This window comes from Streptomyces sp. NBC_01431 (assembly GCF_036231355.1).
GTDB lineage: Bacteria > Actinomycetota > Actinomycetes > Streptomycetales > Streptomycetaceae > Streptomyces.
Genome location: NZ_CP109496.1, coordinates 4,460,581 through 4,516,365 on the forward strand (window position 1 = coordinate 4,460,581; position 55,785 = coordinate 4,516,365).

At 70.2% G+C, this 55,785-nt stretch carries 55 protein-coding genes, 1 tRNA gene and 1 pseudogene (1 of these 57 only partly in view); 37 read left to right on the forward strand and 20 right to left on the reverse strand.

What is annotated here, in order from left to right:
• Positions 1 to 104, forward strand: partial view of a winged helix-turn-helix transcriptional regulator gene (locus OG522_RS20575; RefSeq protein WP_329464455.1) — the end only. It extends 268 nt beyond the left edge of the window; 104 of the gene's 372 nt are visible here — the last part of the coding sequence; its start codon lies beyond the left edge, outside the window; the stop codon is at positions 102 to 104.
• Between the two features lie 542 nt (positions 105 to 646).
• Complete coding sequence (locus OG522_RS20580) at positions 647 to 1,309, forward strand: DUF4232 domain-containing protein (protein ID WP_329464456.1); 663 nt, start codon at positions 647 to 649, stop codon at positions 1,307 to 1,309.
• 162 nt (positions 1,310 to 1,471) lie between these two features.
• Here the strand turns inward: OG522_RS20580 and OG522_RS20585 are convergent, their stop codons facing one another.
• The 4 genes from OG522_RS20585 to OG522_RS20600 form a co-directional block, all read right to left on the reverse strand.
• Positions 1,472 to 1,684 (reverse strand): hypothetical protein, encoded by a 213-nt coding sequence (locus tag OG522_RS20585; RefSeq protein ID WP_329464457.1) that lies wholly within the window; start codon positions 1,682 to 1,684, stop codon positions 1,472 to 1,474.
• The gene (locus OG522_RS20590) at positions 1,681 to 2,076 is read right to left on the reverse strand and encodes a carboxymuconolactone decarboxylase family protein (RefSeq protein ID WP_329464458.1); all 396 of its coding nucleotides are present in this window, start codon (positions 2,074 to 2,076) and stop codon (positions 1,681 to 1,683) included. Before OG522_RS20590 ends, OG522_RS20585 begins: the two co-directional genes overlap by 4 nt.
• Positions 2,077 to 2,585: 509 nt before the next feature.
• On the reverse strand, positions 2,586 to 3,275 hold the full coding sequence (locus OG522_RS20595) for an HAD family hydrolase (protein WP_329464459.1): 690 nt from the start codon (positions 3,273 to 3,275) through the stop codon (positions 2,586 to 2,588).
• Entirely contained in the window at positions 3,265 to 4,131 is an 867-nt protein-coding gene (locus tag OG522_RS20600) for a winged helix-turn-helix domain-containing protein (protein WP_329464460.1), read from the reverse strand. Before OG522_RS20600 ends, OG522_RS20595 begins: the two co-directional genes overlap by 11 nt.
• Before the next feature lie 411 nt (positions 4,132 to 4,542).
• Between OG522_RS20600 and OG522_RS20605 the strand changes: the two genes are divergently transcribed.
• The 13 genes and pseudogenes from OG522_RS20605 to OG522_RS20660 all read left to right on the forward strand — a co-directional run bounded on the left by OG522_RS20605 (position 4,543) and on the right by OG522_RS20660 (position 14,474).
• Complete coding sequence (locus OG522_RS20605; RefSeq protein ID WP_329464461.1) at positions 4,543 to 4,923, forward strand: RapZ C-terminal domain-containing protein; 381 nt, start codon at positions 4,543 to 4,545, stop codon at positions 4,921 to 4,923.
• A 205-nt stretch (positions 4,924 to 5,128) separates the two neighbouring features.
• Positions 5,129 to 5,398, forward strand: coding sequence for a DUF6284 family protein (locus OG522_RS20610; protein WP_329464462.1), 270 nt, complete (start codon positions 5,129 to 5,131; stop codon positions 5,396 to 5,398).
• A complete protein-coding gene (locus tag OG522_RS20615; protein WP_329464463.1) occupies positions 5,395 to 6,252 on the forward strand; it encodes a DUF2637 domain-containing protein in 858 nt (285 codons plus the stop codon). Before OG522_RS20610 ends, OG522_RS20615 begins: the two co-directional genes overlap by 4 nt.
• Positions 6,252 to 6,338, forward strand: a pseudogene (locus OG522_RS41260) (RRQRL motif-containing zinc-binding protein); the annotation flags it as partial. The gene OG522_RS20615 and the pseudogene OG522_RS41260, both read left to right, overlap by 1 nt.
• Positions 6,339 to 6,403: 65 nt before the next feature.
• The gene (locus OG522_RS20620; protein ID WP_329464464.1) at positions 6,404 to 6,721 is read left to right on the forward strand and encodes a hypothetical protein; all 318 of its coding nucleotides are present in this window, start codon (positions 6,404 to 6,406) and stop codon (positions 6,719 to 6,721) included.
• Positions 6,718 to 6,894, forward strand: coding sequence for a pRL2-8 (locus OG522_RS20625; RefSeq protein WP_329467659.1), 177 nt, complete (start codon positions 6,718 to 6,720; stop codon positions 6,892 to 6,894). The genes OG522_RS20620 and OG522_RS20625 overlap by 4 nt, the downstream gene beginning before the upstream one ends.
• A gap of 77 nt (positions 6,895 to 6,971) precedes the next feature.
• Entirely contained in the window at positions 6,972 to 9,089 is a 2,118-nt protein-coding gene (locus OG522_RS20630; protein ID WP_329464465.1) for an FtsK/SpoIIIE domain-containing protein, read from the forward strand.
• 205 nt (positions 9,090 to 9,294) lie between these two features.
• Entirely contained in the window at positions 9,295 to 9,768 is a 474-nt protein-coding gene (locus OG522_RS20635; protein WP_329464466.1) for a hypothetical protein, read from the forward strand.
• 21 nt (positions 9,769 to 9,789) lie between these two features.
• The gene (locus tag OG522_RS20640) at positions 9,790 to 10,059 is read left to right on the forward strand and encodes a hypothetical protein (RefSeq protein WP_329464467.1); all 270 of its coding nucleotides are present in this window, start codon (positions 9,790 to 9,792) and stop codon (positions 10,057 to 10,059) included.
• A gap of 85 nt (positions 10,060 to 10,144) precedes the next feature.
• The gene (locus OG522_RS20645) at positions 10,145 to 11,035 is read left to right on the forward strand and encodes a bifunctional DNA primase/polymerase (protein ID WP_329464468.1); all 891 of its coding nucleotides are present in this window, start codon (positions 10,145 to 10,147) and stop codon (positions 11,033 to 11,035) included.
• 5 nt (positions 11,036 to 11,040) lie between these two features.
• Positions 11,041 to 12,516: an ATP-binding protein gene (locus tag OG522_RS20650; protein ID WP_329467660.1), complete on the forward strand. Its 1,476-nt coding sequence runs from the start codon at positions 11,041 to 11,043 to the stop codon at positions 12,514 to 12,516.
• 448 nt (positions 12,517 to 12,964) lie between these two features.
• Positions 12,965 to 13,174, forward strand: coding sequence for a helix-turn-helix domain-containing protein (locus OG522_RS20655; RefSeq protein ID WP_329464469.1), 210 nt, complete (start codon positions 12,965 to 12,967; stop codon positions 13,172 to 13,174).
• A 73-nt stretch (positions 13,175 to 13,247) separates the two neighbouring features.
• Positions 13,248 to 14,474, forward strand: coding sequence for a site-specific integrase (locus OG522_RS20660; protein ID WP_329464470.1), 1,227 nt, complete (start codon positions 13,248 to 13,250; stop codon positions 14,472 to 14,474).
• Between the two features lie 83 nt (positions 14,475 to 14,557).
• Here OG522_RS20660 and OG522_RS20665 read toward each other — a convergent pair.
• Positions 14,558 to 14,631 (reverse strand) — tRNA-Pro (locus OG522_RS20665).
• 370 nt (positions 14,632 to 15,001) lie between these two features.
• Positions 15,002 to 15,931 (reverse strand): metallophosphoesterase, encoded by a 930-nt coding sequence (locus tag OG522_RS20670; RefSeq protein WP_329464471.1) that lies wholly within the window; start codon positions 15,929 to 15,931, stop codon positions 15,002 to 15,004.
• A 76-nt stretch (positions 15,932 to 16,007) separates the two neighbouring features.
• Between OG522_RS20670 and OG522_RS20675 the strand changes: the two genes are divergently transcribed.
• Positions 16,008 to 16,472, forward strand: coding sequence for a GatB/YqeY domain-containing protein (locus OG522_RS20675; RefSeq protein WP_329464472.1), 465 nt, complete (start codon positions 16,008 to 16,010; stop codon positions 16,470 to 16,472).
• Between the two features lie 158 nt (positions 16,473 to 16,630).
• On the opposite strand, the gene OG522_RS20680 is transcribed toward OG522_RS20675, so the two are convergent.
• Positions 16,631 to 18,880 (reverse strand): transglycosylase domain-containing protein, encoded by a 2,250-nt coding sequence (locus OG522_RS20680; RefSeq protein WP_329464473.1) that lies wholly within the window; start codon positions 18,878 to 18,880, stop codon positions 16,631 to 16,633.
• 416 nt (positions 18,881 to 19,296) lie between these two features.
• On the opposite strand from OG522_RS20680, the gene OG522_RS20685 reads away from it, so the two are divergent.
• Complete coding sequence (locus OG522_RS20685) at positions 19,297 to 19,665, forward strand: WhiB family transcriptional regulator (RefSeq protein WP_329464474.1); 369 nt, start codon at positions 19,297 to 19,299, stop codon at positions 19,663 to 19,665.
• A 13-nt stretch (positions 19,666 to 19,678) separates the two neighbouring features.
• On the opposite strand, the gene OG522_RS20690 is transcribed toward OG522_RS20685, so the two are convergent.
• Together OG522_RS20690 and OG522_RS20695 are read right to left on the reverse strand one after the other, a co-directional pair.
• Entirely contained in the window at positions 19,679 to 20,995 is a 1,317-nt protein-coding gene (locus OG522_RS20690; RefSeq protein ID WP_329467661.1) for an ArsA family ATPase, read from the reverse strand.
• A gap of 23 nt (positions 20,996 to 21,018) precedes the next feature.
• Positions 21,019 to 21,981: an ArsA-related P-loop ATPase gene (locus OG522_RS20695; RefSeq protein WP_329464475.1), complete on the reverse strand. Its 963-nt coding sequence runs from the start codon at positions 21,979 to 21,981 to the stop codon at positions 21,019 to 21,021.
• A gap of 96 nt (positions 21,982 to 22,077) precedes the next feature.
• Here OG522_RS20695 and OG522_RS20700 point away from each other — a divergent pair, with 96 nt between their 5' ends.
• The 4 genes from OG522_RS20700 to OG522_RS20715 all read left to right on the forward strand — a co-directional run bounded on the left by OG522_RS20700 (position 22,078) and on the right by OG522_RS20715 (position 24,659).
• Complete coding sequence (locus OG522_RS20700) at positions 22,078 to 22,239, forward strand: DUF4177 domain-containing protein (protein ID WP_003975360.1); 162 nt, start codon at positions 22,078 to 22,080, stop codon at positions 22,237 to 22,239.
• The gene (locus tag OG522_RS20705; protein ID WP_329464476.1) at positions 22,236 to 22,703 is read left to right on the forward strand and encodes a RidA family protein; all 468 of its coding nucleotides are present in this window, start codon (positions 22,236 to 22,238) and stop codon (positions 22,701 to 22,703) included. Before OG522_RS20700 ends, OG522_RS20705 begins: the two co-directional genes overlap by 4 nt.
• 203 nt (positions 22,704 to 22,906) lie before the next feature.
• Entirely contained in the window at positions 22,907 to 23,785 is an 879-nt protein-coding gene (locus OG522_RS20710) for an NUDIX hydrolase (protein WP_329464477.1), read from the forward strand.
• A 43-nt stretch (positions 23,786 to 23,828) separates the two neighbouring features.
• Positions 23,829 to 24,659, forward strand: a complete 831-nt coding sequence (locus OG522_RS20715; RefSeq protein WP_329464478.1) for an MBL fold metallo-hydrolase — start codon at positions 23,829 to 23,831, stop codon at positions 24,657 to 24,659.
• A gap of 27 nt (positions 24,660 to 24,686) precedes the next feature.
• Here the strand turns inward: OG522_RS20715 and OG522_RS20720 are convergent, their stop codons facing one another.
• Positions 24,687 to 25,232 (reverse strand): Uma2 family endonuclease, encoded by a 546-nt coding sequence (locus OG522_RS20720; protein WP_329464479.1) that lies wholly within the window; start codon positions 25,230 to 25,232, stop codon positions 24,687 to 24,689.
• A 141-nt stretch (positions 25,233 to 25,373) separates the two neighbouring features.
• A complete protein-coding gene (locus OG522_RS20725; protein WP_017947815.1) occupies positions 25,374 to 26,048 on the reverse strand; it encodes a Crp/Fnr family transcriptional regulator in 675 nt (224 codons plus the stop codon).
• Between the two features lie 227 nt (positions 26,049 to 26,275).
• On the opposite strand from OG522_RS20725, the gene nth reads away from it, so the two are divergent.
• The 4 genes from nth to OG522_RS20745 all read left to right on the forward strand — a co-directional run bounded on the left by nth (position 26,276) and on the right by OG522_RS20745 (position 30,976).
• A complete protein-coding gene (gene nth, locus OG522_RS20730; RefSeq protein ID WP_329464480.1) occupies positions 26,276 to 27,280 on the forward strand; it encodes an endonuclease III in 1,005 nt (334 codons plus the stop codon).
• A gap of 322 nt (positions 27,281 to 27,602) precedes the next feature.
• Positions 27,603 to 28,343 carry an NUDIX hydrolase gene (locus OG522_RS20735; protein WP_382805539.1) on the forward strand — a complete coding sequence of 247 codons (741 nt, stop codon included), beginning with the start codon at positions 27,603 to 27,605 and terminating at the stop codon, positions 28,341 to 28,343.
• A gap of 13 nt (positions 28,344 to 28,356) precedes the next feature.
• The gene (locus OG522_RS20740) at positions 28,357 to 29,556 is read left to right on the forward strand and encodes a MarP family serine protease (RefSeq protein WP_329464481.1); all 1,200 of its coding nucleotides are present in this window, start codon (positions 28,357 to 28,359) and stop codon (positions 29,554 to 29,556) included.
• A 67-nt stretch (positions 29,557 to 29,623) separates the two neighbouring features.
• The gene (locus OG522_RS20745; protein ID WP_329464482.1) at positions 29,624 to 30,976 is read left to right on the forward strand and encodes a 6-phospho-beta-glucosidase; all 1,353 of its coding nucleotides are present in this window, start codon (positions 29,624 to 29,626) and stop codon (positions 30,974 to 30,976) included.
• 23 nt (positions 30,977 to 30,999) lie between these two features.
• Here the strand turns inward: OG522_RS20745 and OG522_RS20750 are convergent, their stop codons facing one another.
• The 6 genes from OG522_RS20750 to OG522_RS20775 all read right to left on the reverse strand — a co-directional run bounded on the left by OG522_RS20750 (position 31,000) and on the right by OG522_RS20775 (position 39,044).
• Positions 31,000 to 31,197, reverse strand: a complete 198-nt coding sequence (locus tag OG522_RS20750; protein ID WP_329464483.1) for a hypothetical protein — start codon at positions 31,195 to 31,197, stop codon at positions 31,000 to 31,002.
• Positions 31,198 to 31,313: 116 nt separating this feature from the next.
• Positions 31,314 to 32,261 (reverse strand): alpha/beta fold hydrolase, encoded by a 948-nt coding sequence (locus tag OG522_RS20755; RefSeq protein ID WP_329464484.1) that lies wholly within the window; start codon positions 32,259 to 32,261, stop codon positions 31,314 to 31,316.
• Complete coding sequence (locus OG522_RS20760) at positions 32,258 to 32,734, reverse strand: phage holin family protein (protein ID WP_329464485.1); 477 nt, start codon at positions 32,732 to 32,734, stop codon at positions 32,258 to 32,260. Before OG522_RS20760 ends, OG522_RS20755 begins: the two co-directional genes overlap by 4 nt.
• 75 nt (positions 32,735 to 32,809) lie before the next feature.
• Positions 32,810 to 34,204 (reverse strand): Na+/H+ antiporter NhaA, encoded by a 1,395-nt coding sequence (gene nhaA, locus OG522_RS20765; protein WP_329464486.1) that lies wholly within the window; start codon positions 34,202 to 34,204, stop codon positions 32,810 to 32,812.
• A 269-nt stretch (positions 34,205 to 34,473) separates the two neighbouring features.
• Complete coding sequence (acs, locus tag OG522_RS20770; RefSeq protein WP_329464487.1) at positions 34,474 to 36,429, reverse strand: acetate--CoA ligase; 1,956 nt, start codon at positions 36,427 to 36,429, stop codon at positions 34,474 to 34,476.
• A 257-nt stretch (positions 36,430 to 36,686) separates the two neighbouring features.
• A complete protein-coding gene (locus tag OG522_RS20775; protein ID WP_329464488.1) occupies positions 36,687 to 39,044 on the reverse strand; it encodes a bifunctional SulP family inorganic anion transporter/carbonic anhydrase in 2,358 nt (785 codons plus the stop codon).
• Between the two features lie 281 nt (positions 39,045 to 39,325).
• Here OG522_RS20775 and OG522_RS20780 point away from each other — a divergent pair, with 281 nt between their 5' ends.
• A complete protein-coding gene (locus tag OG522_RS20780; RefSeq protein WP_329464489.1) occupies positions 39,326 to 40,630 on the forward strand; it encodes a hypothetical protein in 1,305 nt (434 codons plus the stop codon).
• Here OG522_RS20780 and OG522_RS20785 read toward each other — a convergent pair.
• Positions 40,608 to 41,606 (reverse strand): ATP-binding protein, encoded by a 999-nt coding sequence (locus tag OG522_RS20785; RefSeq protein ID WP_329464490.1) that lies wholly within the window; start codon positions 41,604 to 41,606, stop codon positions 40,608 to 40,610. The genes OG522_RS20780 and OG522_RS20785 overlap by 23 nt on opposite strands.
• 102 nt (positions 41,607 to 41,708) lie before the next feature.
• Between OG522_RS20785 and OG522_RS20790 the strand changes: the two genes are divergently transcribed.
• Positions 41,709 to 42,527: an oxidoreductase gene (locus OG522_RS20790; protein ID WP_329464491.1), complete on the forward strand. Its 819-nt coding sequence runs from the start codon at positions 41,709 to 41,711 to the stop codon at positions 42,525 to 42,527.
• 494 nt (positions 42,528 to 43,021) lie between these two features.
• On the opposite strand, the gene OG522_RS20795 is transcribed toward OG522_RS20790, so the two are convergent.
• On the reverse strand, positions 43,022 to 43,858 hold the full coding sequence (locus tag OG522_RS20795) for an HAD family hydrolase (RefSeq protein ID WP_329464492.1): 837 nt from the start codon (positions 43,856 to 43,858) through the stop codon (positions 43,022 to 43,024).
• Between the two features lie 457 nt (positions 43,859 to 44,315).
• Between OG522_RS20795 and ssd the strand changes: the two genes are divergently transcribed.
• From ssd to OG522_RS20830, 7 genes are all read left to right on the forward strand, one after another.
• Entirely contained in the window at positions 44,316 to 45,419 is a 1,104-nt protein-coding gene (gene ssd / locus OG522_RS20800) for a septum site-determining protein Ssd (RefSeq protein ID WP_329464493.1), read from the forward strand.
• A 122-nt stretch (positions 45,420 to 45,541) separates the two neighbouring features.
• On the forward strand, positions 45,542 to 46,678 hold the full coding sequence (locus OG522_RS20805; RefSeq protein ID WP_329467663.1) for a TadA family conjugal transfer-associated ATPase: 1,137 nt from the start codon (positions 45,542 to 45,544) through the stop codon (positions 46,676 to 46,678).
• Positions 46,679 to 46,689: 11 nt separating this feature from the next.
• Positions 46,690 to 47,583 carry a type II secretion system F family protein gene (locus OG522_RS20810; RefSeq protein WP_329467664.1) on the forward strand — a complete coding sequence of 298 codons (894 nt, stop codon included), beginning with the start codon at positions 46,690 to 46,692 and terminating at the stop codon, positions 47,581 to 47,583.
• A gap of 131 nt (positions 47,584 to 47,714) precedes the next feature.
• A complete protein-coding gene (locus OG522_RS20815) occupies positions 47,715 to 48,446 on the forward strand; it encodes a type II secretion system F family protein (protein WP_329464494.1) in 732 nt (243 codons plus the stop codon).
• 80 nt (positions 48,447 to 48,526) lie between these two features.
• Complete coding sequence (locus OG522_RS20820) at positions 48,527 to 48,763, forward strand: DUF4244 domain-containing protein (protein WP_443074722.1); 237 nt, start codon at positions 48,527 to 48,529, stop codon at positions 48,761 to 48,763.
• 46 nt (positions 48,764 to 48,809) lie between these two features.
• The gene (locus OG522_RS20825; protein ID WP_443074723.1) at positions 48,810 to 49,139 is read left to right on the forward strand and encodes a TadE family type IV pilus minor pilin; all 330 of its coding nucleotides are present in this window, start codon (positions 48,810 to 48,812) and stop codon (positions 49,137 to 49,139) included.
• Positions 49,140 to 49,243: 104 nt separating this feature from the next.
• Positions 49,244 to 49,615: an Rv3654c family TadE-like protein gene (locus OG522_RS20830; protein WP_329464496.1), complete on the forward strand. Its 372-nt coding sequence runs from the start codon at positions 49,244 to 49,246 to the stop codon at positions 49,613 to 49,615.
• Here the strand turns inward: OG522_RS20830 and OG522_RS20835 are convergent.
• Entirely contained in the window at positions 49,557 to 52,034 is a 2,478-nt protein-coding gene (locus tag OG522_RS20835; protein WP_329464497.1) for a DEAD/DEAH box helicase, read from the reverse strand. The genes OG522_RS20830 and OG522_RS20835 overlap by 59 nt on opposite strands.
• 79 nt (positions 52,035 to 52,113) lie before the next feature.
• Between OG522_RS20835 and OG522_RS20840 the strand changes: the two genes are divergently transcribed.
• The 3 genes from OG522_RS20840 to OG522_RS20850 all read left to right on the forward strand — a co-directional run bounded on the left by OG522_RS20840 (position 52,114) and on the right by OG522_RS20850 (position 55,671).
• Positions 52,114 to 52,467, forward strand: a complete 354-nt coding sequence (locus OG522_RS20840; RefSeq protein WP_053728100.1) for an STAS domain-containing protein — start codon at positions 52,114 to 52,116, stop codon at positions 52,465 to 52,467.
• 104 nt (positions 52,468 to 52,571) lie between these two features.
• Complete coding sequence (locus OG522_RS20845; protein ID WP_329464498.1) at positions 52,572 to 53,015, forward strand: ATP-binding protein; 444 nt, start codon at positions 52,572 to 52,574, stop codon at positions 53,013 to 53,015.
• 262 nt (positions 53,016 to 53,277) lie between these two features.
• Positions 53,278 to 55,671 (forward strand): sodium-translocating pyrophosphatase, encoded by a 2,394-nt coding sequence (locus OG522_RS20850; protein ID WP_329464499.1) that lies wholly within the window; start codon positions 53,278 to 53,280, stop codon positions 55,669 to 55,671.
• Positions 55,672 to 55,785: the final 114 nt, after the last annotated feature.

A 55,785-nucleotide genomic window follows, 5' to 3' on the forward strand; every position in this document is an offset into this window, starting at 1 on the left:
AAGTGACGTACGGACTAACCGAGTTCGGCCAGGAGGTCGGCCAACCGCTGACGGACTTGTTCGACCGGATCACGCAGCGGCTGACGCCGCCCAGCGCGGAATAGTGCGGTAGCGATCGGCCTCAAAGGCGCATCCAGACCTGACCTGTTGGGCTCTAGGCGTGAGCTGTGGGGCCCGACACCACGACCTGTTGGGGCCGGGGGCCATGACCTGTTGGGGTCCGACACCATGACCTGTTGGGGCCGGGGGCCATGACCTGTTGGGGGCTGAGACCATGACCTGTTGGGCCCGAGACCATGAGCCTGCGGGTCCGAGGTCATGACCTTGATGCAATGACCTCACGCGCCGAGGCGCCCACCGACCACTGGCCTCCAACCACGCGCCGACCGCGGCTTCGACATTGAGGCGGTCGCCTGAGGCGGAAGGCTTCGCTCCGCGTCGAGCAACGCGTCGTCTGTCTGATGACCCGTCAGGCTCGTTACGACTACCGCCCCTTGGGCGACGGAACCCATGAGTGCTCCTCGCTAAATAGCGGGGTCAATTCGCCCGTGACAGAACGAAGACGTAGCGGGGAACCAGCCGTAACTCGGTGCGGGATACAAATAGTGTCGACCGCACGCACCGCGCCACTTGCTGGGGGATCACGATGAAGTTCACCCGTACCGCCGCGCTCGCCGCCATCGGCCTCGCCGCCACGCTTTCGCTCACCGCCTGCAATAACGGTGACGATTCCGGAGCGGCCCCGTCCGCCAAGGGCCCCTCCTCCTCGTCCTCGTCTTCGGGCGGCGAATCGAGCTCGGGCAGCGGGTCGGGCTCCGGCGGCGCGCAGACGGGCAAAGCGAAGCCGGGCTCCGGCGGCAACTCCTCGTCGTCTGCCGGTGCCGGGAACGGCTCGGGGAAGAGCAAGTTCTGCCGCACGAGCGACCTGACCATCGAGGCCGCGGACAGCTCGCCCGACAAGAAGACGGGCGACATCACTGTCCAGATGACCAACAAGGGCGCTAGCACCTGCTCGGTGACGGGCTTCGCGGGCGTCGACCTGAAGGACGCCGACGGCACCTCGGCCCCCGTCGAGCGCGGCCATGAGCAGCCCCGTATCACCGACCTGAAGAACGGCGACACGGCCACCTTCAGCATCTCGTACCCGGTCGACAGCAGCGGCAAGAGCCTGTCGAAGCCGACCAGCATCGTGGTGACGCCTCCGAACGAGACGCACAGCGTGTCCCTGAAGTGGCCCGCGAACGCACTGCCGCTGGCCGGACCCTACGACAGCAGGATCCAGGTCCACCCGGTCGGCATAGCCAACTGAGCCGCCGCGGATACCGGCCTTCGCGGGCGTGCGTGGCGCCGTGTGGCGCCCTCCGAGCCTTCCGGGCTGGGGTGCACGAGCACCCAGGCAGGCTCAAGCGGTGTCCAGGCGCCCGCACCGAAGGCAATATGCGCCCTCCCCCCTCCCTCTCCCACCCCCGATCTAAGAGTCAGAAGAGGTCTCGATGGCGCCCAGGCGCTGGGTCTGCGCGTCGTACTCCCTCAGGACCTCCCGAAGGTGCTCAAGTGCCTCTTGCGGGATGTCCGGGGGAGCGGAGTCGGTTACATACCGGGCCGCCGCCACCAGCGCGGCCATTTCGTAGGCGTGGGACGTGACGCGCAGTACGCCGGGCCGGGCCCATTCAAGCTGCATCATCCGGCCGATGACTTGATGTATTCCTTGACCTGCTCCAGCTCCTGGGCGAAGGCGTCGTAGTCCTCGCGGATGCCGTTGATGTACGCGCTCCAGCCGAGACTGGTCTTGGCGTAGTGGACTGCCTCCTGGATCTCCTCGTCCGTGGCCCCGAAGAGCTTCGCGGCCTCTGTGTGGAAGAGGGTGCAGTAGTGGCATTTCGTCTCGGAGTGCAGGCCCACCCCGATGAGTTCCTTGTACTTGTTCGGGATGAGTGTTTCACCGAGTTCTAGCTTCTTGAAGATCGCCCACTCGTGTTCCAGCAGGTCATCCGGTATACGGGAGAAGAAGTGCGGAACGAGTCCCAGCGTTTCCTTGATCTCCGCCTCGACCTCGCCGCGATTTCGGCCAGTCATCCTGACCACTGCCTCTCAATCAAGCGGATACGCGGTGTATGTCTGATTTTATTCGCCGGTAAGGGCATGCGGCGAACTGGTGGAGCAGGCCTGCTCGACCACTGCGTTGCGTCCCCGGATCCCGGCCGCCGGCTGGTCCACGACGGGATCGGTGTGGGCCGCCTCCAAACGGACGGTGCCCCCCTCCATCCCGGCGTCGGCCGATCCCCCGCCGGAGGCAAGTGCGCCGCCTCCGAAGCGGTAGTCACAGATAGACACGCACCCAGAAACAGGTGAGGCACCTACAGTTTCCTGTAGGTGCCTCACCTGGTGTTTCAGCTGTCGGGGTGGCGGGATTTGAACCCACGACCTCTTCGTCCCGAACGCGATCAAGGGCTCTCGGCCCTGGTCACATGTCCTGTGGGCTCGACATCTACCCGCCGGGTGCGTCCGTGGGCGTCCGCGTCCGTACGGCGCAGACTGCTGCGGTTGGCCCCCCGTTTGGCCCCCGAGAAACGGAGATCAGCGGACTACGGGGAGCTCAGGGCTTCAGCCACCGACGACATGGTTCTGATGACCACATCAGCGCCTGCGTCCTCTAGGGCGCGCTCCTTGCCTGGCTTGTTCGCAAAGCCAATGGAGCGTCCGCCCGTAGCTTTCGCGGCCTCCACATCTGTCACTGAGTCCCCGATGAGGGTGCATTCGTGGGGGTGCGTCTCCAACTCGCTGGAGGCCCGCAGCAACGAGTGAGGGTCGGGCTTCATGGCGTCCGGCCAGTACGGGGCCCGACCGACAACCGCGTCGATGAGGTGCCGGAGTTCGTGGACAGTCAGGAACGCTCGGACACATGCCGTTGAGTTGTTGCTGACGATGGCGACCTTACGACCGGAAGCGCGGGCCGCCTCTAGCGCGGCTACGGCACCCGGGATCGGCGGGCCCGCAAGTCGAACGGCTGTCACCTCAGCTTTGGTCAGTTCATCTTCGATCGTCCGCAGGGCAGACTCACCGCCCTGCGGCGCAAGGCGAAGGATCTCCATCGGGTCATCCGTGCCGTAGGCCTTGCTCCCCAAGGCGGCGTCGTACTCCGCCAGGGTCTCCGCAAGGTGGCGCGCGACTTCGAGGGCGGGGTACCCCGCGAACACATCGCAGACAGGCCCGTCGAAGTCGAACAGGACCGCTCGGGTCGCACCGAGGACGGTCGCGAGGGTGCTACTTCCCATCCGGGTCAAAGTCCCTTCCGATGGTCTCCCACACACTGTCGAACCACATGCGTGCCTGGTTCACCTGCTGGGCTCCGCTGGACGACTCGCCCTCGTTCAACGAGTAGTGAAACAGGGTGGCGTCGGCGCCTACCAGGTCGTAGATCTCTATGGCTTCGCCCTGCGTGACGACCTTGTTCGGGCGGATCGGGTAGTACCCGAAAAACGCGTCTTCCTGATTGATCACGTAGAGCTTGAAGAACTGCGTGCCGCTGTGGACGCGCACACTGACCTTCGCCTCACTGACCAGTCCGAGCACGCTCAGCTCGTGCATCGTGTTGGCGATGCTGCGGGTGAAGCTGATCATCATGGCGTGCATACGAGCCCGAAGGCGCGGGTCGTCGCTGCCATCCTCGCGACGGACAGGCGCCGCCTGAGGCAGTGACATATCCGGAACCAGGATGCGGATGTTGATGGTCGATGGGGTGAGGCGCCCGATCCGAATTTTGTCGATCGGCTCCTGAAGCGCCCCGTGCAGCGTCTCGCTGGAGAACCCCGCGAAGTCGATCGACACGTTCTCGCTGGCGAAGGCCTGTTCCACGTACGGCCGCAGGCCTGCCGGCCGTTCGGTGCGGTTCCGTACGTACACGCCGCTTCCCTTGCGGGAGACGATCAGCCCCTCGTCCTCCAGTTCACGGAGGGCTCGCTGGATCGTGGCGCGGGCAAAGCCGTAGGCCTCGGTCAGCTCTTTCTGTGACGGGATCTTGTCGCCGGGGCCCAGCTTCCGAGTCCGGATGGCGGCGCTCAAACTGCTCGCCACCTGCTCGTACGGCGGCCGGTCATCGTCCGGGTCCAGGGGTTCAGGCGTGAACGTCATGCCTCCGATGCTACGGCCTCTTTTCTCGATTAGGGCAGCCAAGATAGTCAGGTGTTGACGTGACTAGCCAGGATGGCTACGTTGTTCTTATCCGAACCGGGCTAGCCAGGTTGGTCAGGTCGATTCGGGTTGTGCTGGCTTGGGATTGCTCGTTTCGAAGGCGGCTTTGGCCGCGCGCGCTGCGGGCCCTGCGCTGGTCGTTCCTTGACAACTGAATGGGGATCACGCCGCCTCTCCTCGGCCAAGTAGGCGGCCACGCGGGTCTCTCGCGTGACGTATAGCGCTACCCCAACCCTCCGCAGCCTGCTGCGGGCCGGTTGCCTCCTCTGCCCGTCCGGGCGCCCTGCGGGGCGGTCGTACGGGCGGGGTTGAGGGGAGCCGGAACATCCCCTTCGTTTCCTTGGAGTCCCCATGGCTGCTGTTGAGATCGTTTCGTTCGGCTACCTGCACGACGCCGCACCGTCGGCGCACCTGACGATCGACCTGCGTCACCACTTCCGCGATCCGCACGTGTCGCCTGAGCTGCGCTACATGACGGCCGACGACGAGCCGGTACGCGCCGCCGTGCTGGGCACGTCCGGCATCACGGACCTGGTGGAGGCCACGGCTACGGCGGTTGCCGCCTTCGCTTCGGGCCCGAGCGCCGGAGCCGTGACTGTCGCCGACGGATGCGCGGGCGGCAGGCACCGAGCCCCGACCTTCGCCCACGCACTCGCTGAGCGGCTGCGCGCAGAGGGCCACCAAGTCACGGTCACCCACCGCGACATGCACCGCCCCGTCGTCCAGCGCTGACCCCAACCGCACGTCCCTCCTCAGCCCCGACCCCGCTGTACGGGGGCCGCGACGGCACCGGATCGAATCCGGCCCGGGGCGCTGGCCGCACCCGTGGCCCGCCGCACCGCTCGCGTGCGGCTTCCACTTCAACGGCACGCGGCCCCGGTGCTCCAACACCGGGGCCGCTTTCGAGCCGTACCACCTGCTAGGGAGACCACGACTCATGAAGAACATCGCTGCACTTCAGACGGCCGTTACCGACCTCCTGCCCGACGCCGAGCCGTCGGCGGCCGAGCTGGACGCGATCGACGTTGAGATGCCGCTGATCCTGGCGGAAGTCGAGTTGCTGGACGCGCAGATCATCACGCTCGACCGCGCCCCGAACGAGCTGGACGCCCGGCGTATCCGGCGGGCCCGCCGCAAGGTGCTGGCCGCCCGCCGGGCACTCACCAACCTGACCGCCGCGCCGGGCACGTCGGGGGTCGGGGCATGAACCGCACCCCCAAGACCCTGCTGGTGCTCGCGCTGGTGGCCGTGGTCGGGATGGCGTTCCGGGTGTCGTGGAACGCGCTCAGGGACGTGGCCCGAGCGATCGGCGCGGACCACACCGCAGCCACCCTCTACCCCTTCGTGGTCGACGGCCTCATGGCGCTGGCGCTGGTCGCCACGCTCGTACTGACCGCCGACGCCCGACGGTTCGCGCTGCGGGTGCTGGGCACCTACACCGCCGCCTCGCTGGTCCTCAACTACGTCCACGGCCTCGTTCCGGCGCTGCACGGTGCGTCGGTCGACTGGGGACGGTTGGCCGACTGGAACCCGGCGAACTGGGCGCTCGTACTGCTCGCCACGTCGCTTCCGGTCGGGTCGATCTACTTCGGGTCCGACCTGGTCGCGAAGGTGCTCCACCACCAACCGGCCCCGATCGCGAATATGGAGGAATCGACCGAGAACGTGAGTAATCGGTCGATGGCTGACCAGGACGAACCTGCCCCGGCGCCAGTCGCAGTGAACCCGGTGCCGATCCCGCGCCCGGTGCAGGTCGGCTTCCTGAAGCCGACTCTCCCGCTCAAGCCGCTGCCCGCGATCGAGCCTGCACCGGTTGGGCCCGTGTCCACGGTGGCGGCCGACTCAACCCGGCCGCGCCGGGCAACCGGTCGGGTCCCCGACATCGCACGGTCGACCCGACCAAAGCGCACCCCGGCCGAACTCCTGCAAGAAGCGCGGGCCGCGTCGGCCGACTGGCCCGACACGCATCTGACGGCCGACCGGCTCCGTAAGACGGTCCACACGTCGGCGGAGAAGGCGCGGGGGCTGCGGGACGCGCTGATCGCTGAGCGGGCCGCGTGATGGCCACGCTTCCGGTTTACCGGTGGCGTCTGGCCCCGGATGGCTTTGCCACCCGCCGCCAACTCCGTGCGCGGGGCCTGCGGCCTCCCCGCCTCGCTCGGCACCTGCGTCCCCTGCTCTTTCCCCTCTGCCTCTCTCTGAGGAGTCTGTGATGGGTAAGCCCGACACCCGGCGTCTTGACCGGGAGATCCAGAACAACGAACGCAAGTTGGAGGCGGTCCAGAACCGGGAGCTGTGGCCACTGAACGGCCGTGAGCGCCGCAGCGTGCTGGCGGGGGTGGTGTCCGGCGCGCGCGGTCTGCACCGTGGCACCGGCACCGACCACGGTGACCGGCGCATCGACACCGCGTGGCAGAGCGCCGAGACCCGCCTGATCGCGGAAATCACCGCGTTGCAGATGGAGCGGCAGCGGGTCGTCACGGAAGCCGCGCGCGCCAAGGCCGCCAAGAAGTCGTCGGGGTGGTGGTGACCGTGGCCGCCCGTGAGACGCCGCCCGGTGAGTGCCCGCAGTGCTGGCAGCACGCCTACGACCGGCGCGTTCACCGCCACCTGAAGCCCCGGCAGGACTGCCCGCAGTGCGTCGACCACATGGTCAACGGCTGCCCCAACGTCGTGCCCAAGAAGCCGTCTAAGTGGTGGTGACCCGCACCCGCCCCGGCCCGCACCACTCCGCACGGACCTTCCGCCCCCGAACCTGGGACAGTCAGGAGTCAACTCCCATGATTTCCAACGTCGTTCGCCTCACCAAAGACACCACCCCCTCGCGGCAGGAGCCGTCCGGGGCGGCGATCCTTGCTGTAGCAGCGCCGGGCGCCGAAAAGCCGCCTGTGCCCCTGTGGGTCCGCTCCGGGCGGGCCGTACGCGGCATCGTCACCCACGAACACACCCGCACCGCTGGACGGTTGGCCGTGCGGCACGGCATGTACGCGGTGGGCGGCGCCCGCATCGTCGCCAAGCGCACGTGGGAGGGCCGCACCGCCACCCGCTACGAACGCATGCTCCGCGCTGCGGAAGCCGCCGGGAACTACGAGGTCGCGGCCGAGTGGGAAGAGCGCGGACAGCGCTTCCGCGACGCCCGCCACCGCCGCCGCATGGACCTCCTTCACTCACCGCTCGACGCCGCCAAGGGCGTGGCCGTAAGTGCCGGCATGGGCGTCGGCTCTCTCATCGCGCTCGGTGTCGTGATGGCGGTCGCGACCAAGGACGTCACCCAGGTCGTCACCCCGCTGATGGCGACGGTGGAGTTCATCAACCTGCTCATCACAGTGGCGACTGTGGTGTGGGGCCCGGCCGTCACGATCGGCCCGTTCCTCGCGCTGCTCGCCCTGTGGGGTGTCGGCCGCCACCAGCAAGCCGCCCCGAACTGGGCGCTCCCGGCAGCGGTGCGCAACGGGGAGGGCGAGCCGATCACCCCGTCCATCGTCGTCAAGGCCCTGCGCGACCTGGGCGTGCCCGCACTGGGGCGGGCCATCAAGGAGATGGGCGACGCGGGTGCGGCGATGCTCGGCCCGATCCGCATCGCCGGATGCGGCGTCGAAGTCGACGTCACCCTCCCCTCCGGGGTCTCGACCAACGAGGTACAGAACAAGCGCCGCAAGCTCGCAGAGAACCTCTCCCGGCATGAGCACGAAGTGTTCATCACCATCCCGCAAGCCGCCCGCACCGTTCGCCTGTGGGTCGCCGACAGTGGCGCGCTGGACGAGCCGATCGGTCCGTCCCCGCTGGTCACGGACGAGACGATGACCGCCGACTACGCCAAGGGCCGCGCCCCGTGGGGCCAGGACCTACGCGGGGACGCTGCGGCCATCAGCCTGTATCAGCGCCACCTACTCATCACCGGTCTCTCGAACCAGGGCAAGACCGTGGCGCTGCGCTCACTGGCTCTGTGGGTGGCGCTGGACAGGTCGGTTCAGTTCCTGATGGGCGACCTCAAGGGCGTGGGCGACTGGGCCATGTTCGACGGTCTGGCCAAGACCCTGATCCAGGGGCCGACGGACGACCACGTGATCCAGGTGACCGAGATGGTCGAAGGTGCGGTGGACGAGATGAACCGCCGCCTCCAGGCACCGCCCGGCACCGTGTTCCCCGCGCTGATCGTGCTGGTCGATGAGGCGCAGGTCGCGTTCATGTGCCCCGTCAAGGACGACGAGAAGCGGCCCTACGGCGGCTCGAAAGCCAACTCCCGGTACTTCATGGCCGTCCGGAAGATCCACAACCAGGGGCGTGCGGTCAACGTCCTGATGTGGCAGGGCACCCAGGACCCCACCGATCAGAACCTGCCCAAGCTGGTCCGTGAAGGCGCCCACACCCGCGCTTCCCTCGCGCTCGGCACGGAGTCTCAGGCCCGGATGGCGCTCGGCGACAAGGCTGTTGACGGTGGCGCCGCCCCGAACCTGCTGCGTCCGGGGCTGGACAGGGGAACGCTGGTCGTCGCGTCCGACGGCATCGCCATCCCCGCCGGGCAAGCGTCCATCACCGTGCGCACGCACTACATCGACGACGACGCGGCCGTATCCATCACCGACCGCGCCAAGGCGCTGCGCGACGGCGTCACCACCCTGCACGTGGTCGAGCGGGGCGAGCAGCGTGACCCGCTCTCCGACATCGCGTCTGTGGTCGGCACGGCCGAGCGGGTGCGGACCAAGGATGTCCTCGCCCGGCTCGCTGCGCTGAACGCGGACGCCTACGGCGAGTGGTCCTTCCTCGATCTCAAGCGCGTCTTGGGCGCCGCCGGGGCCGAGCCCCGCAAGTCCGACGGGGTCATGGTCGTTGACCGTGACCGCGTCGCCCGCGCGCTCGCCAACCGCGACGGCGACGGTTCCGCTTCCGCCGCCTGACACAGGGAGCCGAGCCCCGGCGGGTCAGGGAGGCAGGGAGAACTCCCTGCACCCCTCCCTGACCCGCCTCCCTGGCCCTGAGCTGCGCAAATGATCTGTCAGGGAGTCAGGGAGGCCCGCAGGTCAGCACCCCCGAAACCCCCTCCACAGCGCCCCCGGTAGGGGGTGTCTCTGCCTCCCTGCCCATCTCCCGAAGGGATTCCGCATGTACCCCGACAGCACGCCCCACGGCACCGTGACCGGCGCCGGACTGAGCGAGGCGCAGGCCGAGATGGAGGCGCGCCGGATCATCGCCGACGCCTACCGGCCCACCGCCTACCGCGATGACACCCCAGTCCCTGCCCACGGCGACACCCCGCCCGTCACCCAGCCCGGACGCCCCCCGATGAGCCAAGGCGCCACCGACGCCAGCGTGCTCATGCTCACCGGCGGCGCCACCACGACCATGGTCGGCGGCACCGCCGCCGTGCTCATGTACGTCTCCCAGTTCGCCGACCCGGTCGTGTGCGCCCTCGTGTTCGGCGCCCCCGCCGCCCTCGTGCTCGCCCTCGCCCGGCTTGTCGGACGCGCGAAGCCTGCCCCGGACGTCCACCACCACTACTCGGGTCCCGTCCACCAGGAACAGCGCGACATCCACATCCGTAAGTCGATCTTCAAGCGCAACCACTTCCACGGCTAACCAGGAAGGGCAACACCCGTGATGCGACTCCGCTTGCAGCTCACCGGCTGGTCCCGCCGGACGCTGATCCTGATCGACACCCCCCGCCCCAACTGCCCCAACTGTGAAGGCGACGGCGGCATCGGGTGCGACTACGGCGACCACGAGGGCGAGTACGCGGGCACCGACTGGGAGCCCTGCGACTGCTGGACCGAATGGCGCAGGACCCTGCTGCCGCTCCCACGCCTGCCCCGCCTCCTGCGCCGACGCGTCGACCACCGCGACCCGTGGAGCAACGAACCCCCGTTCTAGCTACGCCAAGGGCGGCCCCCGTCTCGCCAAAGTCACGGGCCGCCCTTGCCTGCCAGCACTTCTCGAAGAACTGGAGACACCCAGCATGACGCAACCCACCGACAACCGGCGAGAGGGCACTCAGGGCCCGTTCCGCCCGGCCGCCAGTGATCTGCTGAGCACCGCGCTCGACCTGGCTCGTGCGGGCCTGCCGGTGCTGCCTCTGCGCCGGGGCAAGGTCCCGTTCGGGAACTGCCCCACGTGCGCGCAGAACGCATGTGGCGGGCGCCCGAACATGAAGAACGCGGGCCCGTGCCTCTGCCCCGACGTGTGCCACGCGTGGGCCGCCGCCACCACTGACCCGGACGTCATCAACTCCCCGACCTGGGGGCGTGCGTGGCGCCGGGCGGTCGGGATCGGCTACCACCCCGGCGGCGCCGGGCTCACCGTGGTCGACCTGGACTCCCCGGCCGCCGTGACCTGGGCCCGCCAGAGCCTGCCGCCCACCCGGACCGTGGCCACCACACGCGGGGAGCACTGGATCTACCAGGGCGCCATCCGCTCAGTGAACGGCGTCCGGGCGGACGTCGACATCAAGTCCACGATGGCCTACGCCCGGTGGCGCGGCACCGGCAGCGGCACCCTAACCGTCCTGCCGGAAGCGGTGCGCGCGCTGGCCGTGAAGCCGTCCACGGTCCGGCGGCCGTCCGTCGTCACGGTGCCCGCGCTGGCCGGTGGTGGGGAATGCCGGCACCGCACTCCCGCCTACCTGGAACGCGGTATCGCCATGGCGGAGCAGCGCATCACCGACGCCCGCAGCGCGGTGCACGCGACGGTCTACCGCACGTTCCTGGCGGTGCTGTCCGTGCACGGCCGGTGCGGCTGCCTCACCGACACCCACACCGCCCGCCTGTTCACCGCAGCCCAGGCCAAGGGCGAGACGGCCCGGCACTGCGCCGACGCGTGGGCCAACGCCCGCACCGCCCTGGGGATGTGAGCGCCGTGTCCGAGGACGAGAAGAACCCGGCGCGGCAGATCATCACCGACTACGCGCAAGCGCACTTCCGGTACTTCCGCACCACCGAAGGCACCGTCTACGCGCAGCGCAACGGCCACCCCGTGGCCCGGCCGATCCGCTCCCAGGGCACGACCGGCAGCCACCGGCAGGAACTCATGGTCGACCTGTTCCGGGACGGGCTGGGCGTGTTCAACGGCACCGCCATGAAGGAGGCGCTGGATTTGATCGAAGCACTCGCGCTCGCCCAGGACGTTCAGCCCACGCACATCCGCGTTGCCCCCGGGTTCGACGGGGCGACGTGGCTCGACCTGGGCCGCGACGACGGCCAGTCCGTCCGCATCCACCCCACCGGGTGGGAGATCACCGTTCCCGATCCGCGTGAGGTGTGCTGGCGGCGCACCCAGCTCACCGGCGAACTGCCCCTGCCCGCCACGGACACCGGCGGCAAGGGCATCGACCTGCTCCTGGGCCTGTGCAACTTCGCGGGCCCGGCAACCGAGTGCCTGGCCATCGCCTGGCTCCTCGGCTGCCTGGAACCGACCGTGCCCGTCCCGGCCCCGTTCCTCACCGGCCCCCAGGGCGCGGGCAAGTCGACGGGCGGGCGGATGCTGGTGCGCATCCTCGAAGGGATGACCGGCGACCTGCGCCGCGCGCCCAAGGACGAGGAGAACCTGATCACGGCCGTGGCCGCCGGATGGGTCACCGCCCTCGACAACCTCTCCCACCTGCCCCCGGACCTCTCCGACCTGATGTGCTGCATCGTCACCGGCGCCGAGAGCATCAAGCGCGCGCTCTTCACCGATGGCGACGTGGTCCGCTCCCGCTACCGGCGTCCCCTGCTGCTGACCGGCATCGACGTCGGCGTCATCCGCCCCGACCTCGCTGAACGGCTCCTGCCCCTGCGACTGGAGCGGCCCCGGGTACGGCGCACCGAAGCGGAACTGTGGGCCGACTACGCCGAAGCGCTGCCCATCGTGCTCGGGTCGCTCCTGGATCTGGCGGTCAAGGTCCGGGCCGCTGAGGCGGTCACCCCGACTGATCTGCGCATGGCCGACTTCGCCCACCTGTGCGCCCAGTTCGACGCGGTCTGCGGGCTCGGAGCGCTGGACGCCTACCGGGCCAGCCTCGATGACCTCAACGACGACGTCATTGAGGGGGACCTGCTCGCGCAGACCGTCCTCAAGCACGCCGCCGACCTCGACCCGGGCGCTGAGGTGCGGATGACGTCGGCCGAGTGGCTCCACTGCCTCACCGGGCTCTACAGCGGCGAGGAATGCCGCCCCCTGCCCAAGGGCTGGCCGACCACGGGCAAGGTGCTGTCCGACCGCCTCAAGCGGCTACAGCCCACGCTCGCGGCCCGGGGCGTCCTCGTGGACTGGGGCCGCAGCAAGACCGCCCGGTACATCGAGATGGCCCGTCAGGCCCCGCCCCCGCCGCCCGAGCAGCAGACCGCCTTCTGACCGGCGGCCCGCCGGGGCGGACAAGCAAGAGGAGCACGGCCCGCCAGGTGGTGCTCCTCTTGTTGTTCCGGCGGCTTGCCGCCGCTGCAAAGGACGTGCCGCGAACGCGGCTCCGCATTCACGCTCTGAGCAGTGACGCGCCACCACAGAAACCACCCCCCTTTTTTTCCTAAGAAGGGAAGTCCTGCGTCACCTGCGTCACCACGGCCCGCCAGACGGCCCCTGAACTGCGACAACAGCGGTGACGCAGACGGCCGAATCCTGCGTCATCGTGCGTCACCTGCGTCACCCGATGACGGACGCCTGCGTCACCGGTGACGCAGACCGCAAACCTCTGCGTCACCCGAAACCGCAGGTCAACGGCCCAGATGACGCGGATGACGCGATGACGCAGAAATCCCCGCTTCGGACAGCACAGCCACCTGACAGCACCCGAAGGAGTCGCACCGTGGCCACTCGCGCCGAACCCATCGATCAGATCCTCTACAAGCCGGAGGAGGCCGCCACGGCCCTCCGCGTCGGGCGCTCGACGGTCTACGAGCAGATCCGGCTGGGCCGCCTCCGGACGATCACCATCGGTCGCCGCAGGCTCGTACCGCCTGAGTACGTGGCCGAGTACATCGAACTTCTCAAGCGCGAGGCGCAGAACGCTGCCTGACCATGCTTCCTCTCCTTCAACGACCCGACGGGCCGCGCCAATCGGCGCGGCCTGTCCCTTTGGAGCACATCGCATGACTGAGACACCCAAGAGTGCCCGCCGGGCCGGACATGGCGAGGACACGATCTATTGGGATGCCGCGAAGAAGAGCTATGTCGGCGCCGTGTCCCTTGGCTACGCCCCGAATGGCAAGCGGCGCCGCCCGAAGGTCTACGGCAAGACCAAGACTGAAGTTCGCCAGAAGATCAGGGACTTGAAGAAGGAGATGCAGTCCGGGGTCAAGGCGCCCGTGAACTACACCGTGGCCGAGGCCGTGAGCGACTGGTTGGAGCGCGGGCTCAAGGGGCGGGACCAGAAGGGGACCATCGGCAAGAACCGCTCGATGGCCAACAAGCACCTGATCCCGTTCATTGGCAAGGCCAAGCTCAAGGACCTCAGCGCGGATGACGTCGATGACTGGCTGGACGACCGGGCGGAGTTCCTAGCGACCCGCAGCCTGCGTGATCTGCTCGCCATCCTCCGTCGCTCTGTCGCGCACGCTCAGCGTCGGGACAAGGCCGCGCGGAACGTCGCGCTGCTCGTGACCGCACCGGAAGGGCGCCCCGGCCGCCCGAGCAAGGCCATGAATCTGGAGCAGGCACGAGCCGTACTCACGGCCGCGCGCCCGTCGCGGCTGTATGCCTACCTCGTGCTGTCCTTCCTTGGAGGCGTACGAACGGAGGAGGCGCGCCCGCTCACCTGGGACCATGTCTTCCTGGAGACCAAGGACGCCATCCCGCCCCATGTCGCAGTGTGGCGCTCGGTGCGCAAGCACGGAGACACCAAGACGCGGAGGAGTCGCCGGACCATCGCCCTGCCGAAGATGGTGGTTGAAGTCCTCGAAGAGCACATGCGGCAGCAGAAGAAGGAGAGGGCGGCCAAGGGGCTGGAGTGGGACCAAGCGGGGAGGGTCTTCACGACCCGGAGCGGTGAGCTCTTGGACGCGGCCAACGTCCGGCGGGACTTCCGCGCCATCATCGCCAAGGCCGCCAAGGTGCCGGGCATTGACCTGAAGCCGCACGAGTGGACGACCCGAGAGACGCGGCAGAGTTTCGTGTCCCTGCTCTCCGACCACGGGGTCCCGCTGGAGACCATCGCTCTATTGGTCGGGCACACCAGCCAGGCGACTACCGAAGCGGTCTATCGCAAGCAGTTGCGGCCAGTGATCACGAAGGGCGCGGAGGCTATGGACGCGATCTTTGCGCAAGGTCAGGAGGGTGACGACGAGGGGGGTGCGGACAAGCCCCTGGCAGGAACCTGATCGATTTCCTTTGGCCCCCTGTTTGGCCCCCCGGGAACGACAGAGACCACATACAGTTTCCTGTATGTGGTCTCTGACCAGCGTCGGGGTGGCGGGATTTGAACCCACGACCTCTTCGTCCCGAACGAAGCGCGCTGCCAAGCTGCGCTACACCCCGATCGTCTCCGCTTGTCGCGGCGACGTCGTTTACTTTAGCCCACCGGCGGCTGGAGACGAAATCCGGTTTGCGGGGCCTCGGCGGTAGGGGTGGATGCGTTCCACCCGGACGACCGCCAGGGTCGCGACGTAGGGGGCGAGGGGTATGGCCAGGGCGTGGCCCCGGCGCGCGGGCGGGGCCTTGTCCAGAGCGCGGGCCCCGGGCCGGCCCGGGGCCCAGCTCGCCCCCGGCGGTCCCGGGCCCGGAGCGCCCCCGGACTTGCCCAGCGTGTGCCCACGGCGACCGGGCCCAGCGCGCGACCCACGGCGACCGGGCCCAGCTGGGCGTCCCACGGCCACCCCGGGCCCAGCGGGCGGCCCCGCGTGGATGGCTAGCGGCGTTGTTCCACCAGCGTCAGGAGGGTTGCCTCCGGGGGGCAGGCGAAGCGGAGGGGGGTGTAGCGGTTGGTGCCGCAGCCTGCTGAGACGTGGAGGAAGGCTCGGTGGCCGTCCGTCTCGTGGGTCGAGAGGCCCTTCGCCCGGTCCGTGTCCAGGTCACAGTTGGTGACCAGGGCCCCGTAGAAGGGGATGCACAGCTGCCCGCCGTGCGTGTGGCCCGCGAGGATCAGCGGGTAGCCGTCCGCCGTGAAGGACTCCAGCGTGCGCAGGTACGGGGCGTGCACCACCGCGATCGAGAAGTCCGCCCCCGTCTCGGGGCCACCCGCGACCTCCTGGTAGCGGTCCCGCTTGATGTGCGGGTCGTCCAGGCCCGTGAAGGCCAGCTCCATGCCGTCCAGCTTCAGGCGGCCCCGGGTGTTGCTCAGATTCACCCAGCCCGCCGCGTCGAACGCGTCCCGCAGCTCCTCCCACGGATTGTGGACGACGCCGACAGCCGGCGCGTTGCCGTTGAGCCCGTGCCGGCCCTGCGCCTTCTCGAACAGGTACCGGGCCGGGTTGCGGAGCTTCGGACCGTAGTAGTCGTTCGAGCCGAAGACGTACACGCCGGGGAATTCCATCAGCGGGCCCAGCGCGTCGAGCGCCTCTGGGACGCCCTCCGGGTCGGACAGGTTGTCGCCGGTGTTCACCACGAAGTCGGGGCGCAGGCCCGCCAGTGACTGGAGCCACGCCCTCTTCTTGCGCTGGCCGCCCACCATGTGGATGTCGGACACCTGGAGCACGCGCAACGGACCCGCCCCCGGCGGCAGCACCGGCACCGTGACCCGGCGCAGCCGGAACGATCTCGCTTCGAAGCCCGCCGCATAGGTGAGACCTGCGGCCCCGACCGCCGTGATGCCCAAGGGAATTCCGTATCGCGCGCGCATACGACCATCGTCGCAGACCCTGGCGGACGCGGAAATCAGCGGGCGAGTACGGCTGTGCACCTGACACACTGGGGGCATGACCACGCTCAAGGCCCGACTCAAGGACGACCTCACCACCGCCATGAAGGCGCGCGACGAACTGCGCTCGTCCACGCTCCGGCTGACCCTCACCGCCGTCGCCAAGGAAGAGGTCGCCGGCAAGACCGCGCGTGAGCTCTCCGACGACGAGGTCCTGAAGGTGATCGCCAAGGAGGCGAAGAAGCGCCGCGAGGCGGCCGAGGCCTTCGAGCAGGGCGGTCGCGCCGAGTCGGCTGCGCGCGAGCTGGCCGAGGGCGAGGTTCTCGACGCGTACCTGCCCAAGCAGCTCTCCGACAGCGAGCTGGAGGGGATCGTCGGCGCCGCCGTCGAGGAGGCCAAGGCGGCCGGGGCCGAGGGGCCGCGCGCGATGGGTGCCGTCATGAAGATCGTGAACCCGAAGGTGGCGGGCCTCGCCGACGGTGGCCGTGTCGCCGCCGCGGTGAAGAAGCTCCTCGCGGGCTGACCCCGCCCCCTCCACGTACGTAAAGGGGCGCCCCGGGAGTGAATCCCGGGGCGCCCCTTTTATGTGCCTTCAGCTTATGCGCGGGCGCCTCATGCGTGTGCGCTCCGCGTGTCTACCGCCCATGTGCGTACGGCCTATGGGCCGACACACGCCGCTCCCTACTGCGGCCACCCGCCGTCCGTGCCGCCGATCAGGTCCGGTGGGACGGGGATGCCCGGGAACGGTGAGGTGCCGTGGGCCGGGGGTTTGTTGTCGCCACCCGGCTTCGGCTTGCGCTTGTTCTTGCTCTTGTCGGGGTTGGCGGGGCCGCCGGTCGCGGGTTCGCCGCCCGGCTTCTGGGAGTCGGGGATGTTGACCGTAATGAACGGCGCCGAGGTCTGGCCCTGGAGCGCGCCGGTCATCGCGTCACGCCAGATCGGTCCTGGGACCTGGCCGCCGTACACCTGCTCCTGGAACTGGCCACCGATGGTGATGTTGTTCATCTCGACGCGCTGCGACGGGCTGCCGACCCAGACCGCGGCGGACAGGTTCGAGGTGTAGCCCACGAACCAGGCGTTCTTGCGGGCGTCGGTGGTACCCGTCTTGCCCGCGTTGTCGCGGTCCTTGAGGCCGGCCTCCTGGCCGGTACCGGAGTCGACCACGCCGCGCAGCAGCGTGTTGATGCTGTCCGCGGTGTTCTGCGACATCGCCTGCGAGCAGGACGTCTTCGGCACCGGCAGCGACGAGCCGTCCACCTTCTTGATGGACTCGATGGCGATCGGCGTGCAGTACGTGCCCCGGTTGGCGAAGGCGGCGTACGCGGAGGCCATCGTCAGCGGCGAGATGCCGGTGGAGCCGAGGGTCAGCGCCGAGGGCACCATGGGCAGCTTGTCGCCGTTGCCCTGGACCACGTGCAGCTTGTCGGTCATCTGCGAGACGGGGCACATGCCGATGTCGCCGAGCATCTGCACGAAGTACGTGTTGACCGACTTGGCCATCGCGTCCTTCAGTGCGAACGGGCCGATCTCGGACTCGTTCTCGTTCTCCAGGTGCGCGGGGTTGTTGGGGTCGTTCACCCAGGGCTTGCCGCTGCACGTCTGGACGGTCGCCGGGTAGTCCATGTCGTACGGGGACGGGTACTGCTGGGTCGGCGGCTTGCCGCCCTCGATCGCGGCCGCCGCCAGGAACGGCTTGAAGGTCGAACCGACCGGGAAGCCGTAATTGGAGCCGCCCATCTGCCGGTTGACCGAGAAGTTGATCTGGGTCTCGTTGTCCCCGAAGCCGTACGGCTTGGACTGGCCCATCGCCAGGACCTTGCCGGTGCCGGGCTGGACCAGCGTGACCGCCGTCGCGACGCTGTCCTTCTGGTAGACGTGGTTCTTGATCGACTCCTGCGTCGACTTCTGCGCCTGCGGGTCGAGGGTGGTCTGGACGGTGAGCCCGCCGCGGTTCCAGAGCTTGGCCCGCTCCTCCTTCGTCTTGCCGAAGGTCGGGTTGGACAGGAACACCTCACGCACGTAGTCACAGAAGAAGCCCGCGCCGTCGACGGCGGTGATGCAGCCGTTCTTCGGCTTGCTGACGTCCAGCTTGATCGGCGCTTCCTTGGCCCGGTCGGCCTCGGCCTGCGAGATGTCCTTCATGTCGACCATGCGCTGGAGCACCGTGTTGCGGCGCTTCTTGGCTTCCTGGGCGTCATTGACGGGGTCGTACCGGCTGGGGGACTGCACGATGCCCGCGAGCATCGCGGACTCGTCGAGGGTGAGGTCCTTGGCCGACTTGGAGAAGTAGCGCTTGGCGGCGGCCTCGATGCCGTACGCCTGCTGCCCGAAGAACGTGATGTTGAGGTAGTTCTCCAGGATCTTCTTCTTGCCGAGCTCCTCCTCGACCTGGATCGCGTACTTGAGCTCCTTGACCTTGCGGCCGATCGTCTGCTGGGTGGCCTCGGCGACCTTGTCGGGGTCGTCGCCGGCTTCTTCCACGAAGACGTTCTTCACGTACTGCTGGGTCAGGGTGGACGCGCCCTGGGCGACGCCGCCGCTCGTCGCGTTCTTGTTGACCGCGCGCAGCACGCCCTTGAGGTCGATCGCGCCGTGTTCGTAGAAGCGCGAGTCCTCGATCGCGACGATCGCCTTCTGCATGTACGGGGAGATGTCGGCGAGCGGCACCACGGTGCGGTCGCGCGAGTAGACCTGGGCGATCGTGCCGCCCTTGTTGTCGAGGATCGTGGTGCGCTGGCTCAGCGGCGGGGTCTTCAGATTGGCCGGGATCTCGTCGAATCCCTCGACCGTGCCCTTGGCCGCGAGCCCCAGCGCGCCGGCCGCCGGAAGGGCGATCCCGGCGAGCACGGCGCCCGCCAGCGCACTCACGCCCAGGAACTTGGCGGCCTGCTGGGTCCCGGTCAGGCCTGCGCCCGAACGCTTCTTTGCCATGAGGGGCAGCCTACGTTCTCAATCGCCGGACACGACTCAAGGCTCTGGCCTAAGCTGCGGTCAACTGTCACAGCAGTGCGGCCGCGCAGCAAGGTCCGGGCTGTGTACAGAGGCGTTCCATCGTCCCGAATCCGGTGGGAATCAACCCCGGTTGGTGTCCGATTAGGCCTCATGCGTCATCGGGTGTCCGTTCTGGCTCAGCCGGTGCATCCCGATATTTCGGTTTCGTCACACATGTCGCCGGCTCACTCCGTTGGGTGATCTGCCGCGTACGCATAGTCCGTTCGGGCCATTCAAGATTGGGCCCGCCGGGGGTGTTGCGCTGTGCCTACCTTCCGTAACGTCCTCAACTGGCAGCGGTGAATATGCCGCTACCGCCGTGGGGGAGCCTCGATTCGGGAGAGGACGGCGCCGGCATGGGCTGGGTAACCGACTGGAGTGCGCAGGCAGCCTGCCGCACTACCGATCCGGACGAACTGTTTGTACAGGGTGCGGCACAGAACAGGGCCAAGGCGGTGTGCACCGGTTGCCCGGTGCGGACCGAGTGCCTCGCGGACGCGCTCGACAATCGTGTCGAGTTCGGCGTGTGGGGCGGGATGACGGAGCGGGAGCGGCGCGCGTTGCTGCGCAGGCGCCCCACCGTCACCTCTTGGCGCCACCTTCTGGAGACCGCGCGCACCGAGTACGAGCGCAGCACGGGAATCCTGCCCGTGTGCGCGGAGGAGGACGCCGTCTACGACTACCGGCATTCCTTCGGAGAAGAGGCGTTCGCGGCGGTGGGCTGATGGGGCCGCGGGATCAGGCAGCTCCGGCCGGGGGACCACCGGCCGCGAGCCGGTCCCCGATGGTCCGGAGCCCCGTGAGGTCATGCACGTCACCGGGCAGGGCAGCCACTTCGGCCACCGCGACCTCCGGGTGGAGCGCGGTGAAGCGGTCGCGCGTCCGCCGTTCGCGCGCGAGCACCTGCATGCGCTCGGCGTGCAGTCGCAGCAGCCCGGCGGTCAGCCGCTCGATGGAATCTTCGCAACTCCCGGTGTCCCCGGGGGAGTTGACAGTGTCGGGAGAGGGATCGCTGGTGCTACGACCTTCAGCCTTCCCGGCCTCCTGATCCACAATGCGACCCTCGTCAAGATTTTCTGTGTGCCCGCTGTCCGGGGCGTCATGGATGTCGGAGGCGTCCGGGGCATCGGTGTCCGCCGCCTCCGGCGGTTCTTCGAGGTTCTCCGCCGCGGCGAGAGCGCGCTCGGCCGACAGCCGGGCGGCCGCGCTCCCGTGCACCCGGTTGAGGACGAGCCCGGCCAGCGGCATGTCGTCGGCGGCCAGGCGCTCCACGAAGTAGGCGGCCTCGCGCAGCGCGTCCCGCTCGGGCGCGGCGACCACGAGGAAGGCCGTGCCCGGCGCCTGGAGCAGTCGGTACGTGGCGTCCGCGCGGGTGCGGAACCCGCCGAACATCGTGTCCATCGCGGCCACGAAGGTCTGCACGTCGTGCAGGAAGGGCCCGCCGAGCAGCTTGCCCAGCGTCCCCGTCATCATCGACATGCCGACATTGAGGAACTTCATCCCGGCCCGGCCGCCCATTTTCGCGGGCGCCATGAGCAGCTTGATGAACTTGCCGTCGAGGAACGATCCGAGCCGCTTGGGCGCGTCCAGGAAGTCGAGCGCGGAGCGTGACGGCGGGGTGTCGACAACGATCAGGTCCCACTCGTCCCGGGCCCGCAGCTGACCCAGCTTCTCCATCGCCATGTACTCCTGCGTGCCCGCGAAACCGGCCGACAGGGACTGGTAGAAGGGGTTCGTCAGGATCGCCTTGGCCCGGTCCGGATCGGCGTGCGCCTCGACGATCTCGTCGAAGGTCCGCTTCATGTCGAGCATCATGGCGTGCAGCTCGCCGTCGCCCCGGACGCCCTTGACCCGGCGCGGGGTGTTGTCCAGCGAGTCGATGCCCATGGATTGGGCGAGCCTGCGGGCCGGGTCGATCGTGAGCACCACGACCTTGCGGCCCCGCTCGGCCGCCCGAACTCCCAGTGCGGCGGCGGTAGTTGTCTTCCCCACCCCGCCCGAACCGCAGCACACGATGATGCGGGTGCCCGGATCGTCTAGCAGCGGATCGATCATCAGCGGCTCGGCCGCGTCCAAAGTCACTCACCCACCCCGAGCTTGCGCAGTTCCGTGGCCAGGCGGTAGAGCCCGGCCAGATCCATTCCCTCGCCGATCAGTGGCAGTTCGTACGTCACAAGCCCCAACTGGCCGAGCACCCAACGCTGTTCACGCTCCAGCTCCACCCGCTCGGCGTGCTCGGCGGCCTGCTCAAGGAGCGGCGTCACCAGCTTCGCCGAACCGGTCACCCCGGCGCGCGTCAGCGTCTTGGCGACCTCCTTGCGCCGCTCTCCGGTGACCCCGCGCACCGCGGCTTCGTCCAGCACGTGCGGCCGGACCATGTTCACGATGACGTTGCCCGTCGGCAGCTCGGCGCCGCGCAGTTCCGCGATCCCGTCGACGGTCTCCTGTACGGGCATCTCTTCGAGCAGCGTCACCAAGTGCACCGCTGTTTCAGGTGACTTGAGGACCCGCATGACGGCCTGTGCCTGGTTGTGTATGGGCCCGATCTTCGCGAGCCCGGCCACCTCGTCGTTCACGTTCAGGAATCGGGTGATGCGGCCGGTCGGCGGCGCGTCCATCACCACGTAGTCGTACGCGTACCCGCCCTGCTTGTTCTTGCGGCGCACCGCCTCGCAGGCCTTGCCGGTCAGGAGGACGTCCCGGACGCCCGGCGCGATGGTGGTGGCGAAGTCGATGGCGCCGAGCTTCTTCAGCGCCCGTCCCGCGCCGCCCAGTTTGTAGAACATCTGGAGGTAGTCGAGCAGCGCGCGTTCCGCGTCGATGGCCAGGGCGTACACCTCGCCGCCACCGGGCGCCACGGCGATCTTCCGCTCCTCGTACGGAAAGGCCTCCGTCTCGAAGAGCTGCGCGATGCCCTGTCTGCCCTCGACCTCGACGAGGAGCGTGCGCCTGCCCTCCGTCGCGAGGGCGAGCGCGAGTGCTGCGGCGACCGTGGTCTTGCCGGTACCGCCCTTGCCGCTGACGACCTGGAGCCTGCTCACACCTTCGAGCCTAACCAGTCGGTGCGCGGGCTACGCATGTGGTCCGCGTAAGGCGCCCGCGCAAGGGGGCGGGCGGCAACGGCTACAGTCGGGCCCATGACCAAGTGGGAATACGCGACCGTGCCCCTTCTCGTGCACGCGACCAAGCAGATTCTGGACACCTGGGGCGAGGACGGCTGGGAGCTGGTCCAGGTCGTCCCCGGGCCGAACAACCCCGAGCAGCTGGTGGCCTACCTGAAGCGGGAGAAGCAGGCATGAGCGCCGTCGAAGCCAAGCTCGCCGAACTGGGCCTGACGCTGCCGTCGGTGGTCCCGCCGCTCGCCGCGTACCAGCCCGCCGTGCGGTCCGGCGGGTACGTCTACACCTCCGGCCAGCTCCCGATGGTGGAGGGCAAGCTGCCCGTCACCGGCAAGGTCGGCGGCGAGGTGACGTCTCAGGAGGCCAAGGAACTGGCCGCCACCTGCGCCCTCAACGCGCTGGCCGCGGTCAAGTCCGTGGTGGGCGACCTGGACCGCATCGCGCGCGTCGTGAAGGTCGTCGGCTTCGTGGCCTCCGCCCCCGACTTCACCGGCCAGCCCGGCGTCATCAACGGCGCCAGCGAACTCCTCGGCGCGGTCCTCGGCGACAAGGGCGTCCACGCCCGCAGCGCCGTCGGCGTCGCGGTGCTCCCGCTGGACGCCCCGGTCGAGGTCGAGATCCAGGTGGAGCTGGTCGCGGACTGACGTCCGTCAGCGGGCGCCGAAGGGGTGTGGGTCACCTGCACCCCGTGCGCGTGGGCGCCGAAGGGGTAAGGCTCACCCGCACTCAGTCCGGGCGGCCGTCGAAGAGGTGTGGCTCACCTGCACCCCAGCCGCGTGGGCGCCGAAGGGGTGTGGCTCGTCCGCACCCCCTCGAACATCCGCACGTCACCCCGTAGCATCCGGCCATGCCCAATGGTCAGTGGTACCCGCCGGAGTGGCCGGACCGGATCCGCGCCCTCGCCGCAGGCGAGCTCACCGCGGTCGAGCCGCGGCGGGCCGCCACCGTGATGCTGCTCCGGGACGGGGCGGGCGCGGGCGGCCCCGCCGTGCACATGCTGCGCAGACGCGCCTCCATGGCCTTCGCCGGAGGCGCGTACGCGTATCCGGGCGGCGGTGTGGACCCCCGCGACGCCGAGGACTCCCAGCTCGGCTGGGCGGGCCCGAGCCGCGAGTGGTGGGCCGAACGCCTCGGCACGGACCCAGCGTCCGCCCAGGCCATCGTCTGCGCCGCGGTCCGCGAGACCTACGAGGAGGCCGGCGTCCTGCTCGCGGGCCCCGGCCCCGCCAGCGTCGTCGGTGACACCACCGGCGAGGACTGGGAGGCGGACCGCCAGGCGCTGGTCGTGCGCGAGCTGAGCTTCGCCGAGTTCCTGGACCGCCGCGGCCTGGTGCTCCGCTCCGACCTGCTCGGCGCCTGGGCCCGCTGGATCACGCCCGAGTTCGAGCCCCGCCGGTACGACACCTGGTTCTTCGTCGCCGCGCTCCCCGAGGGCCAGGTCACCCGGAACGCCTCGACCGAGGCCGACCGCACCGTCTGGATCCGCCCCGCCGACGCCACCGCCGGCTACGACAGGGGCGAGCTCCTGATGATGCCCCCGACCGTTTCCACCCTGCGCGGCCTCGTGTCGTACGCCACCGCCGCCGAGGCCCTCGCCGCGTCGGACGGCCGTGACCTGACGCCGGTACTCGCGCGGGCCCGCCTGACCGACACCGGTGAACTGGTCCTGAGCTGGCCGGGCCACGACGAGTTCACCAAGCACATTCCGGCGGGGGGCGGGGCCTGATGACCCGTCCCGCGACCGGTGTCGCCGCCCCTGGAGGTGCCCTGTGAGTGATGCCGCCGCCCTTCCCGGGCAGCCGCGCGGCGCGGTCCTCTCGGGCCCCGCCACCGCCCGTGCGGTCAACGTGCTGGCGCCCAACGCCTCCGCCATGACCCTGGACGGCACCAACACCTGGATCGTCGCCGAGCCCGATTCCGACCTGGCCGTCGTCATCGACCCGGGCCCCCTCGACGACGGGCACCTTGAGCGCGTCGTCGCCACGGCCGAGCGGGCGGGCAAGCGGGTCGCGCTGACCCTGCTCACCCACGGGCACCCCGACCACGCCGAGGGCGCGGCCCGCTTCGCCGAGCTGACCCGCACCCCGGTGCGCGCCCTGGACCCGGCGCTGCGCCTGGGGGACGAGGGGCTCGCGCCGGGTGACGTCATCACCACCGGCGGCCTGGAGCTGCGGGTGGTGCCCGCCCCCGGCCACACCGCGGACTCGCTCTGCTTCCATCTGCCCGCCGACCGCGCCGTCCTGACGGGCGACACGGTCCTTGGCCGCGGTACGACCGTCGTGGCCCACCCCGACGGCCGCCTGGGCGACTATCTCGACTCCCTGCGCAGGCTGCGTTCGCTGACCGTCGACGACGGCGTGCACACGGTGCTGCCAGGACACGGGCCGGTGCTCGACGACGCCCAGGGCGCCGTGGAGTTCTATCTGGCCCACCGGGCCCACCGGCTCGCCCAGGTGGAGACGGCGGTGGAGAACGGCCACGTCACGGCGGCGGAGGTGGTGGCCCTGGTCTACGCGGACGTCGACCGGTCCCTGTGGCCGGCCGCCGAGCTGTCGGTGCTCGCCCAGCTGGAGTACTTGGGGGAGCACGGGTTGATCTAAGCGCCGGAGTGCCGCCCGAAGTGCCCGCTAGGATTCCTTGCGTTTGAACTTGCCTGTGGGGATGGGGACTTCGGCCCCGTCCGCCAGATGAAGCGTGACCGTCTCGCCGTAGCTGTACATGTCGCGGGTCGCGTAGTCGTCGCCCTTGGGACGGGTGAGGAGGGAGCACTCACCGCGGAAGGGGTCGATGATCAGGTAGATCGGAACGCCGAAGCGAGCGTACTGGTGGATCTTGATCTCGTAGTCGTTGGAGTCGTCCTTGGTCGAGACGATCTCTATGGCGGCAAGGATGTCCTGGTAGGAGTACGGTTCCCCTGCGCCGTCTTCCAGGATCGTCACATCCGGGACACGGTCGGGCTCGCCCGGGAACCTGATCAATACGTCGGACAGGACCCGCGGCTCCGCGATGCCGGCGTTGAACGCCGCGCTCTGGACGTGGAAGATCGTCCAGCTCTGGACGTTGCTCTGCGGCGACATCACGATGCGGTCCCCCACAACCTCGATCTTGAAGCCCTCGTGCTCCTTGGCGAGCAGCTCAGCGGTGTGCCGCAGCACGTCGTCCATGACGCTCATCACTGCCTCCAGGCTCGTCACTGACTGTTTTCGCAGAATAGGGCACGCCTCTGACACCAGGGTGAGGAATTCCTTCCGCACACGCGAATGGGGCCCGCCTCCCAAGAGGCGGGCCCCATTCACGTACGGGATCGAAGAGGGTCAGCGCGAGCGCTTCGCCAGTCGCTCCACGTCGAGCAGGATCACCGCGCGGGCCTCCAGACGCAGCCAGCCGCGCTGGGCGAAGTCGGCGAGCGCCTTGTTGACCGTCTCACGGGACGCGCCGACCAGCTGGGCCAGCTCTTCCTGCGTGAGGTCGTGCACGACGTGGATGCCCTCCTCGGACTGCACACCGAAGCGGCGCGACAGGTCGAGCAGCGCGCGGGCGACCCGGCCCGGCACGTCGGAGAAGACCAGGTCGGACATCTGGTCGTTGGTCTTGCGCAGTCGGCGGGCGACCGCACGCAGCAGGGCGGTGGCCACCTCCGGCCGGGCGTTCAGCCAGGGCTGCAGGTCGCCGTGGCCCAGGCCCAGCAGCTTGACCTCGGTCAGCGCGGTCGCGGTGGCGGTGCGCGGGCCCGGGTCGAAGAGGGACAGCTCGCCGATGAGCTCGCCGGGGCCGAGGACCGCCAGCATGTTCTCGCGGCCGTCGGGTGAGGTGCGGTGCAGCTTTACCTTGCCCTCGGTGACCACGTACAGGCGGTCGCCGGGGTCGCCCTCGTGGAAGAGGGCGTCGCCGCGGGCGAGCGTCACCTCACTCATCGAGGCGCGGAGCTCCGCGGCCTGCTCGTCATCGAGCGCCGCGAAGAGCGGGGCGCGCCGCAGAACGTCGTCCACGAATCTCTCCTTGTCGACCGGTATCAGAGGAGCGTGCTCCCCATTTTGCCGGACGGTCTAAACAGTGCGATCAATCACAAGGATGACGTACTGGAGTGCCGGACCGTGAGCCAGGGGGCCGATTGGGGCCGTGATTGGCTGTGGCCGGGGCGGATGTCGGTGCCGGGCTTTAGGCTGGCCGGGTGTCCAATTCGCCGGTGAGAGCGCAGGCCAGGGGGGCTGGAAGAGTGTCCGCAGAGAACGATTCCGCTGTGGGCGAACAGCCCGCGTCCAAGGCGAAAGTACCCGCGAAGAGAGCCGCGCGGGCCCCGAAGTCCACGTCGGCGCGGTCCGCGTCCGCGCCCGCGGGGGAGGGCGCGGTGAAGCCCACGCAGAAGGGTGCCGGGGTGAAGCCAGCTGCCAAGAAGGGCGTGGCGAAGAAGAGTGCCGCGGCCGGGCCCGCTGCCTCCAAGGCCGCCGGGGCCAAGCCCGAGTCCCGGCTTGCGATGATCCGCCGGGCGCGCCGGATCAACCGCGAGCTCGCCGAGGTCTATCCGTACGCCCATCCCGAACTGGACTTCCGCAACCCGTTCGAGCTGCTCCTGGCGACCGTGCTCTCCGCGCAGACCACCGATCTCCGGGTCAACCAGACGACGCCCGCGCTGTTCGCCGCGTATCCGACCCCCGAGGACCTCGCCGCGGCGAACCCCGAGGAGGTCGAACAGATCATCCGGCCCACCGGGTTCTTCCGGGCCAAGACCCGGTCGATCATGGGCATCGCCGCGGCTCTGCGGGACGAGTTCGGGGGCGAGGTGCCGGGCCGTCTGGAGGATCTGGTCAAGTTGCCGGGGGTCGGCCGCAAAACGGCGAATGTCGTGCTCGGCAATGCTTTTGGAGTCCCGGGAATCACCGTCGACACCCACTTCGGCAGGCTGGTGCGCCGGTTCGGGTGGACCGAGCAGGAGGACCCGGAGAAGGTCGAGGCGGAGATCTGCGCGATCTTCCCCAAGAGCGAGTGGACGATGCTCTCGCACCGGGTCGTCTTCCACGGCCGCCGCATCTGCCACTCCCGCAAGCCCGCCTGCGGCGCGTGCCCGATCGCCCCGCTGTGCCCGTCGTACGGCGAGGGCGAGACCGACCCCGAGAAGGCGCAGAAGCTCCTGAAGTACGAGAAGGGGGGCTTCCCGGGGCAGCGGCTGAGCCCGCCGCCGGACTATCCCGGCCTCCCGGCACCCCCGTTGGGAGCGGCCTGACGTCACCCGGAAGACGGACGCTGCGGCCGGCCGGAACGAATGTGACGGCCGCAGGCGTTGTGGACGATGAACGACGGGGGTGCATATGACGCACGCGAGCGAGACGTACGACGGTGGTCTCGGCGGCATCGAGGCGCGGGGCCGCACCGGCGGCCCGAACGGCCACGCCGAGCCCGGCGGCGGCCCCATGGCGAGCCCTGGCGCCCAGCCCGGCGCCCGGGGCGCGAACCAGGTCCCCGGTGCCGCGAGGCCTCCCGGCGCGCGCCAGGGGCCTTCTGCCGCGCAAAACCCCGGCCCCGCCCCGGCCCCCGCTGCCGCCCGCGTGCCCGGCCATTCCAGAGCCGATCAGGACGGCGGGCCTGCTCCCGGCCGTTCCGGCCATGTCGGGGATCGGCCCGCCCCCGACGTGACCACGTGGGGGCTGCCCGACTGGCTGGAGCCCGTCGCGCGGGCCGCCGAGGTGGTCGAGCCCGAGCAGATGAGCCGGTTTCTGCCGCCCGAGAGTGGCGGCGGGCGGCAGTCCGCAGTGCTCGTCCTGTTCGGCGAGGGACCCCGCGGCCCCGAGCTGCTCCTGATGGAGCGCGCCAGCCAGCTCCGTTCGCACGGCGGCCAGCCGTCCTTCCCCGGCGGCGCCCTGGACCCCGAGGACGGCGACCCGCGCACCACGGGGCCGCTGCGGGCGGCCCTGCGCGAGGCTGAGGAGGAGACCGGGCTCGATCCGGCCGGCGTCCAGATCTTCGGCGTGCTGCCCCGGCTGTACATCCCGGTGAGCGGTTTCGTCGTGACGCCCGTGCTCGGCTGGTGGCGCGAGCCGACACCGGTGCGGGCGGTCGACAGCGGTGAGACGGCCCGGGTCTTCACCGTCCCCGTGGCGGATCTCACGGACCCGGCCAATCGGGCCACCGCGGTGCACCCGCGCGGCCACACAGGCCCGGCATTCCTGGTCGAATCGGCGCTCGTGTGGGGCTTTACGGCGGGTGTGATCGACCGGATCATGCACTACGCGGGCTGGGAACGCCCGTGGGACCGGGCCAAGCAGGTGCCGCTGGACTATCACGCGTGACAGGCTGGGGCCCGTGAACGTGCTGGACATCCTGTTGCTGGTCGCCGCCGTATGGTTCGCGATCGTCGGCTACCGCCAGGGCTTCGTCGTCGGCATCCTGTCGGTGATCGGGTTCCTCGGCGGTGGCCTCATCGCCGTGTACCTGCTCCCGGTCATCTGGGACGAGGTCACCAACGAGTCCCAGGTCTCGACGACCGCCGCCGTCGTCGCGGTCGTCATCGTGATCGTCTGCGCCTCCGTGGGCCAGGCCTTCACCACGCACCTCGGCAACAAACTGCGCCGGTACATCACATGGTCCCCGGCCAGAGCCCTGGACGCCACGGGCGGCGCCCTGGTGAACGTCGTGGCCATGCTGCTCGTGGCGTGGCTGATCGGTACCGCGCTGGCCGGTACCGCCCTGCCGACACTGGGCAAGGAGGTCCGCAACTCCAAAGTCCTGCTCGGCGTCTCCAACGTGATGCCCCAACAGGCGTCCACCTGGTTCAGCGACTTCTCCTCTGTCCTCGCGCAGAACGGCTTCCCGCAGGTCTTCACGCCGTTCTCCAACGAATCGATCACCGAGGTCCAGGCACCCGACCCGAGGCTCGCGGGCAGCCCCGTCGCGGCCACCGCGAAGAAGTCCATCGTCAAGGTCGTCGGCATGGCCCCGAGCTGCGGAAAGCGCCTCGAAGGCACCGGCTTCGTCTTCGCCGACCGCCGCGTCATGACCAACGCGCACGTCGTGGGCGGCGTCGACGAGCCGACCATCCAGATAGGCGGCCAGGGGCGTACGTACGACGCGAAGGTGGTGCTCTACGACTGGCGCCGCGACATCGCGGTGCTCGACGTGCCCGACCTGAAGGCGCCCCCGCTCCAGTTCACCTCCACCGACGCCCGCAGCGGCAACAGCGCGATCGTCGCGGGCTTCCCCGAGGACCACCCCTACGACGTCCGCGCCGCCCGGATCCGCGGCCGGATCAGCGCCAACGGACCGGACATCTACCACCGCGGCACCGTCCGCCGCGATGTCTACTCGCTGTTCACCACGGTCCGCCCGGGGAACTCCGGCGGCCCGCTCCTGACCACCGAGGGCAAGGTGTACGGGGTGGTGTTCGCGAAGTCGCTCGACGATCCGGACACCGGATACGCGCTGACCGCCGACGAGATCCAGCCCGACATCCAGCAGGGCCGCACCGCCGATCAGCAGGTCGACAGCCAGCAGTGCGCCCTGTGATCCCGTGACGGCTCCTCGATGACGCCCCGATGGCTCCCCGATGACTTCCTGACGAGAAGGCTCCCCGATGAGACTGACGATCCTCGGCGGCGGCGGCTTCCGTGTCCCGCTCGTGTACGGCGCCCTGCTCCGCGACCACGCGCCCGGGAGAGTCACCGAGGTGGTCCTGTACGACCTGGACGCGGCCCGGCTGCACGCCATGGGCCGGGTCCTGGCCGACCAGGCGTACGGCATCGAGGACGCCCCCCGGGTGCGGACCACCACCGAGCTCGACGAGGCGCTGCCCGGCGCGGACTTCGTGTTCTCCGCGATCCGGGTGGGCGGTCTGGAGGGCCGGGCCGCCGACGAGCGGATCGCGCTCGCCGAGGGCGTCCTCGGCCAGGAGACGGTCGGCGCCGGCGGCATCGCGTACGGACTGCGGACCGTGCCGGTCGCCGTCGAGATCGCCCGCCGGGTCAAGGCGCTCGCTCCCGAGGCCTGGGTCATCAACTTCACCAACCCGGCGGGCCTGGTCGCCGAGGCGATGGCCGAGCACCTCGGCGACCGCGTCATCGGCATCTGTGACTCGCCGGTGGGCCTGGCGCGCCGGGTCGCGCGCGTGGTCGGCGCCGACCCGGACACCGTGCGCCTCGACTACGCGGGCCTCAACCACCTGGGCTGGCTGCACGGCCTGTACGACGGCGAGAAGAACGTCCTGCCGCGCCTGTTCGAGCACGGCGACGAGCTGCTGGACTCCTTCGAGGAGGGCAGGCTCTTCGGCGCCGACTGGCTGCGCTCGCTCGGCTCCGTCCCCAACGAGTACCTGCACTACTACTACTTCAACCGCGAGGCGGTGGCCGCCTACCAGCGGGCCGAGCAGACCCGCGGCGCGTTCCTCAGGGACCAGCAGGCACGTTTCTACGCGTCGGCGGAGACGGTGCCCGACGCGTCGGTGTGGGCGGCCTGGGACCGTACGAGGGCCGAGCGCGAGGCCACGTACATGGCGGAGAACCGGGACGTGTCGGGCATCGGTGAGCGCTCGGCCGACGACCTGGAGTCCGGGGGGTACGAGAACGTCGCGCTCGCCCTGATGCGGGCCATCGCGAGGAACGAGGCGGCGACGCTCGTCCTGAACGTGCGCAACGGCACCTCACTGCGCACCCTCGACGAGCGAGCCGTCATCGAGATCCCGTGCCGGGTGGATGCCGCGGGCCCGCGCCCGCTGCCCGTCTCGCAGCTGACGGACCATGAGGCGGGCCTGGTCAGCGCGGTGAAGGCGGTCGAGCGGTGTGTTCTGGAGGCGGCCGCGAGCGGGTCGGCGCGGACGGCGGTGAAGGCCTTCGCCCTGCACCCGCTGGTCGACTCCGTCCAGGTGGCCCGAAGGCTCCTGGACGGCTACCGGAGCGTGCACCCCGGGCTCGGATACCTCAGGAACGACTAGCCGCGGGCAGCCACCGCATACGCCTAGGTGCGCGTATGCCGCAGCCGGGCCGAGACCCAGCGGGCCCGGCGCCGCAGGATGCGCGGAATGCCCACCTCCTGGGATTCCGGGGAGGGGTGTTGCAGCCCCTGCCCCTGCGGGCCGCCCCTCTCGTACGAGACCGGCCCTGCGGCCGTTCGGCGGTTGCGTGCTGCGTCACCGTAGTCGTGCGTCCAGCCCATACCTCGACGTGTGCCCGGGGCCCATGGTCGGTAACCGCCTCGGCGGCGGCCAATTGGCCTATGCGCCAGGCATTTGGCTGTTCGTAGGACAAGAGTTCCCGCGGCGTCACCGGAACTCAGCGGTCCGGTTCCGGATCCTTCAGCCAGTTGATCAGTTCGGCCGAGAACGCGACCGGGTCCTCCTCGTGCGGGAAGTGCCCCAGACCGTCGAACAGCCGCCAGCGGTAGGGCGCTTCGACGTATTCGCCGGAGCCCGCAGCGCTGCGGGTCCGCATCACCGGGTCGAGCGAGCCGTGCAGATGCAGCGTCGGAACCCGCACGGGGCGCTTCATCCGCCGGTTGAACTGGATGCCGTCGGGTCGCGCCATCGACCGGACCATCCACCGGTACGGCTCGATCGAGCAGTGCGCGGTGGAGGGGATGCACATGGCGCGCCGGTAGGTCTCCACGGCCTCGTCCTCGGGCTGGCGCGGGCCCGACCAGTCCCGTACGAGTCGGCCGACCAACGCACCGTCGTCCGCGACCAGTTGACGCTCCGGCAGCCACGGCCGCTGGAACCCCCAGACGTAGGAGCCGGCCGTGGTCTGCTTCATGTCGGCGAGCATCGCCGAGCGCCAGCGCCGGGGGTGCGGCATCGAGGACACCACGAGCCGGCGCACCAGCTTGGGGCGCATCACGGCCGCCGTCCACGCCAGGTAGCCGCCCAGGTCGTGTCCGACGAGGGCCGCGTCGGGCTCGCCGAGCGAGCGGATGACCCCGGTGATGTCGAGCGCGAGGTTGGCCGGGTCGTAGCCGCGCGGGGTGCGGTCGCTGCCGCCCACACCGCGCAGGTCCATCGCCACCGCCCGGAACCCGGCGTCGGCCAGCGCGGTCAGCTGATGGCGCCAGGTCCACCAGAACTGCGGGAAGCCGTGCAGGAGCAACACCAGTGGCCCGTCGCCGAGTTCGGCGATGTGGAAGCGCGCACCATTGGCCGCCACGTCCCTGTGGGTCCAGGGACCATCGATGCGGACGGGGCTGCCGGTGCCGCCAGGGCTTCCGGTACCGGGCTCGGGTTCGGTCATGCAGACGAGCGTGCCACAGCGGGGGAGGCCTCGGTGACCGTGCCCTGGAGGGTGGCCGGGCGCGGATGCGGCTTGACTCCCTGGAGGGTGGCGGCCGTCGCCTTCGCCGACGCGATCGACTTCTCCGGCGGCTTGACCTTCTTGAACTTGGCCACGGCGAGCAGCCCGAGCACCGCCGCGAGCAGCAGGAACGCCCCGCCGACGATCAGGAACGACCAGGCGAGCCCGAGCCCCAGATTGTGGATCCCGTACGCCGCCGCGAAGCTCAGCACCGGCAGCGAGAACAGCACGAACACGCCGGCCGTACTGATGGCGAGGCCACCGGTCGCCCCGCGCTTGACGTCCTGCCGCAGTTCGGCCTTGGCCAGCGCGATCTCGTCGTGCACCAGGGCGGACATCTCGGCGGTCGCGGCGGCGACCAGCTGGCCGAGGCTGCGTTCGGCGCTGCCGGCGTTGTGGCTGGGGTCGCTCATCGCTGATTCCCTCTTCTCATCTCGGTTACCGACGGGTCGGACGGGCCCTGCGGATCCCGCAGGGCCGTGATCAGATCATGTCGCACTGTCGCCGTCATCGCGCCCCGCCCCCGCGAGTTGGGCCAGCCTGCGGTGCTCGGCCGCCTTGTTCTCGTAGATCGCCGCCATCCGCAGGTGGTACTCCGGCTTGTCCATTTCGTACACATCGGGGATGCCGTCCTGGTCGTCGTCGCGCTCCTCGTCCTCGACGAGCGCCTTGTAGGTGCGCACCCGCAGTTTGAGCAGGACCGAGGACAGCACGGCCGCGATCAGCGAGCCCATCAGGACGGCCGCCTTGATTTCGTCGGTCAGCTTGTCCTGGCCGCCGAAGGCGAGTTCGCCGATGAGCAGCGAGACGGTGAAGCCGATGCCGGCCAGCGAGGCGACGGCGAAGACGTCGGGCCAGGCCAGGTCATCGTTGAGCTCGGCCTTGGTGAAGCGGGCCGCGAGCCAGGTGCCGCCGAAGATGCCGACTGCCTTGCCGACGACCAGGCCGAGCACCACGCCGAGCGTCTCGGGCCGGGTGAAGACGTCGGCGATCGCGCCGCCCCTGATGGAGACGCCGGCCGAGAAGAGTGCGAACAGCGGCACCGCGAGGCCGGCCGAGACCGGGCGCACCAAGTGCTCGATGTGCTCGCCGGGGGAGTGTTCCTCGCCGTCGATGCGGTGGCAGCGGAGCATCAGGCCCATCGCGACACCGGCGATGGTGGCGTGTACGCCGCTGTTGTACATCAGCCCCCAGATGACGAGGGCGAGCGGGACGTAGACGTACCAGCCCCGCACGCCCTTCCTGAGCAGCAGCCAGAAGACGGCGAGCCCGAGGACGGCCCCGCCGAGGGCGGCGAAGTTGATGCTGCTGGTGAAGAAGACGGCGATGATCAGGATCGCGAAGAGGTCGTCGACGACGGCGAGGGTGAGCAGGAAGGCGCGGAGCGCGGAGGGCAGCGAGGTGCCGATGACCGCGAGGACGGCGAGCGCGAAGGCGATGTCCGTGGCGGTCGGTACGGCCCAGCCGCCGAGGGAGCCGTTGCCGACGACGTTCACCAGCGTGTAGACGAGCGCGGGCACGGCCATGCCGCACACGGCCGCGATCACCGGCAGGGCGGCAGCCTTGGGGTCGCGCAGTTCGCCGGCGACGAGTTCGCGTTTGAGCTCGATGCCGGCCACGAAGAAGAAGATCGCGAGCAGCCCGTCGGCCGCCCAGTGCTCCACGGAGAGGTCGAGACCCAGGGAGCCGATGCCCAGATGGAAGTCGCGTACCGATTCGTACCCGGAGCTGAAGGTGTTGGCCCAGATCAGGGCGATGATCGCGGCCACGAGCAGCAGGACGCCGCCGACGGTCTCGGCGCGCAGCGCCTCCGCGACGAAGTTGCGCTCGGGGAGCGAGAGGCGTCCGAGGAACTTGCGCTTGCTGGGGGTGGGTATGGCCACGGGGGCGACCTCCGGTCGGTTCGGCGGGCATGACTCAGCACGTTGCCGACCAGACTTCCCGGCGCACCTGACTTTCTTGTCGCATCGTTGACGCTTTCCTTACTTTACCTAACTTTACGAAACGGTGCATACGCCGGGGTGGATCCGGTGATCATCACTTTAGGGGTAGAGCGGACATAAGGCGCGCGAAAAGGGGCCCGGCGGAAGGCGCGCGAATGGGGCCCGGCCGCAACCCCGGCCGGGCCCCTTCGGCGGCGTACCTCCGCTGCTCAGTCCTCGCTGGCGGCGCTCGGCAGCTGGGTCTGGATCAGGGCCATCACCGAGGAGTCGGTCAGGGTCGTGACGTCTCCCAGCTCACGGTTCTCGGCGACATCGCGAAGGAGGCGCCGCATGATCTTGCCCGAGCGGGTCTTGGGCAGCTCCGCCACCGGCAGCACCCGCTTCGGCTTGGCGATCGGGCCGAGCGCCGAGCCCACGTGGGCTCGCAGCTCCTCCACCAGGCCGTCGGACTCGGCGGCGCTGCCGCGCAGGATCACGAAGGCGACGATGGCCTGCCCGGTCGTCTCGTCGGCCGCACCGACCACGGCGGCCTCGGCCACCGAGGGGTGCGAGACGAGCGCGGACTCGACCTCCGTGGTGGAGATGTTGTGGCCGGACACCAGCATCACGTCGTCGACGCGGCCGAGCAGCCAGATGTCGCCGTCGTCGTCCTTCTTGGCGCCGTCACCGGCGAAGTACTTGCCTTCGAAGCGCGACCAGTAGGTGTCGATGAACCGCTGGTCGTCGCCCCAGATGGTGCGCAGCATGGACGGCCACGGCTCGGTCAGGACCAGGTAGCCGCCCCCGCCGTTGGGAACCTCGTGCGCCTCGTCGTCCACCACGGTGGCGGAGATTCCGGGCAGCGCGCGCTGGGCGGAACCCGGCTTGGTCTCGGTGGCGCCGGGCAGCGGCGAGATCATCATCGCGCCGGTCTCGGTCTGCCACCAGGTGTCCACGATGGGGCACTTGTCGGCGCCGATGTGCTTGCGGTACCACATCCACGCCTCGGGGTTGATCGGCTCGCCGACCGAACCCAGGATCCGCAGACTGCTCAGGTCGAACTTGGCGGGGATGTCGTCGCCCCACTTCATGAACGTACGGATCGCGGTCGGCGCGGTGTAGAGGATGGTCACGCCGTACTTCTGCACGATCTCCCAGAACCGCCCCTGGTGCGGGGTGTCCGGGGTGCCCTCGTACATGACCTGGGTCGCGCCGTTGGCGAGCGGCCCGTAGACGATGTACGAGTGCCCGGTGACCCAGCCGATGTCGGCGGTGCACCAGTAGACGTCGCTCTCCGGCTTCAGGTCGAACACCGCGTTGTGGGTGTACGCGGCCTGGGTGAGGTAGCCGCCCGAGGTGTGCAGGATGCCCTTCGGCTTACCCGTCGTACCCGAGGTGTAGAGGATGAACAGCGGGTGCTCGGCGTCGAAGGCGGTGGGCGTGTGCTCCGCCGACTGGCGGGCGACGATGTCGTGCCACCACACGTCGCGGCCCTCGGTGAACGCCGTGTCCTGGCCCGTGCGGCGGACCACCAGGACGTGCTCGACCTGGGGGCACTTGGCGACGGCATCGTCGATCGCGGGCTTCAGGGCGGACGGCTTGCCGCGCCGGTAGCCGCCGTCGGCGGTGATGACGAGCTTGGCGTCGGCGTCCTGGATGCGGGAGGCGACGGCGTCGGCCGAGAAGCCACCGAAGACCACGGAGTGCGCGGCGCCGATGCGCGCGCAGGCGAGCATCGCGACGGCCGCCTCGGGGATCATCGGCAGATAGACCGCGACCCGGTCGCCGGCCTGGACGCCCAGCTCGATAAGGGCGTTGGTGGCCCTTGACACCTCGTCCTTGAGCTCGGCATAGGTGAGGGAGCGGCTGTCGCCGGGCTCGCCCTCGAAGTGGATGGCGACCCGGTCGCCGTTTCCGGCCTCGACATGGCGGTCGACGCAGTTGTACGCGACGTTCAGCCTGCCGTCGGCGAACCACTTCGCGAAGGGCGGGTTGGACCAGTCGAGGGTCTCGGTCGGCTCGGTGTCCCAGGTCAGGCGCCGGGCCTGCTCGGCCCAGAAGCCCAGCCTGTCCGCCTCGGCCCGCTCGTACGCCTCCGCCGTCACGTTGGCGTTCGCGGCCAGCTCGGCGGGCGGCGCGAACCGCCGCTCCTCCTTGAGCAGGTTGGCCAGGCTTTCGTTACTCACGACATCTCCCTTTCCCAGGGCGTCCTATGTGCCTATGTGTCCCAGGCCATAGCTCATCAGGCCGACGGCCGGGTGACAAGAGTCTCCAGGAAATTGGTTTAGACCTGTAGAGGGTCCTGGTCACCGGCGTGGCGCACGTATGGCCTCCCCCGTCACGGGGAGGCCATACGTTCTCACGGGCACGAAAAGGGACAGGTTCGGACGGTCGCTTTCGGACAGGTGGTCCGCGGGCGGGTGGTCTGCGGGCGGCCGCAGGGTCAGGCGGGTGACTCCTCCAGGGCGGCGGGGCCGACCCCCTCGAAGACCTCCGAGGCGTCATCCGCGACGAGCAAGTAGGCCTGCGCCTCGCCGACATGGAAGTACATGCCGTGCAGTGAGAGGGTGCCCGCGGCGAGGGCACGCGCCACCGAGTCGTGCCGCCGCAGATGATCCAGCTGCTGGACGACATTGGTCAGACAGAGCTGCTCCACCGCGTCCGCGGGCAGCCGCCCGGCGATCCGCGCCCAGGAATGCCGCCGGTTCGCCATCCGCTCCATGCTCGGCATCCCGTGCCGCAGCCACCGCCGCAGTGGTGTCATCGGCGCGCCGGGGCTGCTGTTGAGCAGTGCCTGCATCGCACCGCAGCCCGAGTGCCCGCAGACGGTGATCGACTCGACCTGGAGCACGTCCACCGCGTACTCGATCGCCGCCGCCACCGAGTCGTCGGTGCTCTCGGTGCCCGGCGGGGGCACCAGGTTGCCGATGTTGCGCACGGTGAACAGGTCGCCCGGCCCACTGGAGGTGATCATGCTGGTGACCAGGCGGGAGTCCGAGCAGGTGATGAAGAGCTGCTGGGGACGCTGGCCCTCGCGGGCGAGCCGGGCCAGTTCGTCCCGTACCAGGGGCGCGGTGTTGCGCTGGAACGAGCTGAGCCCGCTGGTCAGTTGGTGTCCCAGGGTGCGCTGCGGCGGCTGCTCGTGGCAGTGGTGGTTGCGCCACGGCGTCCAGGGGCGGCAGCAGGTGTGCGCGGCGGAGGCGGGATCGGCGGTCCCCGGCCGGGCGGCGGGTTTCGCCGGGGCGGACCCGGCCCCCGCCCGCCCGGCGATCCGCACCCGGCCACCGCGTGCGGTGTGCCCGTCCTGCCAGCTCTGAAGCGCCTCGAAGGCGGCATGGTCCATGAACGACCCGTCCAACTCGACCACAGTGTCGGCTCCTTGGGGGATGTGTGCGAGCGCCCGGGTCAGCCGGGGCACGGCGAGGAACGTCAACTGGCCGCGCACCCGCAGCACATACCTGCCCTCGGCCTCCTCGTGCGCGATGATGCGGGTCCGGGCGAGCCGGTGCAGCGCAACGACCACGGCCACCGCGATCCCGATGACCACGCCCTGGAGCACGCCGAGGACGAGCACTCCTGCGACGGTCGCCACGTAAACCAGGAATTCGCGGTGCTTGTGGACGTTGCGGATGTGGGCGAAGTTCACCATCTGGATGCCGACCATCATGACGAGCGCGGCCAGCGCGGCCAGCGGGATCCACTCCAGTACGGAGACGAGCAGCCCGGCCGCGAGCAGCACCCACACCCCGTGCAGCACGGTGGAGGCCCGACTGGTTGCGCCCGCACGGACGTTGGCGCTCCCGCGCACCGCGCCGCCGGAGACGGGCATGCCGCCGAGCAGCCCGGAGACGGCGTTGGCGATGCCCTGCCCGCGCAGCTCCCGGTCCAGGTCGGCGCGCGGGGGATGCGCGCCGCCCGGCCGTTCGGCGCCGAGCCGGTCCACGGCCACCGCCGAGAGCAGCGACTCCAGGCTGGCGACCAGCGTCACCGTGAGCACCGCGGTGGCGAGCTGGAGCACCGGCCCGTGCGGCAGCTCGGGCAGCACGTGCGCGTCCCAGGAGGGCAGCTCGACCCGCGCGATGTGCGGCGCGGTCGGCGCTGCGACGCCCGTGGCGACCACCACGCACGCGAGCGCGGCGGGGATCCGGCGCAGCGCCCTTCCGGTACGCCCCGGGATGCGCGGCCACAGCAGCAGTACGGCGATGGTGAGCGCGCCGACCAGGGGCGCGGCGGGGCCGACCCTGGTCAACTGGCCGGGCAGCGCGAGGGCGTTGTCGATGGCGGCGCTCTGCGGCGAGCCGCCGAGGACGATGTGCAGCTGGGCGAGCGCGATGGCGGCTCCGATGCCGGCCAGAGTGCCGTGCACGATGGCGGGGCTGACGGCCAGCGCGGAGCGCGCCGTCTTCAGTGAACCCAGGGCGACTTGGAGCAGGCCCGCGCCCACGGTGATGGCGCAGGTGGTGCGCCAGCCGTAGGTCTGGATCAACTCGGCCGACACCACGGTCAGTCCGGCGGACGGACCGCTGACGAGCAGCGGTGAGCCGCCGAGCAGACCGGCCACGATTCCGCCGATGCCGGCGGCGATGAGGCTGGCTTCGAGCGGAGCGTCGATGGCGACGGCGAGGCCGAGCGACATCGGGACGGCGAGCAGGAAGACGGTGATGGACGCCGAGAGGTCGGCGCCGGGGATGGTGAAGCGGCGGCGCCTGGGTCCGGCTCCCGAGGGGGGCGGGCGGTGCGGTCGCCGGAAGCGGGGCGGGTGAGCTGGGGGCTGGGTGCGACTGGGGACGCAGGCAGGCATGGTTCCCGTCTCCTCCGGGGCGGCGCGGTCGCGGAACGTGGGTCGCGGCCGTGGGTCACGGCATTGCAGCGGCGGGATTCTCAACTCTCGGTAAATGAATCGTAATGCAAGGTAAAGGGTGATGTGTCGCGTTTGGGGCAATTAGGGCAATGATTCACCCTCAAGGGTGAATAATCAGCTTTTCGTTCGGCTTGTCGTACCGCAGCCCCCGACTGTGCGTGCGACTTTTGCGGCGCCGTGACGGCATTCAACGCACATAACCGCAAGGAAGAGGTGGGCGGATGATCGCCGCCACGCACGCCACGAAGAGGATCGCTGTCGGTGTCATCGCCGCGGCACTGGCCGCCGGTGCCGCGGGCTGCTCCTCGGGTCCCGCCCAGACCAAGCCGGGCGCCCCCGGCGGCAGACCGGGCGCCGCGGCCCCCAACCTCGCCCCGCATCTCATCGGCGACGGCTCAACCGCGTACACCGGGCTCCAGCCGCACCTGCTCAAACCGCAGAGGCTGAAACCGGGACAGCAGCCGCCGCAGTTCGTGGTGTTCTCCTGGGACGGCGCGGGCGAGGACAGCCAGCGGCTCTTCTCCCACTTCAGGGAGGTCGCCAAGGAGAACAACGCGACCATGACGTACTTCCTGAGCGGCGTGTACATGCTCCCGGAGGACAAGGCGAACCTGTACACCGCGCCCAAGCACTCCCCGGGCCGCTCGGACATCGGCTTCAACGACCTCAAGGGAATCAAGGACACCGTCACCCAGCTGCGGGCCGCGTGGGAGGAGGGCAACGAGATCGGCACCCACTTCAACGGCCACTACTGCGGCCCCGACGGAGGCGTCGGCACCTGGTCGGTGGACGAGTGGAAGAGCGAGATCGCCCAGGCCAGGTCGTTCGTGAAGAACTGGAAGACGAACTCGGGCCTGAAGACCGAGGCGCCGCTGCCGTTCGACTACGACAAGGAACTCGTGGGCGCCCGCACCCCATGCCTCGAAGGCCAGAAGAACTTCGTCAAGGCCGCGGGCGAGCTGGGCTGGCGCTACGACACCAGCGGTGTCAACGACCAGGTGTGGCCCAAGAAGAACCCCAACGGCGTCTGGGACCTGTCGATGCAGCTGGTGCCGGTCCCGGGCCGCGACTTCCAGACCCTGTCCATGGACTACAACTTCTACATGAACCAGTCCAACGCGATGACCGGTGACGCCGATCAGCACGAGTACTGGGGCAACCAGATGCGCGACGGCCTGCTCCAGGCCTTCGCCCGCTCCTACGACGGCAACCGCGCCCCGCTCATCATCGGCAACCACTTCGAGTCCTGGAACGGTGGCGCCTACATGCGCGCCGTTGAGGACACGATCAAGACGGTGTGCAACAAGCGCGACGTCCACTGCGTCTCGTTCCGCCAGCTCGCCGACTGGCTCGACGCGCAGGACCCGGCCGTGCTCGCCAAGTTCGGCATGCTCAAGGTGGGCGAGGCCCCCAAGGGCGGCTGGGCGGCCCTGGAGGCCGCCCAGCCCGGGGTCCCGGTGCGGCCGGTCGCCCCGCTGAAGCCCGGGGCGTCCCAGTCGGCCATCAGGCAGGCTGCGGCTCGCTGACCTCGGCGACCAGCCCCTCGCTCAGTACGAACCCGGGGTCGACCTGCGCGGCCAGGTCGGCCCCGGTCTTGGCGTTGCCCCAGCTCTCCGCGTTCTTCAGGTGGAAGTGGACCATCTGCCGTGTGTAGCGAGCCCAGTCCCGGTTGCCGTACGAGTCGTCCGCGGCGTTCTGGAGCGTCTGGAGGGCGAGCCGGTTGTCGGCCTCCAGGAGCTCGAAGCGCGGTGGGCGGCCCTTCTCCATCGCGCGCACCCAATCGGAGTGGCCCACCGTGACCAGCAGGTCCTCGCCGACCTCCTGGCGCAGGAAGTCCACGTCGTCCCGGCCCTGCACCTTGTTGCCGACGACCTTGAGGGCGACCCCGTAGTCCCGGGCGTACTCCTTGTACTGGCGGTAGACCGAGACGCCCTTGCGGGTCGGCTCGGCCACCAGGAAGGTCATGTCGAAGCGCGTGAACATGCCCGAGGCGAACGAGTCCGACCCCGCCGTCATGTCCACGACGACGTACTCGTCCGCGCCGTCCACCAAGTGGTTCAGGCAGAGCTCGACCGCGCCGACCTTCGAGTGGTAGCAGGCGACCCCCAGGTCCGACTCGGTGAACGGGCCGGTCGCCATCAGCCGGATGTCCCCGTCGTCCAGGCGGACCCGGCGCGCGCACGCCTCGTACACCGGGTTCGCCTCGCGCACCCGCAGCAGCCGGGAGCCCTCGCCCGGCGGAGTCGTCTTGATCATCGTGTCGGTGGAGGCGATCCGCGGGTTGGTGCCGCGCAGGTACTCCTTGATGAGCGGGAGGTGCGCCCCCATCGCGGGCAGGGCCGCGGCCTCCGCCTCGTCGAGCCCGAGCGCTGCCCCGAGGTGCTGGTTGATGTCTGCGTCGACCGCGACGACGGCGGCCTCGTTGGCGGTGAGGTGACGGATGAAGAGCGAGGACAGCGTGGTTTTGCCGCTGCCGCCCTTCCCCACGAAAGCGATCTTCATGTTCACCAACGGTAATCGCAATGTGGCTGTCAGTATGCAAGGTGAGTGAAGAAGACCACTCGAAGGTGGGGCGGGGCTTGCGGACGCGTAGCCTCCCTACTTATGAGTACGAACGCCGCTGACCCTCTTGTCGCCCTCGGCGGGCTGCCGGGCGTCCCGGACGCCGTGGACCTTGTGCGCAAGGCCGTGGACCGGGTGTACGGGCACCGCGTGATGCGGCGCCGCAGCAACGAGATCGCCTCGGAGGCGGCGCTGCGCGGGGCCCGCGGCAGCGCCGCGCTGTCCGGCGCGGACTGGGCGCTGGAAGAGGTGCGGCGGCGCACCGACTTCGGCAGCGAGCCCGAGGCGCGCACGGTCGGAGCGGCTCTGAGGCTGTCCGCGGAGGCGGGCCAACTGCTGTCCATCTGGCGGCAGTCGCCGCTGCGGGTGCTCGCCCGGCTGCACCTGGTCGCGGCCGCGGACGCCGGTGACGCGGTGGGCCGGCCGCGCCAGGACGGCGAAAGCGTCGACGAGCCCTTGATCGAACTCCCGCTGCCGGACGCGGACGAGGTGGCGGGCCGCCTCGAAGGACTCTCCCAGCTGATCATCGCGGGCAGTTCGGCTCCCGCCCTGGTGACCGCGGCGATCGTGCACGGCGAGCTGCTCGCCCTGCGGCCCTTCACCTCCTGCAACGGGCTCGTCGCCCGGACCGCCGAGCGGATCGTGCTCATCGGCAGCGGCCTCGACCCCAAGGCGATCTGTCCGGCCGAGGTCGGCCATGCGGAGCTTGGGCGGGCGGCCTACGCGGCGGCGCTCGACGGCTACGCCTCGGGCACGCCGGAGGGGATGGCGGCCTGGATCACCCACTGCGGGAAGGCGGTCGAGCTCGGCGTGCGCGAGTCGACGGCCGTGTGCGAGGCGCTCCAGCGCGGCGCCGCGTAGCCGGTTCCTGCCTGCGGGCCGTGGCCGGGTAGCCGCCTGCGGCCGTGGCCGGGTGGCTGCCTTCGGGGCCCGGAAAAGGGTTGCGGCGGTATCGATGTCCGATACCGCCGCTGGCATGTCCACCGGGTTACCAAGCGTCCTCGAATGTTGCCCATCAGGCCGGGATTCTCTGCCCGTTCACCTGGTGCGGCTGGCCCGTAATCGACGGGTCGACGTCGCGTGGGTGCTCGATTTCCATGCTCGGTCCGTGGGGCCTTTATTGCGTAGAAGGTGATCCTCTCGGATGTCCCAGGTCTCGCGGGCCGTTGAGTCCTTTCTACTCCCGTCCGCCAGGAAGCGAAACCCCTGACCCCAGTTCTTTACTTTTAGCTTCAAACAGGTGCAAAGCGGACGTCTGTTTTCAGGCGTCCCCGTTCGGGCGCTCCCTCGCGGTCCGCGGGCCAGGGGCGGGGGCGGGGCCTGGGGCGGGGGCCCTCCGCCCTGGCCCGCGGGCCTCAGGTCGAGGCGGCCGCGCGGCGCCGACTGGCGTACCAGACGAGACCGGCGGTCGCGGCGGCCGCGCCGACCGCGGCCGCGGCCACGAGGGCCGGTCGCGGCGGCATCTTGATGACGGGCACCCGTTGCTTGAGGCTGACCGGTCGACTGAAGACGAGAACCGGCCACTTTCTGGCGTTCGCCTCGCGGCGCAGGGCCCGGTCCGGATTGACGGCGTGGGGATTGCCGACCGACTCCAGCATCGGCACGTCGGTCGCCGAGTCGCTGTACGCGTAGCAGCGCGCCAGGTCGTACCCCTCGGACGCGGCCAGTTCCTTCACGGCCTCGGCCTTCGTCGGGCCGTAGGCGTAGTACTCGACCTCGCCCGTGAAGCAGCCGTCGTCGCCGACGACCATTCTGGTGGCCACCACCCGGTCGGCGCCGAGGAGTTCGCCGATCGGCTCGACGACTTCGGCGCCCGAGGTCGAGACGATGACCACGTCGCGGCCCGCGGCGCGGTGCTCCTCGATGAGGGAGGCGGCCTCGTCGTAGATGATCGGGTCGATCAGGTCGTGCAGGGTCTCGGCGACGATCTCCTTGACCTGCTGCACGTTCCAGCCCTTGCAGAGCGCGGACAGATACTCACGCATCCGCTCCATCTGGTCGTGGTCGGCACCGCCGGCGAGGAATACGAACTGCGCGTACGCGGTGCGCAGTACGGCTCGGCGGTTGATCAGTCCTCCTTGATAGAAGGACTTGCTGAAGGTCAACGTCGACGACTTGGCAATGACTGTCTTGTCCAGGTCGAAGAAGGCGGCGGTACGCGGCAGCGAGTGGTTTTCCACGAGCCCGAGCATAGGCGCCCACCATTCGGCGTAAGCTGGGGCGTGTGGGTTTGCCTGAGAAGGCTCTCGGGTACACCATGGAAGTCACGGATCGTTCGCGACCGTGCTAACCCGGTCCGACTCCTCCCCCCCCGAGTCGACCGTGGGGACGACCCCCGCTCTCCCCCCCGGCGGGGGTCGTCGCATGTCCGGACGCGTTTTCGGCCCTCGGACCCGACCGCAGTCCCCCTCTTTCCGCCCCGAACGCGGTGATCTCCGACTGCTGAGACTCGTTACTGTGCGTAATGGTTGCGCTGCTCTCCGGAAGTCACCGGTATAGGTGAACGGGATATTCACAACGGGGGTAGTTGTCCACAGTTTTGGATCAAGATCCACATTATTCCGAGTCTCCCTCCACCGTGATTCCAGTTCGCGAAGTACGCGGACGCAGGAATCGCAGTGAGAGGGGGCGGAAATCGTGGATGGAGTCATGGCATCCGAACGGCCGCCGGGCGCGGAGGGACGGCGCGGCGGACCGCTGATCGTGACCGAGGACGAGGAACTGCTCGACGATCTGCTGCGGCTGTGCGCCGCGGCCGGTGCCGAGCCCGAAGTGTGCCACGGGGTGCCCGACCGCAGGGGCGGCTGGGAGAGCGCGCCGCTGGTTCTGGTCGGCGACGACGCCGCGCCCCGGTTGCTCGGATCGGCGCGCAGGCGCGGGGTGTTGCTCGTGGGCCGGGACCAGGACAACCCCGGCGTCTGGCAGGCCGCGGTCGAGCTCGGCGCGGATCACGTGCTGCGGCTGCCCGACGCGGAACCGTGGCTCGTCGACCGCATCGCGGACGCCGCCGAAGGCGTGGGCAGTCCCGCCCTGACCGTCGGAGTGATCGGCGGACGCGGCGGCGCCGGGGCGTCGACGCTGGCCTGCGCCCTGGCGGTGACCGCCGCCAGGTCCGGGCAGCGCACCATGCTGATCGACGGCGATCCGCTCGGCGGCGGCCTCGATGTGCTGCTCGGCGGGGAGCAGGCCGGCGGCCGGCGATGGCCGGATTTCGCCGCTTCGCGAGGACGGGTCGCCGGTGGCGCCCTGGAGGAATCGCTGCCGCATCTGCATCAGTTGAGGGTGCTGAGCTGGGACCGGGGAGACTCGGTCGTGGTTCCGGGCGAGGCGATGCGTGCGGTGCTCGCGGCAGCCCGCAGACGGGGCGGGGTGGTCGTCGTTGACCTGCCGCGCCGCGTCGACGACGCGGTGGTCGAGGCGCTCGCCCAGCTGGACCTGGGGCTCCTCGTGGTCCCGGCCGAGTTGCGCGCGGTCGCCGCGGCTAACCGGGTCGCGTCGTCGGTCGGCATGGTGCTGCGCGACCTGCGCGCGGTGGTCCGGGGCCCGTACGCCTGCGGCCTCGACGAACAGTGGGTGGCCGACGCGCTGGGTCTACCGCTCGCTGGTGAACTGCCGCCGGAGCCCGGCCTGTTGGAGGCCCAGGAGAACGGGTCGCCGCCGGGCGGCGCGCCACGCGGGCCGCTGGCCCGGTTCTGCACGGCCTTCTGGAGCCAGGCGCTCGCGGGCGGCCGTACGGGTGGAGCGGTCCTGTGAACGGGGTGCGCGATGCGCGTACGTCTTCGTCCACGGTGGGCCGGGCTGGGGCGGGCGGAAGCCCATCGGCCGGTGGCGGGGCGCCGCCCGGGGGGCAGGCGGCGCGGGGCGCCGGGCCGCCGCTGCTCGACGCGGTGCGCCAGCGCCTGGCGGAGAGCGGGGCCGAGCCCACACCGGCCAGGGTCGCGGCGGCGCTGCGCGCCCAGGGCAGGCTGCTCGGAGACGCCGAAGTACTGGGCGGAGCCGAGGCGTTGCGGTCCGAGCTGGTGGGCACCGGGCCGCTGGAGCCGCTGCTCGCCGATCCAGAGGTGACGGACGTGCTGGTCTCCGCACCCGACCGGGTCTGGGTGGATCGGGGCGGCGGACTCGAACTGACGGGGGTCCGCTTCGCCGACCCGGCGGCCGTGCGTCGCCTCGCCCATAGGCTCGCCGCGGTGGCGGGCCGGCGCCTGGACGACGCCCGGCCCTGGGTTGACGCCCGGCTGCCGGACGGCACCCGGATGCACGCCGTCCTGGAGCCGGTCGCCGTCGGCTCGGCCTGCCTCTCGCTGCGGGTGGTGCGGCCGCGGGCGTTCTCACCGGCCGAACTCACCTCGGCGGGAACGGTGCCGCCCGATGGCGAACAGTTCCTGCGGGCACTGATCGAGGCCCGGGTGTCGTTCCTGGTGAGCGGCGGAACCGGCACCGGCAAGACCACCTTGTTGTCGACGTTGCTCGGTCTGGTCGGAGCGGGCGAGCGGATCGTACTGGCCGAGGATTCCGCCGAGTTGAGGCCCGACCATCCCCATGTCGTACGCCTGGAATCGCGGCCCGCCAACCAGGAGGGTGCCGGCCTGGTGACCCTGCGGGACCTGGTGCGCCAGGCGCTTCGCATGCGGCCGGACCGCCTGGTAGTGGGGGAGGTGCGGGGAGCTGAAGTGACCGACCTGCTCAGCGCTTTGAACACGGGACATGAAGGCGGCTGCGGCACGGTCCATGCCAATTCCGCGGCCGACGTCCCCGCCCGGCTCGAAGCGCTCGGGACGGCGGCCGGGCTCGACCGGGCCGCGCTGCACAGCCAGTTGGCGGCCGCGCTGTCGGTCGTGGTCCACCTCGTACGCGACCGGACCGGGCGGCGCCGGATCGCCGAGGTGCGCGTCCTGGAGCGGGACGCGGCCGGCCTGGTGGTGACGGTGCCCGCGTTGCGGTGGGGCGCGGCGGGATTCGTGCGCGACTCGGGCTGGGAACGGCTGCGGGCGCTGATCGGGGGTGCGTTGTGACAGATCTCCGGATGGGTCTGCCCGCCTGGGCGGCGATGTGTGCGGGGGCGGCCGCGTGGCTGTGGGCAGGACAGGACCAGGGGATGCGGCGGGCCCGGCTGATGTTCGCCGGAGCGGGGGCCACGGCCGGTGGATCACCCGATGTGGCCGGGGTGGGTGGCGCGTTCACGGCATCGCCTTTCGGACGTTTTCTTGAGGGAGCACGGCGCCGAGAGTGGCGAAAGATGCGGCTGGAGTGGCTGTGTCTGCCGGTGGCACTGGTGCTCGCGTTACTGGGCGGGTCGGTGCTGCCGCTGGTCGCCGGAGCGGTGGCGGTGCCCCTGGTGAGCCGCCGGCTGCGGGCCAGGGAGCGCGAACGGGCCCGGGTGCGGCGGGCCGATGAAGTGATCGCCTGGTGTGCCGCGGTGGCCGGGGAGTTGCGGGCGGGTCGCCAGCCCGGCCAGGCACTGGCGGCAGCGGCCCGGGACACGGCGGCACTGGGTACGGCGGCAGCGCCGGTGGTCGCGGCCGCCACGTTCGGCGGCGATGTGCCCGCGGCGCTGCGCGAGGCCGCCAGGGAGCCGGGTGCCGAAGGGCTCGCCGGGGTCGCCGCCTGCTGGCAGGTGGCGGTCGACGGTGGCGCGGGACTCGCCTCGGGCCTTGAGCGCCTGGAGAGCGCGCTGCGGGCGGACCGGGAGCAACAGGACGCACTGCGGGCCGAGCTGGCCGGCCCTCGCACGACGGTTCTCCTGCTGGCCCTGCTGCCGGCCTTGGGACTGCTGCTCGGCACGTCGATGGGCGCGGGCCCGCTGCGAGTACTGCTGCACACCCCGGCCGGGTTCGGCTGCCTGCTGGTGGCCGCGGTCCTGGAGACGGCCGGGGTGTGCTGGGCGGCGCGGATCGTGCGGGCGGGGGAGGGGCGGTGAGCCTCAGGGCGACGGCTCCCCTCGTGACGGACTGGGCGGCGGGGATGGGTGTGCTCGCGTGGGGACGGGGAACGGGAGCGAGCCCCTTCCATCCGGAGGTTGTCCACAGGCTGGGGGTGGAAGGGGGGGTAATGGCCCTCGCCCTGTGGACGGTCCTGGAACTCGCGCGGCGTCGGGAGGAACGCGGGGTGCGACGCCGGATCTCCGCGCTGCTGGCTCTTGCGGCCCGGCCTCCGCGCAGGCGCTGGGGCCCCGCCCGGACGGCCCGAGCAAAGAACTGGGCGCCTCCGCTGGGCGCGTTGGTGGCCTGCTATGTGCTGACCGGCGGGATCGGGGGCGTACTGATGGGGCTCGCGGCGGCCTACGGGACCTGGAGGTGGGGACGTCGGCGCCGGGCGAAGGGCGACGGGCCGCAGGCGTGCCGGGCTGCCCGTGAACTGCCGCTCGCAGCCGACCTGTTGGCCGCGTGCCTCGCGGCCGGGGCGGGACCGCGCGAGGCCGCGGGGGCGGTGGGCGCCTCCCTGGACGGGCCGGTCGGGGCACGGCTGGGGCGGGTCGCGGCAGAGCTGCGGATGGGCGGCGAACCGGCCGCCACCTGGGGGAGGTTGGGGGTGATACCGGGCGCGGCCGAATTGGCCCGGTGCCTGGAGCGGGCCGCGTCATCGGGATCGCCCTCGGCAGTCCCGGTCGCCCGGGTGGCCGCGCGCTGCCGGGCCGAACGGACCAGGGACGCCTCGGCGCGGGCCAGACGGGCCGGCGTGCTGATCACCGGCCCGCTGGGCCTCTGCTTCCTGCCCGCGTTCCTGGCGGCCGGCGTCGCCCCGGTGGTGATCGGTCTCGCGGGCGGGCTGCTCAGACGCTGAGGGTGCGACCTCCGTGGAGTGGCCGAACCATCTACCTGAATCGTCATCAATATCCGTATAAATCAAGGGAGTTGAAAGAAATGGACAACACGGTCATGAATCAGGTGACGGCCGACGTGAAGTGTCGGATGCGGCTCTGGGGGGCGGCGGTGCGGCGCCGGCTGCGGGGAGATGCCGGGATGTCGACTTCGGAGTACGCCGTGGGCACCCTCGCGGCCTGTGCCTTCGCGGCGATCCTGTACAAGGTCGTCACCAGCGGCGGAGTCGTGACGGCGTTGACCCAGCTGATCACCAAGGCGCTCGATGTCCAGTTCTGAGCCGGATTCTGAGCGCGGTCGGCGGTGGCGCGGCGACCGGGGCTTCGTGACGGCTGAGACGGCCGTGGCGATTCCGGCGCTGGTCGGATTCGCGCTGGCGCTGCTCTGGGCGCTGATGGCGGCCTCGGCGGAGATCCGCTGCGTGGACGCGGCCAGGGCCGGGGCTCGCGCGGTGGCCCGCTCCGAGCCGGAGGCCGTCGCGGTGGCGGCGGCCCGGTCGGCGGCGCCCAAGGGCGCCACGGTCACGGTGCGACGCACCGGGGACCTGTGGCGCGTCCGGGTCGAGTCCGCCACGCCCGGCCCGCACCATTTGGCACTGACGCTGAGCGCCGAGGCGGCGGCGCTGGCGGAGGACACGCTGGGAGAGCCCTCGTGAAGCACTGGGAGGCAGGACTCGCCGGCTGGCCGGAGGGAGGGTTTTCGGGGCGGTGGGTCGCGGGTCCTGTGGTCCGGCTGGGGCGCGGTCTCTTGGGTCCGTGGGTGAGGGGCGCGCGGCGTGGTGATCGGGGTTCCGCCACGGTCTGGGTGGCGCTGACGGCCGCCACGATGTGCGCGGTGTTCGCCGCCGTACTCGGGCTCGGGCAGGTGGTGGCCGCCCGGCACCGGGCCGGCGGCGCCGCCGACCTGGCCGCGCTCGCCGCAGCCGACCGGGCCCTGTGGGGCTCGCCGGACGCCTGCGCCAAGGCAGCCGAGGTGGCCCGTGCTCAGGGGGCCGAGTTGGTGCGCTGTTCGGTGGCCGGGGAGATCGCGGACGTACGGGTGCGGGCGAGGTTCGGTCCGTACGGGCCGACGGTCAGGTCGCGGGCGGGGCCGGCACGGGCTCTTCCGGGGCTCCCCGCAGCAGTTCCGTGAGCAGGCGGACGGCGCCCCGCTTGTGCAGGGGGTCGTTGCCGTTGCCGCACTTGGGCGACTGGATGCACGACGGGCAGCCGGCCTCGCACTCGCAGGACGCGATCGCCTCGCGGGTCGCGGTCAGCCACCGTGCGGCCGTGTGGAAGGCGCGCTCGGCGAATCCGGCGCCGCCCGGGTTGCCGTCGTACACGAAGACCGTCGGGAGCAGCGTGTCCGGGTGCAGCGGGACGGACACGCCGCCGATGTCCCAGCGGTCGCAGGTGGCGAAGAGCGGCAGCATCCCGATGGAGGCGTGCTCGGCGGCGTGCAGGGCGCCGCCGAGGATCTCCGGGTTGATGCGGGCGGCATCGAGCTGGTCCTCGGTGACCGTCCACCACACGGCCCGGGTGCGCAGGGTGCGGGGCGGCAGGTCGAGCTTGGTCTCGCCCAGGACCTCGCCGGTGATGAGTTTGCGGCGCAGGAAGGAGACGACCTGATTGGTGACTTCGACGGAGCCGTAGCACAGGCGGCCGGCGCCCCAGGGGATCTCGGTGTCGGTTTCCAGGACGGAGATGGCGGTGGTGTCCCTGGCGACGGTCGAGTAGGGCGGATTGGCCTCCTCGACGAGGGCGGCGGAATCCTCCAGGTCGAGGTGTTTCACCAGGTACGTACGGCCCTGGTGGAGGTGGACGGCGCCGTCGTGCACGGCGGTGTGCGCGGCGGACGCGTCGACGGTGCCGAGCAGCCGTCCCGTCGAGGCCTCGACCACCTGGACCGGGCGGCCGCCGCCGCCCCGGATGTCGGTGAGGTCGGCGGCCCGCTCGCGGCGGGTCCAGAACCATCCGTTGCTACGGCGCCGCAGCAACCCCGCCTGCTCCAGCTGGGGCATGAGGGCCGCGCTCGCCGGGCCGAACAGTTCGAGGTCGGGCTCGGTGAGCGGCTGCTCGGCCGCTGCCGCGCAGAGGTGGGGGGCCAGGACGTACGGGTTGTCGGGGTCGAGGACGGTGGACTCTACTGGCTGCTGGAACAGCGCCTCGGGGTGATGGACGAGGTAGGTGTCCAGCGGGTCGTCGCGGGCGATCAGGACGGCGAGCGCGCCCTGGCCCGAGCGCCCGGCCCGGCCCGCCTGCTGCCACAGCGAGGCTCGGGTGCCGGGGTAGCCCGCGATCAGTACGGCGTCCAGGCCCGAGACGTCGATGCCGAGTTCCAGGGCGGTGGTCGCGGCCAGGCCCAGGAGTTCGCCGGAGTGCAGGGCCTGCTCCAGGGCGCGGCGCTCCTCGGGGAGGTAGCCGCCCCGGTAGGCGGCGACGCGGCGGGCGAGGGCCCGGTCGACCTCGTACAGGCGCTCCTGGGTGATGACGGAGATCAGCTCGGCACCCCGCCGGGAGCGGACGAAGGCGACCGTGCGGACCCCCTGAACGGCCAGGTCGGTCAGGAGGTCGGCGGTCTCGGCGATGGCGGTACGGCGGACCGGGGCGCCCTTCTCGCCGGGCAGCTCGGTCAGCGGGGGCTCCCACAGGGCGAAGACCAGCTCGCCACGCGGGGAGGCGTCGTCGGCCACCTCGACGACGGGCAGGCCGGTCAGACGGCCCGCGGCGAGGGCGGGCTCGGCGGCGGTGGCGGAGGCGAGCAGGAAGACCGGGTCGGCGCCGTAGCGGGCGCACAGGCGGCGAAGGCGGCGCAGGACCTGGGCGACGTGCGAGCCGAAGACGCCGCGGTAGGTGTGGCACTCGTCGATGACGACATAGCGCAGGGCGCGCAGGAAGGAGGACCACCTGGGGTGGGAGGGGAGTATGCCCAGGTGCAGCATGTCCGGATTGGTGAGGACGTAGTTGGCGTACTGGCGCACCCATTCGCGTTCCTCGACCGGCGTGTCGCCGTCGTACACGGCGGGCCGGATCGCGTTGCCCAGCGGGGCCGCCATGGCCTTCACCGAGCGGCGCTGGTCGGCGGCCAGGGCCTTGGTCGGGGCGAGGTAGAGGGCGGTGGCGCCGCGTCCGTTCGGGGCCTCGGAGCCGTCCAGGAGGGTGCTGAGGACCGGCGCCAGGTAGGCCAGGGACTTGCCGGACGCCGTGCCGGTGGCGATCACCACCGATTCGCCGTTCAGGGCGTGCTCGGCGGCGGTGGCCTGGTGGGCCCAGGGGTGATCGATGCCGGCGTCCTGGATGGCGTTGATCACTTCCGGGCGGATGAGGTGCGGCCACACTGCATGACGTCCTGCGCGCGGGGGCAAGTGCTCCGTATGAGTGATGCGCGCAGCCCGGCCCACCCCTGCGGTGAGCCGGTCGAGGACCGTGCCGGGGTCGGGTCGTTCACCCGTGCTGTCGGCGGGTGTTCTGGGGCGGTGATTCCTGGCCATCGGCACCGAGTGTGTCACTGGTGTAGCGGACAATGGTCCCAAGGCGTCGTGCATGGCTGCTGGTAAGTGATTGAATGCCATCGCGGCTGGCGATCCGTTCTCTGGCTCCGCCGGGGAGACCTAGGGAGCGGCCGCTCGATAGCAAGGTGCTGGAGGATCCGTGGACCTGTCCCTGTCGACTCGCAATGTGTCCGGCCCTGGTGGCGACCGTACGGTCGTCGAGGTCGGTGGCGAGATTGATGTGTATACCGCGCCCAAGCTGCGCGAGCAGTTGGTCGAGTTGGTGAACGACGGCAGCTACCACCTGGTTGTCGACATGGAGGGCGTGGACTTCCTCGACTCCACGGGCCTCGGCGTGCTCGTGGGCGGGCTCAAGCGTGTGCGTGCGCACGAGGGCTCCCTGCGCCTGGTCTGCAACCAGGAGCGCATTTTGAAGATCTTCCGGATCACGGGACTCACCAAGGTGTTCCCGATCCACGGCTCGGTCGACGAGGCCGTCAACGCGACCGACTGACGGCGGCCGTCCGCGGACGGCTCCGGAGGAAGGACAGGGGCACCGGGTGGCAGTTTGGCCCGGGGCCCCTGAGAGGTACGCCCGTACGTTCGAGGGGGATCGCCATGGCCACCGTTGAACTCCGTTTCAGTGCCCAGCCCGAGCACGTCCGCACGGCCCGCCTCGTGGCGGCCGCGGTGGCGCGCCGGGCCGGGGTCGATGAGGCAGTGCTCGACGAGGTCAGACTCGCCGTCGGCGAGGCGTGCAGCCGTGCTGTCGGGCTGCACCGTACGCACGGCGTCGACGCGCCCGTGCGCGTCATCCTGACCGAGGAGGAGAAGACGTTCTCCATCGAGGTCGGCGACGAGGTGCCCGGGTCGGGCGGTTCCGCTTCGGCGGTGCCGGGTGTGCGCGGCCCGGCCCCCGACGACGAACTCGACAGCGGGGAGGACGAAATGGGCCTCGCTGTCATCAGTGGGCTTGTGGACGATGTGGAGGTCAGCTCCGGCGAGTCCGGGGGTGTCATCCGGATGAGCTGGCCGACCACACCGACGACGGTGCTTCCCTGATCCACTTGTTTTTGATATTGAGACGGGCCCTGCTGAGCAGGGCCTTTTTCTTTTCCTTGATCCAGATTTCGTGGCCCGTTCCTAGATCGATGATCAAGCGTCAATGCGTTTGCCCCATTACCGCTTTCGGGGTCACTTTCGTGACCGGATCTCTCTCTGGTGGGCCGATGAAGGTCAATTCCATTTGCGGCGCCCTGTTTTGATCGTGTTCCGCTCCCTACAATCCGTCCACATCTTGAGCTCTGAGCGTCAAGGAGGACGAATGGCGGGGCTCTTCAACCCAACGGAACTCGACCACCCCACATCTCTCGCGGCCGCGGTACTGACCGACGGCAACCGGCTGATCGTGATCGTCATCGCGGGTGTCGCGCTGGCGGCCCTGATCGTGGCGCAATTGCTGGTGCGCCAGGTCCTCGCGGCCGGCGAGGGAACCGAATCGATGAAGAAGATCGCGGCTGCCGTGCAGGAAGGCGCAAACGCCTATCTGACCCGGCAGTTGCGCACCCTCGGCGTCTTCGCCGTCGTGGTGTTCTTCCTGCTGTTCCTGCTGCCGTCCGACAACTGGTCGCAGCGCGTAGGCCGTTCGGTGTTCTTCCTGATCGGCGCCGTCTTCTCGGCGACGACGGGATACATCGGCATGCGTCTGGCCGTGCGCGCGAATGTGCGCGTCGCGGCCGCCGCCCGCGAAGCGACTCCCGCGGAAGGCGAACCCGAAAAAGATCTCACCGCGGTCTCCCACAAGGCGATGAAGATCGCTTTCCGTACCGGCGGTGTCGTCGGCATGTTCACGGTGGGCCTCGGCCTGCTCGGCGCTTCCTGCGTCGTGCTCGTGTACGCGGCCGACGCGCCCAAGGTCCTTGAGGGCTTCGGCCTCGGCGCCGCACTGATCGCCATGTTCATGCGTGTCGGCGGCGGCATCTTCACCAAGGCCGCCGACGTCGGCGCCGACCTGGTCGGCAAGGTCGAACAGGGCATCCCCGAGGACGACCCGCGCAATGCCGCCACCATCGCGGACAACGTGGGCGACAACGTCGGCGACTGCGCCGGCATGGCGGCCGACCTGTTCGAGTCGTACGCCGTGACCCTCGTCGCGGCCCTGATCCTCGGCAAGGCGGCGTTCGGCGACTCGGGCCTCGCCTTCCCGCTGATCGTCCCGGCGATCGGCGTGGTCACCGCGATGATCGGTATCTTCGCGGTCGCCCCGCGGCGCGCCGACCGCAGCGGAATGTCGGCGATCAACCGCGGGTTCTTCATCTCGGCGGTGATCTCGCTCGCCCTGGTGGCCGTCGCGGTCTTCGTCTATCTGCCGTCCTCGTACGCCAAGTTGAACGGCGTGACGGACGAAGTGATCAAGAACCACAACGGTGATCCGCGGGTCCTGGCGCTCGTCGCCGTGGCCATCGGCATCGTGCTCGCGGCGCTGATCCAGCAGTTGACGGGGTACTTCACCGAAACCACCCGGCGTCCCGTCCGCGACATCGGCAAGTCCTCGCTCACGGGGCCCGCCACCGTCGTCCTGGCCGGTATCTCCATCGGGCTCGAATCGGCCGTCTACACCGCTCTGTTGATCGGCCTCGGCGTGTACGGGGCCTTCCTGCTCGGCGGCACCTCGGTCATGCTCGCGCTGTTCGCGGTGGCCCTCGCCGGAACCGGTCTGCTGACCACGGTCGGCGTCATCGTCGCCATGGACACCTTCGGTCCGGTCTCCGACAACGCCCAGGGCATCGCGGAGATGTCCGGCGACGTCCAGGGCGCCGGCGCCCAGGTGCTCACCGATCTGGACGCCGTGGGCAACACCACCAAGGCCATCACCAAGGGCATCGCGATCGCGACCGCGGTGCTCGCGGCCTCGGCGCTCTACGGCTCGTTCAAGGACGCCATCGGCACGGCCGTCAAGGACGTCCACGCGAAGGCCGGCGAGCTGACCTTGAACATGGACATCTCCCAGCCCAACAACCTGGTCGGGCTGATGCTGGGCGCGGCGGTCGTGTTCCTCTTCTCGGGGCTCGCGATCAACGCCGTTTCCCGGTCGGCCGGTTCGGTGGTCTTCGAGGTGCGGCGGCAGTTCCGCGAGCACCCCGGGATCATGGACTACACCGAGCAGCCGGAGTACGGGCGCGTCGTCGACATCTGCACCAAGGACGCGCTGCGCGAGCTGGCCACCCCCGGTCTGCTCGCGGTGCTGGCCCCCATCACGGTCGGCTTCACGCTCGGCGTCGGCGCGCTCGGCTCGTACCTTGCGGGCGCGATCGGCACCGGCACCCTGATGGCGGTCTTCCTCGCCAATTCGGGCGGTGCCTGGGACAACGCCAAGAAGTTGGTCGAGGACGGCCACTTCGGCGGCAAGGGCAGCGAGGCGCACGCCGCCACCGTCATCGGCGACACCGTCGGTGATCCGTTCAAGGACACCGCGGGTCCGGCGATCAACCCGCTGCTGAAGGTGATGAACCTGGTCGCGCTCCTGATCGCGCCGGCCATCGTCAAGTTCAGTTACGGCGACGACGCAAACCCAGTCGTTCGAGGGATTGTGGCGGCGCTCGCCGCGATCGTCATCATCGGCGCGGTGTACGTGTCGAAGCGGCGCAGTGTGGCCGTTGGTGACGAGGGCAACAGCGAGCGGGTCGCGAAGTCAGCGGACCCGGCGGTGGTTTCGTAGCTCCACGGCACACAAAGGGCGGGCGGACGGTGTGGTTTGACACACCGTCCGCCCGCTGTGCTTGGTGCAAATGGCTGCAATAGAGGGCAGACCGCACGGGTGGCAAGCATTTGT

Excerpts from the sequence above, each read along its gene's own strand:
- OG522_RS20605 (WP_329464461.1), top strand. The coding sequence starts at position 4,543 with ATGGCTGCTGTTGAGATCGTTTCGTTCGGCTACCTGCACGACGCCGCA.
- ssd (WP_329464493.1), top strand. The coding sequence starts at position 44,316 with ATGGCATCCGAACGGCCGCCGGGCGCGGAGGGACGGCGCGGCGGACCG.
- OG522_RS20815 (WP_329464494.1), top strand. The coding sequence starts at position 47,715 with ATGGCCCTCGCCCTGTGGACGGTCCTGGAACTCGCGCGGCGTCGGGAG.
- OG522_RS20580 (WP_329464456.1), top strand. The coding sequence starts at position 647 with ATGAAGTTCACCCGTACCGCCGCGCTCGCCGCCATCGGCCTCGCCGCC.
- OG522_RS20680 (WP_329464473.1), bottom strand. The coding sequence starts at position 18,880 with ATGGCAAAGAAGCGTTCGGGCGCAGGCCTGACCGGGACCCAGCAGGCC.
- OG522_RS20790 (WP_329464491.1), top strand. The coding sequence starts at position 41,709 with ATGAGTACGAACGCCGCTGACCCTCTTGTCGCCCTCGGCGGGCTGCCG.
- OG522_RS20820 (WP_443074722.1), top strand. The coding sequence starts at position 48,527 with ATGGACAACACGGTCATGAATCAGGTGACGGCCGACGTGAAGTGTCGG.
- OG522_RS20640 (WP_329464467.1), top strand. The coding sequence starts at position 9,790 with ATGCGACTCCGCTTGCAGCTCACCGGCTGGTCCCGCCGGACGCTGATC.
- OG522_RS20610 (WP_329464462.1), top strand. The coding sequence starts at position 5,129 with ATGAAGAACATCGCTGCACTTCAGACGGCCGTTACCGACCTCCTGCCC.
- OG522_RS20795 (WP_329464492.1), bottom strand. The coding sequence starts at position 43,858 with ATGCTCGGGCTCGTGGAAAACCACTCGCTGCCGCGTACCGCCGCCTTC.
- OG522_RS20780 (WP_329464489.1), top strand. The coding sequence starts at position 39,326 with ATGATCGCCGCCACGCACGCCACGAAGAGGATCGCTGTCGGTGTCATC.
- OG522_RS20750 (WP_329464483.1), bottom strand. The coding sequence starts at position 31,197 with ATGGGCTGGACGCACGACTACGGTGACGCAGCACGCAACCGCCGAACG.
- OG522_RS20850 (WP_329464499.1), top strand. The coding sequence starts at position 53,278 with ATGGCGGGGCTCTTCAACCCAACGGAACTCGACCACCCCACATCTCTC.
- OG522_RS20745 (WP_329464482.1), top strand. The coding sequence starts at position 29,624 with ATGAGACTGACGATCCTCGGCGGCGGCGGCTTCCGTGTCCCGCTCGTG.
- OG522_RS20690 (WP_329467661.1), bottom strand. The coding sequence starts at position 20,995 with ATGATCGATCCGCTGCTAGACGATCCGGGCACCCGCATCATCGTGTGC.
- OG522_RS20635 (WP_329464466.1), top strand. The coding sequence starts at position 9,295 with ATGTACCCCGACAGCACGCCCCACGGCACCGTGACCGGCGCCGGACTG.
- OG522_RS20620 (WP_329464464.1), top strand. The coding sequence starts at position 6,404 with ATGGGTAAGCCCGACACCCGGCGTCTTGACCGGGAGATCCAGAACAAC.
- OG522_RS20785 (WP_329464490.1), bottom strand. The coding sequence starts at position 41,606 with ATGAAGATCGCTTTCGTGGGGAAGGGCGGCAGCGGCAAAACCACGCTG.
- OG522_RS20585 (WP_329464457.1), bottom strand. The coding sequence starts at position 1,684 with ATGATGCAGCTTGAATGGGCCCGGCCCGGCGTACTGCGCGTCACGTCC.
- OG522_RS20590 (WP_329464458.1), bottom strand. The coding sequence starts at position 2,076 with ATGACTGGCCGAAATCGCGGCGAGGTCGAGGCGGAGATCAAGGAAACG.
- OG522_RS20685 (WP_329464474.1), top strand. The coding sequence starts at position 19,297 with ATGGGCTGGGTAACCGACTGGAGTGCGCAGGCAGCCTGCCGCACTACC.
- OG522_RS20630 (WP_329464465.1), top strand. The coding sequence starts at position 6,972 with ATGATTTCCAACGTCGTTCGCCTCACCAAAGACACCACCCCCTCGCGG.
- OG522_RS20845 (WP_329464498.1), top strand. The coding sequence starts at position 52,572 with ATGGCCACCGTTGAACTCCGTTTCAGTGCCCAGCCCGAGCACGTCCGC.
- OG522_RS20710 (WP_329464477.1), top strand. The coding sequence starts at position 22,907 with ATGCCCAATGGTCAGTGGTACCCGCCGGAGTGGCCGGACCGGATCCGC.
- OG522_RS20670 (WP_329464471.1), bottom strand. The coding sequence starts at position 15,931 with ATGCGCGCGCGATACGGAATTCCCTTGGGCATCACGGCGGTCGGGGCC.
- OG522_RS20720 (WP_329464479.1), bottom strand. The coding sequence starts at position 25,232 with ATGAGCGTCATGGACGACGTGCTGCGGCACACCGCTGAGCTGCTCGCC.
- OG522_RS20755 (WP_329464484.1), bottom strand. The coding sequence starts at position 32,261 with ATGACCGAACCCGAGCCCGGTACCGGAAGCCCTGGCGGCACCGGCAGC.
- OG522_RS20835 (WP_329464497.1), bottom strand. The coding sequence starts at position 52,034 with ATGGCATTCAATCACTTACCAGCAGCCATGCACGACGCCTTGGGACCA.
- OG522_RS20760 (WP_329464485.1), bottom strand. The coding sequence starts at position 32,734 with ATGAGCGACCCCAGCCACAACGCCGGCAGCGCCGAACGCAGCCTCGGC.
- OG522_RS20660 (WP_329464470.1), top strand. The coding sequence starts at position 13,248 with ATGACTGAGACACCCAAGAGTGCCCGCCGGGCCGGACATGGCGAGGAC.
- OG522_RS20615 (WP_329464463.1), top strand. The coding sequence starts at position 5,395 with ATGAACCGCACCCCCAAGACCCTGCTGGTGCTCGCGCTGGTGGCCGTG.
- OG522_RS20810 (WP_329467664.1), top strand. The coding sequence starts at position 46,690 with ATGGGTCTGCCCGCCTGGGCGGCGATGTGTGCGGGGGCGGCCGCGTGG.
- OG522_RS20600 (WP_329464460.1), bottom strand. The coding sequence starts at position 4,131 with ATGACGTTCACGCCTGAACCCCTGGACCCGGACGATGACCGGCCGCCG.
- OG522_RS20775 (WP_329464488.1), bottom strand. The coding sequence starts at position 39,044 with ATGCCTGCCTGCGTCCCCAGTCGCACCCAGCCCCCAGCTCACCCGCCC.
- OG522_RS20700 (WP_003975360.1), top strand. The coding sequence starts at position 22,078 with ATGACCAAGTGGGAATACGCGACCGTGCCCCTTCTCGTGCACGCGACC.
- OG522_RS20705 (WP_329464476.1), top strand. The coding sequence starts at position 22,236 with ATGAGCGCCGTCGAAGCCAAGCTCGCCGAACTGGGCCTGACGCTGCCG.
- OG522_RS20645 (WP_329464468.1), top strand. The coding sequence starts at position 10,145 with ATGACGCAACCCACCGACAACCGGCGAGAGGGCACTCAGGGCCCGTTC.
- OG522_RS20595 (WP_329464459.1), bottom strand. The coding sequence starts at position 3,275 with ATGGGAAGTAGCACCCTCGCGACCGTCCTCGGTGCGACCCGAGCGGTC.
- OG522_RS20675 (WP_329464472.1), top strand. The coding sequence starts at position 16,008 with ATGACCACGCTCAAGGCCCGACTCAAGGACGACCTCACCACCGCCATG.